This is a genomic window from Promicromonospora soli (assembly GCF_014653785.1).
Taxonomy (GTDB): domain Bacteria; phylum Actinomycetota; class Actinomycetes; order Actinomycetales; family Cellulomonadaceae; genus Promicromonospora; species Promicromonospora soli.
Genome location: NZ_BNAS01000004.1, coordinates 547,107 through 604,777, shown reverse-complemented (window position 1 = coordinate 604,777; position 57,671 = coordinate 547,107). Strand labels below are relative to the sequence as shown.

The 57,671-nt window shown below is 72.0% G+C and carries 50 protein-coding genes and 2 tRNA genes (1 of these 52 only partly in view); 24 read left to right on the top strand and 28 right to left on the bottom strand.

Going from position 1 to position 57,671, the window contains the following annotated elements; genetic code table 11:
- Positions 1-153: the 3' portion of a dihydrolipoyl dehydrogenase family protein gene (locus tag IE250_RS15845; protein WP_189670219.1), read on the top strand. Its footprint begins 1,431 nt before the window's first position; 153 of the gene's 1,584 nt are visible here — the last part of the coding sequence; its start codon lies beyond the left edge, outside the window; its stop codon occupies positions 151-153.
- Positions 154-219: 66 nt separating this feature from the next.
- On the opposite strand, the gene IE250_RS15840 is transcribed toward IE250_RS15845, so the two are convergent.
- From IE250_RS15840 to IE250_RS15830, 3 genes are all read right to left on the bottom strand, one after another.
- Entirely contained in the window at positions 220-1,248 is a 1,029-nt protein-coding gene (locus IE250_RS15840; RefSeq protein ID WP_189670218.1) for a glycine betaine ABC transporter substrate-binding protein, read from the bottom strand.
- Positions 1,249-1,409: 161 nt separating this feature from the next.
- On the bottom strand, positions 1,410-2,093 hold the full coding sequence (locus tag IE250_RS15835) for an ABC transporter permease (protein WP_189670217.1): 684 nt from the start codon (positions 2,091-2,093) through the stop codon (positions 1,410-1,412).
- Positions 2,090-2,749 (bottom strand): ABC transporter permease, encoded by a 660-nt coding sequence (locus IE250_RS15830; RefSeq protein ID WP_189670216.1) that lies wholly within the window; start codon positions 2,747-2,749, stop codon positions 2,090-2,092. Before IE250_RS15830 ends, IE250_RS15835 begins: the two co-directional genes overlap by 4 nt.
- Positions 2,750-2,792: 43 nt before the next feature.
- Between IE250_RS15830 and IE250_RS15825 the strand changes: the two genes are divergently transcribed.
- Together IE250_RS15825 and IE250_RS15820 are read left to right on the top strand one after the other, a co-directional pair.
- A complete protein-coding gene (locus tag IE250_RS15825; protein WP_229872499.1) occupies positions 2,793-3,851 on the top strand; it encodes an ABC transporter ATP-binding protein in 1,059 nt (352 codons plus the stop codon).
- Between the two features lie 67 nt (positions 3,852-3,918).
- The gene (locus IE250_RS15820) at positions 3,919-4,815 is read left to right on the top strand and encodes an ATP-grasp domain-containing protein (protein WP_189670215.1); all 897 of its coding nucleotides are present in this window, start codon (positions 3,919-3,921) and stop codon (positions 4,813-4,815) included.
- A gap of 93 nt (positions 4,816-4,908) precedes the next feature.
- On the opposite strand, the gene IE250_RS15815 is transcribed toward IE250_RS15820, so the two are convergent.
- The 14 genes from IE250_RS15815 to IE250_RS15750 form a co-directional block, all read right to left on the bottom strand.
- Positions 4,909-4,984 (bottom strand) — tRNA-His (locus IE250_RS15815).
- Between the two features lie 72 nt (positions 4,985-5,056).
- A complete protein-coding gene (gene orn / locus IE250_RS15810; protein ID WP_189670214.1) occupies positions 5,057-5,692 on the bottom strand; it encodes an oligoribonuclease in 636 nt (211 codons plus the stop codon).
- Positions 5,693-5,961: 269 nt separating this feature from the next.
- Positions 5,962-6,111: a hypothetical protein gene (locus IE250_RS15805; RefSeq protein WP_189670213.1), complete on the bottom strand. Its 150-nt coding sequence runs from the start codon at positions 6,109-6,111 to the stop codon at positions 5,962-5,964.
- A 193-nt stretch (positions 6,112-6,304) separates the two neighbouring features.
- Positions 6,305-6,484, bottom strand: coding sequence for a hypothetical protein (locus IE250_RS15800; RefSeq protein WP_189670212.1), 180 nt, complete (start codon positions 6,482-6,484; stop codon positions 6,305-6,307).
- A 149-nt stretch (positions 6,485-6,633) separates the two neighbouring features.
- Entirely contained in the window at positions 6,634-7,560 is a 927-nt protein-coding gene (locus IE250_RS15795; RefSeq protein ID WP_189670211.1) for a double zinc ribbon and FHA domain-containing protein, read from the bottom strand.
- Positions 7,557-8,858, bottom strand: a complete 1,302-nt coding sequence (locus IE250_RS15790) for a VWA domain-containing protein (protein WP_189670210.1) — start codon at positions 8,856-8,858, stop codon at positions 7,557-7,559. Before IE250_RS15790 ends, IE250_RS15795 begins: the two co-directional genes overlap by 4 nt.
- Before the next feature lie 25 nt (positions 8,859-8,883).
- Entirely contained in the window at positions 8,884-10,002 is a 1,119-nt protein-coding gene (locus tag IE250_RS15785; RefSeq protein ID WP_189670209.1) for a PP2C family protein-serine/threonine phosphatase, read from the bottom strand.
- A 35-nt stretch (positions 10,003-10,037) separates the two neighbouring features.
- The gene (locus IE250_RS15780; RefSeq protein WP_189670208.1) at positions 10,038-12,344 is read right to left on the bottom strand and encodes a serine/threonine-protein kinase; all 2,307 of its coding nucleotides are present in this window, start codon (positions 12,342-12,344) and stop codon (positions 10,038-10,040) included.
- On the bottom strand, positions 12,341-13,444 hold the full coding sequence (locus IE250_RS15775; protein WP_189670207.1) for a magnesium transporter CorA family protein: 1,104 nt from the start codon (positions 13,442-13,444) through the stop codon (positions 12,341-12,343). The genes IE250_RS15780 and IE250_RS15775 overlap by 4 nt, the downstream gene beginning before the upstream one ends.
- A complete protein-coding gene (locus IE250_RS15770) occupies positions 13,441-14,466 on the bottom strand; it encodes a glutamate ABC transporter substrate-binding protein (RefSeq protein WP_189670206.1) in 1,026 nt (341 codons plus the stop codon). The genes IE250_RS15775 and IE250_RS15770 overlap by 4 nt, the downstream gene beginning before the upstream one ends.
- Positions 14,463-15,800, bottom strand: coding sequence for a GlnX family signal transduction membrane protein (locus IE250_RS15765; protein ID WP_189670205.1), 1,338 nt, complete (start codon positions 15,798-15,800; stop codon positions 14,463-14,465). Before IE250_RS15765 ends, IE250_RS15770 begins: the two co-directional genes overlap by 4 nt.
- The gene (locus IE250_RS15760) at positions 15,797-17,134 is read right to left on the bottom strand and encodes an AAA family ATPase (RefSeq protein ID WP_189670204.1); all 1,338 of its coding nucleotides are present in this window, start codon (positions 17,132-17,134) and stop codon (positions 15,797-15,799) included. The genes IE250_RS15765 and IE250_RS15760 overlap by 4 nt, the downstream gene beginning before the upstream one ends.
- Entirely contained in the window at positions 17,131-17,676 is a 546-nt protein-coding gene (locus IE250_RS15755; protein WP_189670203.1) for a hypothetical protein, read from the bottom strand. Before IE250_RS15755 ends, IE250_RS15760 begins: the two co-directional genes overlap by 4 nt.
- A gap of 20 nt (positions 17,677-17,696) precedes the next feature.
- Positions 17,697-18,914, bottom strand: coding sequence for a toxic anion resistance protein (locus IE250_RS15750; RefSeq protein WP_189670202.1), 1,218 nt, complete (start codon positions 18,912-18,914; stop codon positions 17,697-17,699).
- Positions 18,915-19,180: 266 nt separating this feature from the next.
- On the opposite strand from IE250_RS15750, the gene IE250_RS15745 reads away from it, so the two are divergent.
- The 5 genes from IE250_RS15745 (at position 19,181) to IE250_RS15725 (ending at position 25,716) form a co-directional block, all read left to right on the top strand.
- A complete protein-coding gene (locus IE250_RS15745; RefSeq protein WP_189670201.1) occupies positions 19,181-20,833 on the top strand; it encodes an ABC transporter substrate-binding protein in 1,653 nt (550 codons plus the stop codon).
- Complete coding sequence (locus IE250_RS15740) at positions 20,818-21,813, top strand: ABC transporter permease (protein ID WP_189670200.1); 996 nt, start codon at positions 20,818-20,820, stop codon at positions 21,811-21,813. Before IE250_RS15745 ends, IE250_RS15740 begins: the two co-directional genes overlap by 16 nt.
- A complete protein-coding gene (locus IE250_RS15735) occupies positions 21,810-22,643 on the top strand; it encodes an ABC transporter permease (RefSeq protein WP_189670199.1) in 834 nt (277 codons plus the stop codon). Before IE250_RS15740 ends, IE250_RS15735 begins: the two co-directional genes overlap by 4 nt.
- Complete coding sequence (locus IE250_RS15730) at positions 22,640-24,358, top strand: dipeptide ABC transporter ATP-binding protein (protein ID WP_189670198.1); 1,719 nt, start codon at positions 22,640-22,642, stop codon at positions 24,356-24,358. Before IE250_RS15735 ends, IE250_RS15730 begins: the two co-directional genes overlap by 4 nt.
- 254 nt (positions 24,359-24,612) lie before the next feature.
- A complete protein-coding gene (locus tag IE250_RS15725) occupies positions 24,613-25,716 on the top strand; it encodes an ATP-binding protein (RefSeq protein ID WP_189670197.1) in 1,104 nt (367 codons plus the stop codon).
- A gap of 26 nt (positions 25,717-25,742) precedes the next feature.
- On the opposite strand, the gene IE250_RS15720 is transcribed toward IE250_RS15725, so the two are convergent.
- From IE250_RS15720 to IE250_RS15710, 3 genes are all read right to left on the bottom strand, one after another.
- Positions 25,743-26,972, bottom strand: a complete 1,230-nt coding sequence (locus IE250_RS15720) for a sulfotransferase family protein (RefSeq protein ID WP_189670196.1) — start codon at positions 26,970-26,972, stop codon at positions 25,743-25,745.
- Between the two features lie 59 nt (positions 26,973-27,031).
- A complete protein-coding gene (locus tag IE250_RS15715) occupies positions 27,032-28,342 on the bottom strand; it encodes a cytochrome P450 family protein (protein ID WP_189670195.1) in 1,311 nt (436 codons plus the stop codon).
- Between the two features lie 208 nt (positions 28,343-28,550).
- Positions 28,551-30,125 carry an ATP-dependent DNA ligase gene (locus tag IE250_RS15710; RefSeq protein WP_189670194.1) on the bottom strand — a complete coding sequence of 525 codons (1,575 nt, stop codon included), beginning with the start codon at positions 30,123-30,125 and terminating at the stop codon, positions 28,551-28,553.
- Positions 30,126-30,295: 170 nt separating this feature from the next.
- Here IE250_RS15710 and IE250_RS15705 point away from each other — a divergent pair, with 170 nt between their 5' ends.
- The gene (locus tag IE250_RS15705) at positions 30,296-30,868 is read left to right on the top strand and encodes a VOC family protein (RefSeq protein WP_189670193.1); all 573 of its coding nucleotides are present in this window, start codon (positions 30,296-30,298) and stop codon (positions 30,866-30,868) included.
- Positions 30,869-30,936: 68 nt separating this feature from the next.
- On the opposite strand, the gene IE250_RS15700 is transcribed toward IE250_RS15705, so the two are convergent.
- A complete protein-coding gene (locus IE250_RS15700) occupies positions 30,937-32,082 on the bottom strand; it encodes a winged helix DNA-binding domain-containing protein (RefSeq protein WP_189670192.1) in 1,146 nt (381 codons plus the stop codon).
- Between the two features lie 176 nt (positions 32,083-32,258).
- Between IE250_RS15700 and IE250_RS15695 the strand changes: the two genes are divergently transcribed.
- Both IE250_RS15695 and IE250_RS15690 read left to right on the top strand, forming a co-directional pair.
- Positions 32,259-33,209, top strand: coding sequence for a tetratricopeptide repeat protein (locus IE250_RS15695; protein ID WP_189670191.1), 951 nt, complete (start codon positions 32,259-32,261; stop codon positions 33,207-33,209).
- Positions 33,200-33,273: transfer RNA gene (locus tag IE250_RS15690), tRNA-Arg, on the top strand. The genes IE250_RS15695 and IE250_RS15690 overlap by 10 nt, the downstream gene beginning before the upstream one ends.
- A gap of 61 nt (positions 33,274-33,334) precedes the next feature.
- Here the strand turns inward: IE250_RS15690 and IE250_RS15685 are convergent.
- From IE250_RS15685 to IE250_RS15670, 4 genes are all read right to left on the bottom strand, one after another.
- Positions 33,335-34,771, bottom strand: a complete 1,437-nt coding sequence (locus IE250_RS15685) for a glycoside hydrolase family 43 protein (RefSeq protein ID WP_229872498.1) — start codon at positions 34,769-34,771, stop codon at positions 33,335-33,337.
- A 94-nt stretch (positions 34,772-34,865) separates the two neighbouring features.
- Positions 34,866-36,251 (bottom strand): glycoside hydrolase family 43 protein, encoded by a 1,386-nt coding sequence (locus IE250_RS15680; RefSeq protein WP_189670189.1) that lies wholly within the window; start codon positions 36,249-36,251, stop codon positions 34,866-34,868.
- Between the two features lie 246 nt (positions 36,252-36,497).
- Entirely contained in the window at positions 36,498-37,922 is a 1,425-nt protein-coding gene (locus IE250_RS15675) for a glycoside hydrolase family 43 protein (RefSeq protein WP_189670188.1), read from the bottom strand.
- A gap of 103 nt (positions 37,923-38,025) precedes the next feature.
- Positions 38,026-38,277, bottom strand: a complete 252-nt coding sequence (locus IE250_RS15670) for an AbfB domain-containing protein (protein WP_229872497.1) — start codon at positions 38,275-38,277, stop codon at positions 38,026-38,028.
- Positions 38,278-38,379: 102 nt separating this feature from the next.
- On the opposite strand from IE250_RS15670, the gene IE250_RS25065 reads away from it, so the two are divergent.
- The 9 genes from IE250_RS25065 to IE250_RS15625 all read left to right on the top strand — a co-directional run bounded on the left by IE250_RS25065 (position 38,380) and on the right by IE250_RS15625 (position 50,924).
- On the top strand, positions 38,380-38,532 hold the full coding sequence (locus tag IE250_RS25065) for a hypothetical protein (protein ID WP_373301701.1): 153 nt from the start codon (positions 38,380-38,382) through the stop codon (positions 38,530-38,532).
- Between the two features lie 640 nt (positions 38,533-39,172).
- Entirely contained in the window at positions 39,173-40,858 is a 1,686-nt protein-coding gene (locus IE250_RS15660) for a GTPase (RefSeq protein WP_229872495.1), read from the top strand.
- Entirely contained in the window at positions 40,855-42,435 is a 1,581-nt protein-coding gene (locus IE250_RS15655) for a GTP-binding protein (RefSeq protein ID WP_189670185.1), read from the top strand. The genes IE250_RS15660 and IE250_RS15655 overlap by 4 nt, the downstream gene beginning before the upstream one ends.
- A 53-nt stretch (positions 42,436-42,488) precedes the next feature.
- The gene (locus tag IE250_RS15650; RefSeq protein ID WP_189670184.1) at positions 42,489-43,046 is read left to right on the top strand and encodes a single-stranded DNA-binding protein; all 558 of its coding nucleotides are present in this window, start codon (positions 42,489-42,491) and stop codon (positions 43,044-43,046) included.
- 127 nt (positions 43,047-43,173) lie between these two features.
- Positions 43,174-44,856 (top strand): energy-dependent translational throttle protein EttA, encoded by a 1,683-nt coding sequence (gene ettA, locus IE250_RS15645; protein ID WP_189670183.1) that lies wholly within the window; start codon positions 43,174-43,176, stop codon positions 44,854-44,856.
- Between the two features lie 259 nt (positions 44,857-45,115).
- The gene (locus IE250_RS15640) at positions 45,116-45,988 is read left to right on the top strand and encodes a phosphotransferase (RefSeq protein WP_189670182.1); all 873 of its coding nucleotides are present in this window, start codon (positions 45,116-45,118) and stop codon (positions 45,986-45,988) included.
- 216 nt (positions 45,989-46,204) lie between these two features.
- A complete protein-coding gene (locus IE250_RS15635; RefSeq protein ID WP_189670181.1) occupies positions 46,205-47,068 on the top strand; it encodes a hypothetical protein in 864 nt (287 codons plus the stop codon).
- Between the two features lie 65 nt (positions 47,069-47,133).
- Positions 47,134-49,143, top strand: a complete 2,010-nt coding sequence (locus tag IE250_RS15630; protein WP_189670180.1) for a dynamin family protein — start codon at positions 47,134-47,136, stop codon at positions 49,141-49,143.
- Positions 49,140-50,924, top strand: coding sequence for a GTPase (locus IE250_RS15625; protein ID WP_189670179.1), 1,785 nt, complete (start codon positions 49,140-49,142; stop codon positions 50,922-50,924). The genes IE250_RS15630 and IE250_RS15625 overlap by 4 nt, the downstream gene beginning before the upstream one ends.
- Before the next feature lie 31 nt (positions 50,925-50,955).
- On the opposite strand, the gene IE250_RS15620 is transcribed toward IE250_RS15625, so the two are convergent.
- Positions 50,956-51,456, bottom strand: coding sequence for an acyl-CoA thioesterase (locus tag IE250_RS15620; RefSeq protein ID WP_189670178.1), 501 nt, complete (start codon positions 51,454-51,456; stop codon positions 50,956-50,958).
- Positions 51,457-51,582: 126 nt separating this feature from the next.
- On the opposite strand from IE250_RS15620, the gene IE250_RS15615 reads away from it, so the two are divergent.
- The gene (locus IE250_RS15615) at positions 51,583-52,233 is read left to right on the top strand and encodes a hypothetical protein (protein WP_189670177.1); all 651 of its coding nucleotides are present in this window, start codon (positions 51,583-51,585) and stop codon (positions 52,231-52,233) included.
- 12 nt (positions 52,234-52,245) lie between these two features.
- Here the strand turns inward: IE250_RS15615 and IE250_RS15610 are convergent, their stop codons facing one another.
- Complete coding sequence (locus IE250_RS15610) at positions 52,246-53,217, bottom strand: acyl-CoA thioesterase (RefSeq protein WP_189670176.1); 972 nt, start codon at positions 53,215-53,217, stop codon at positions 52,246-52,248.
- 29 nt (positions 53,218-53,246) lie between these two features.
- A complete protein-coding gene (locus IE250_RS15605; RefSeq protein ID WP_189670175.1) occupies positions 53,247-53,639 on the bottom strand; it encodes a globin in 393 nt (130 codons plus the stop codon).
- 147 nt (positions 53,640-53,786) lie between these two features.
- Between IE250_RS15605 and IE250_RS15600 the strand changes: the two genes are divergently transcribed.
- From IE250_RS15600 to malQ, 3 genes are all read left to right on the top strand, one after another.
- Entirely contained in the window at positions 53,787-54,020 is a 234-nt protein-coding gene (locus tag IE250_RS15600; RefSeq protein ID WP_189670174.1) for a PTS sugar transporter subunit IIB, read from the top strand.
- A gap of 190 nt (positions 54,021-54,210) precedes the next feature.
- On the top strand, positions 54,211-55,248 hold the full coding sequence (locus IE250_RS15595; RefSeq protein ID WP_229872494.1) for a mechanosensitive ion channel family protein: 1,038 nt from the start codon (positions 54,211-54,213) through the stop codon (positions 55,246-55,248).
- Positions 55,249-55,383: 135 nt separating this feature from the next.
- Complete coding sequence (gene malQ / locus IE250_RS15590; RefSeq protein ID WP_229872493.1) at positions 55,384-57,645, top strand: 4-alpha-glucanotransferase; 2,262 nt, start codon at positions 55,384-55,386, stop codon at positions 57,643-57,645.
- Positions 57,646-57,671: the final 26 nt, after the last annotated feature.

The window sequence follows — 57,671 nt, the reverse complement described above, 5'->3', positions numbered from 1 at the left end:
ACCTTCGTGGGACCGGACGCCGGGGAGATGCTGCACGCCGCGACGATCGCCGTCGTCGGCGAGGTGCCGCTCGACCGGCTGTGGCACGCCGTGCCCGCCTACCCGACGGTCAGCGAGGTCTGGCTCCGGTTCCTGGAGTCGTACGGGCTGTAGTACCGAGCGAAGGGTGGTCGAGCTTGCCGAGACCGGTCTCGGCAAGCTCGACCACCGTCTCTGCGGTCACTCCGTCGGCGTGAGCGAGCCGTCCGAGCTGAAGACCAGGCCGAGCGTGATCTCGCCCTGCTGGAGCGCCGACTTGGTCAGCGGGCCGCCGGCGTCGAGCGTGCGGAACTCCGCGAACTCCAGGCCGTACGTCTCCTCCAGGCCCGGCTGGCAGAACGGGCGCTCCGTGCACTCCGGCGGGCCGCCGAGGACCAGACCGCCGCAGGCCTCGGCGAGCTCGCTGAGCGAGGTGACGCCGTGCTCGTCGGCGAAGGCCTTGGTCACGGCGAACGCGTTCTGGTCCTGTGCGGGGGAGGGCTCGCCGAACACGAGGCCTACCTCCTCGCCCAGCCCGGTGAGCGCCTCCACGGTGGCGTCGAGGTCGCTGCTGGCGACCGCCTCGGCGTCTGCCCCGTTGACGTCCTTGTTGATGAACTCCGTGAGGGTGCCCACGTACTCGGGGATGACCTGGACCTGCTCGCCGTCCTCCAGCGCGGGGAGGTAGGCCTCGCGGTTGCCGATGGTGGTGACCGAGGCGTCGTACCCGGCGGCGTTCAGCACCGTCGCGTAGATGTTGCCGAGCGTGGCACTCTCCGCGAAGTCGGCGGCGCCGATGACGATCTCGCCGCTGCCGCTCTGTTCGGGGCTGTCGAGGCCGGCGTCGGCCACGAACTCCTCGGCGACCTCCTGGGAGGAGCGGCGGTCGACGTCCACAGCCTTGTTCAGGCCGATGAGGGTGTCGGTGTCGAGAGCGGCCGACACGGAGTCGAGGAGCGGGATCAGGGTGTCGTCGCCCTCGACGGCGGCGGCGTTGACCGCTGGGATGATGTTGTCGACCGTCTGGAGCTGCTTGTTGTCCTCGAGCACCACGAGCTCCTCGCCCGGGACCGCCTCGCAGGCGGCCAAGCTGCCACCGCCCGTCGGGCTGGTGTCACCGCCTCCGGCGGAGCCTGGCGCGCCGCAGGCGGTCAGCACCGCCAGGCCGACGGCGGCGGCCGCGGCACCGAGCGCGCGGGGCAGGGACACGTGTGTACGTGGGAACTTCATCGAATGTCTCCGAACGTGGGTGACGTGACGTACATCTGTTCTATGGCTTCGCTGTCCCATTCGAACCCGGTACGAGACGGATAGCAAGGGATAAAACGCCTCGTGAGAAGGTCGTCACATTTTCCCAGGGCTCGGGGTCGGCCGGCGTGCGCCGGCCCGGCTCAGCTGACGCCGACGCGCAGCGGGACAGGCGTCGCCAGGCGCTGGACGATCGCGAGGACGGCGTCGATCGCGAGGCACAGCGCCGCCACCACGACGCCGCCCGCGAGCACCTCGCCGTACCGCTGCGTGCCCATGCCGAACGCGATGACCTGGCCCAGGCCACCGCCGCCGGCGAGCGCCGCGAGCGGGATCGTGGCCACGACCTGCACGATGGTGGTCCGCAGCCCGGCGGAGACAAGGGTCGTGGCGAGCGGCAGCTCGACCAGCAGCAGGATGCGTCCGCCGCTCATGCCCATGCCGCGGGCGGCGTCGCGCGCGTCGGGGTCGGCGCCGCGCACACCCTCGTAGGTGTTGACCAGGAGCACGGGCACGGCGAAGAACGCGGCGGCGATCACGGTGGCGGTGTTGCCGAACAGCCCGCCCGCGGCGAGCAGCAGGATGATGCCGAGCGTGGGTAGCGCCCGGGAGGCGTTGGTGAGCCAGACGACGAGGCCCGCGCCCCGGCCGCTGTGGCCCAGCCAGGCGCCGAGCGGGATGGCGACCGCGGCGGCCACCGCGACGGCGGCGGCGGTCATGAGCAGGTGCTCGCCCGTCAGCTCCAGCAAGCCGCCGGGTTCGGTCCAGGTCAGGGGGTCGTTGAGCCACACGAAGGCTTCGCCGACGACGCCGGTGGGGGCGCTCACGAGGTCCTCCTGCGCAGCCAGGGGGTCAGGGCTCTGCCCGCCGCCCAGAGGGCGAGGTCCAGCACGAGCGCGAGCAGGATGGTCGCGAGCGTGGCCGCCATGATCTCTGCCCGGTAGAAGTTGTTGCGGAAGCCCTGGAACATGAGCTGCCCCAGCCCGCCGTAACCGACCACGACGCCCACTGTCACCAGCGCGACGGTGGACACGGTGGCCAGCCGCAGCCCCGCGATGATGCTCGGCAGGGCGCTCGGCATGGCCACCTCGACCAGCATCCGCCCGGGCCCGTAGCCCAGGCCGCGGGCGGCGTCGAGCACTGCCGGGTCCACGGTGGCGAGCCCGGCCACGGTGTTGCGCAGGATGATGAGCAGCGCGTAGACCACCAGGCCCACCAGGACGGGCGTGCGGCCGATGCCGAGCAGCGGCGCCAGGATCGCGAACAGCGCGAGGGACGGCACCGTGTACAGGACGGCGGCCGTGCCGAGCACGGGCCCGGCCAGCCACCGCGACCGGGAGATGAGCGCCCCGAGCGGCACGGCGATGGCCGCGGAGATCACGACGGCCTCGATCGTCAGGCTGGCATGCTCGGCCGTGCGCTCCCAGAGCACCGGCGCGTTGTCGACCACGTAGGACCAGGAGAACCAGGGGTTGCCGGGCATGCGTCCGACCGTACCGTGCGCGCGACCCGGTAGGTTCGAGCACATGGCTGCACGCACAGTGATCGAGCTGGACACCGTTCGCAAGGCGTACCCGGACGGGACCGTCGCCGTCGAAGGCCTGAGCTTCTCGGTCCGCGAGCACGAGGTGCTGGCGCTCGTCGGCCCGTCCGGCTGCGGCAAGTCCACCACGCTGCGCATGGTGAACCGCCTCGTGGAGCCGACGTCGGGCCGCATCCTGCTCGACGGCGAGGACGTCACCGCCACCGACCCCGTGGCGCTGCGCCGCCGGATCGGCTACGTGATCCAGAACGTCGGGCTGTTCCCGCACCGCACCGTCGAGGCGAACATCGCCACCGTCCCCGGGCTGCTGGGCTGGGACCGCAGGCGCACGCGAGCGCGCGTGAGCGAGCTGCTCGACCTGGTGGGCCTGCCCGCCGCCACCTACGCGAAGCGGTACCCGCACGAGCTGTCCGGCGGCGAGCGCCAGCGCATCGGCGTGGCCCGGGCGCTGGCGACCGACCCGCCGGTGCTGCTCATGGACGAGCCGTTCGGCGCCGTCGACCCGGAGTTCCGCCGACACCTGCAGACGGAGTTCCAGCGGATCCAGCGCGAGACCGGGACCACCGTGATCCTCGTGACGCACGACATCGACGAGGCGGCGCGCCTCAGCGACCGGATCACCGTCCTGTCCCGCGGCGGCAAGCTCGAGCAGGTGGCGAGCCCGCTCGCGGTCCTGGCCCACCCGGCGTCCGAACGGGTGCGGGACTTCATCGGCGACGGCTCCGCCTCGCGCATGCTTGCGCTCGCGCGCGTGCAGACCGTCGACCTGGAGGGCGCGGACCGGATCGTCGAGCCCGCGCCTCCGCCCGTGCGGCTCGGCGCCCGCCTGACCGACGCGTTCGAGGCGGTCGCGGCCCTGCCGGGCTCGGCCATGGGGCGGGTGCCGGTGGTGGGGGAGTCCGGCGACGTCGTCGGCTCGCTCACGGCCGACGGGATCCTCGGCGCGCTGCGCCGGGCCGCGGACGCGGCCGGCGGCGACGCCGGCGCCGCCGATATCCAGGACGCCGTCGACAACGTTCCCGGCCGCGAGCCGGCAGTGTGACCGACGCCCCGTCTTCCGCGCGGGCCAGGCCGAGACCCAGCGGAACCAGCCCCGATAGTCTCGGGCCGTGACCAACGCACGCGTAGCCCTCGCGACCTGCTCCCAGCTGCCCGACCTCGACACGGACGACGTGCCGCTGATCGCCGCCATGGCCGAGCGGGGTATCACCGCCGAACCCGCCGTGTGGGACGACCCGGCGGTGGACTGGCAGGCCTACGACCTCGTGCTGGTCCGCTCCACCTGGGACTACTCACCGCGCCACGACGAGTTCCTCGCGTGGGCCCGCTCCCTGCCCAAGGTCGCCAACTCCGTCGACGTCATCGAGTGGAACACCGACAAGCGGTACCTGCGCGAGCTCGACGAGGCCGGCATCCCGGTGATCCCGACGATCTGGCTCGACCCCGAGCGGCACCTGTCCAAGCGCGCCGTGCACACCCGCATGCCCGCGTTCGGCGACTTCGTGGTCAAGCCGGTCGTCAGTGCGGGGGCCAAGAACACCGGCCGCTACCAGCCCGTGTCCGCCGAGTCCCGCGGCCTCGCCATCGCGCACGCCACCCGCCTGCTCGACGACGGCCGCTGGGTCATGATCCAGCCCTACGTCACCTCCGTGGACACCGCGGGCGAGACCTGCCTCATCTTCATCGACGGCGAGCTCACGCACGCCGTGCGGAAGAACGCGCTGCTCACCGGCCCGGCCGAGGACTCGAGCGAGCTGTACGCGGAGGAGGAGAAGGAGGCCTTCGAGGCCACGCCCGCCCAGATCGAGGTGGCACAGCGGGCGCTGGCGGTGGCCCGGGAGGCCACCGGAGCGGACCTGACCTACGCGCGTGTGGACCTCGTCTCGGGCGACGACGGCGTCCCCATGGTCATCGAGCTGGAGCTCACCGAGCCGTCGCTCTGGATGAAGTACGGGACGGGCGTCGAGGCCAAGCTCGCGGCCGCGGTCCAGAAGCTCCTGGGCTGAGGTGCGCTGAGCCGGCTCCGTCGCGGCAGCGTCGTCCGGGAACGGCTACGGCATGCGCAAGGGCCCCTCGCCTGCGCGAGGGGCCCTTGCGTATGGGGTGAGCGACGGGACTTGAACCCGCGGCCCTCGCGACCACAACGCGATGCTCTACCAGCTGAGCTACGCCCACCATGTTCGCCGATCGTGGACCGGCGACCGTCGAAAAGCATACATGGTCGGTGGCCGCGGACCGAACTCAAATCTAGGGAGCGAGCTGCTTCGTGACGGACGTCTCGGTGACCTGCTCCGCCGCGGCGCGGGCGGTCGCCGTGTCGGGGCCGGGCTGCGCGGGGAACAGGACCTCGCGGTAGTAGCGCAGCTCGTCGATCGACTCGAGGATGTCGGCCAGCGCGCGGTGCCCGCCGCCCTTCTTCGGGGAGGCGAAGTACACGCGCGGATACCAGCGCCGTGCGAGCTCCTTGATCGACGACACGTCGATGATCCGGTAGTGCAGGTGCTCCACGAGCTGCGGCATGTGCAGGTCGAGGAACGTCTTGTCCGTGCCGACGGAGTTCCCGGCCAGCGGTGCCTTGCGCGGCTCGGGCACCCACTCGCGGACGTAGGCCAGGATCTGGTCCTGGGCCTCCTGGAGGGTCAGCCCCTCGTCCAGCGCGTCCAGCAGACCGGAGTTGGTGTGCATGGCGCGCACGAAGTCGTTCATCTGCAGCAGTGCCTCGGCGGGCGGCTTGACCAGGACATCGACACCGGTGCCCAGGACGTTGAGGTCGGAGTCGGTGACGATGGCCGCAACCTCGACGAGCGCGTCAGCGCGCAGGTCCAGGCCGGTCATTTCGCAGTCGATCCAGACGATGCGCTCGTTGGGGTTGGGAAGGCTCACGCAGCTCAGCCTATTCGGTCCGACGCCGAGGGCTTGCCCGGCGTGCGGGACGGGGCTCTGCCGGGTCGGGCCGAGGTCGACGGGGGACAACATGCCCGGCCGAGGAGGTAACGCTGAGATAGCAGTGCTACCTGAGCGTTACCTACTCGGCCGAGTACGTAGCTGCCTGAGGTGTCGTTGCACAGAAAGGCCCTCCCGCAGGGCGACTGTGGTCGTCCGGGAAGGGCCAGGGTGTCCGACGTCGACGGTCGGGCGGCTGCGTCAGCCGGTCAGATCAGGCGGAGCCGCTTGTATCGCTTGGCGGTGCGGCGCTCGGGGCGCTCACGCAGTGCGCGCTCCTGTGCACCGGCAACCTCCGCGCGGCGCGCGATCTCGGCGACCTGTGCGCGGCCGATGTAGTAAGCGGTCTGGGCATGCATGTCCGTGGTCCTTCCAGGGGTGGGGAGAGGGCGACGGTGTCGTGGAGCGCGCCGGCCGGGTCGCGGCTCGGCGTCCATCGGTGTTTCCGTCGTGTTACATCATCCTGAATCAGGAAATCCCGCGCAAGCCGGACAGCGGTGATCTGCGGCACCTTCCCGCAGGTCAGGGGCTACGCGGGAGCCTGATTCGGGGTCATACCGACCGCACGCGCAGGGCGGGTGCCTGTGCGCGGCTGTCGTTCCGGTTTGCGGCGCGGGCCTCGGCCTTGCGTCGCTTCTGCTCCTCGCGGAGCGTGCGCCAACGCCGATGTTCCTCGGCGTCGCGGAGGCGGTCCCGGTGAAGGGCCTGCGCCAGGTCGTACTCGGTGTGCACGTGAGTGCCTTTCGTGACGCTGGATTGCCGGTCTCCCGACATGGGTCTGGCCGGACCCTGTCCACCGCCCGGTATGGGACCGGACGGACGTCACCGCGGTGTGCCTTGAGCCTCCCAGGTAACACCCGCGTTACGCACGCCTTTTTCGGCTAGGCCTCGCCCGGTAGCGCCTTGCGGATCACCAGGCGCGTCCACGCGCCGATGAAGACGCGGTCGTTCTCCTCGAGCTCACGGCGCACACCCGGTGTCAGCGGGGTGTCCGGCAGGGCCTCGCCCGCTGCCCCGACGAAGGTCCCGTTCGACGACTGCAGGTCCTCCACCCACCAGCGCTGCCCGTCCGTCGTCAGCTGGCAGTGGCGCCGGGATACCCCAGGGTCGCTGCCGCAGTCGACGTCGGGCCGGATACCGCGCGACTGCGACGGCCTCCCCACGAGGAGGCTGCGCTGCCGCAGCGTGACCAGGCCGGGCAGGCCCGCCGACGGCATCGGGTCCTCGGGTCGCTCGTGTGCGTACCAGTCGGGGTCCACCCAGATCTCCGCGACCCAGGCGTCGTCGCCCGGGACGGGCGGCGCGGCAAGCCCGCTGCCCGCCGACGGTGCGGGCGCGGGTGCGCCCGGGGACGGCGGAGGCATCGCGGCGGTGCTCTGCGTGGGCCCGGCCGAAGCAGGCGGGCCGGGCTCCGGAGCGCCTGGAGCCGGCGCGGCCGGCGGCGGTGAGCTCTGCGTGGGCACGGCCGAGGGCGGCGGACCCGCCGACGCAGCTGGCGCCTGCCCGAGACCGTTCCCGGGCTGCGTAGCACCCAGGTCACCCAGGTCGAGGCCCGACACCGGGGGAGGAGCCGGCACTGCCGCCGTGCCGGTCGTGAAGTCGTACCCGCAGTTCTCGCAGAACAGGGAGTCGGCGGGGGACAGGTCGCCACAGTTGGGGCAGGTCACGGGGCCGGCGGCCTCGACGGGCTCGCCCCCCGAGCGACCCGGCTCGGAGGCCGCTGCGGCGCCGGCCGGGATCGGCGTGCCGCACACGTCGCAGTAGTCGGTGGACTGGCTGGTGTGTCCCTCGGGGCAGACGACGGTCATGCGCGCCGTACCCGGGTGGTCTTGGTGGATGCGGTGTCGAGTGCCATCTCGTCCAGCTTGGCGGTGTTCCGCTTGAGCCGCACGGTGCCCTCCTCCTCGTTCTCCACCTCCACGATCTTGCGCAGGCGCGAGGTGGCCTCCTCGTTGCCGGTCTCGGCGGCGAGCTGTACGGCCCGGCCGAGCTTCACGGTCGCCGTGGCCTCGTCGCCCGCGGCCTTCGCGGCCAGGCCCTCCTGGATGGCCGAGGCGAGCTCGGCCTGGCCCGTGTAGTGCGCCACCTCGGGGCTGATCCGGGCGGTGAGCGTGGAGTCGTCGGTCCACTTGGCCTTGACCAGGCCCGACGCCGCCACCTCGCCGCCGACCGCCACCTGGACCCGGGCCGCGAGCTGTTCCGAGCCCACGGGCTTCGACGCCACCCGGACCGCCACGTGATAGTCGCGGGTCTCGTCGGCCCACGCGCCCGTGGGGTACGCGCTGGTCAGCGGGTTCACCTCGGTGCGGCGGCCTGTGAGGTCGTCGACCTCCGGGGCTACCTGCTTGACGAACAGGACCCGCGACCCCTGCGGCGCCCACACCCGCAGGTCCACGGCGGCGACCCCGCGGGCCATGGACTTCTGCACCAGTGCCGCGAAGTCCTCGGCGATGTCCTCCGGCCGGGCGATGAGGTCGACGGTGCCGAGCAGCGCGGTCGAGATCTTGCGCAGCTCCTCGACCACCCAGCGGTCGCCGACGCCGCGGGCGTCACACTGGAAGTTGCCCATGACGTTCACGATCATCTGGTCGAGGTGGAGCGACGGCTCGGACTCGTTCTTGCCGTCGGTCAGCAGGATCAGGTGCTTCTGCGCCACGGGAACGGTGGCGAAGAGGTCGTCGGCGAGCCGCAGCCATGTCGAGATGGCGGTGCCGCCGCTGGCCGACATGGTCGAGATGGCGCGCTTGGCCTCGTTGCGGGCGCCCGGCTCCATGGCCACCATCGGCACGCGCGCGTTGGGGTAGGGGAAGACCCGGGACGCCACGTGCGAGCCGCCGATGATCGCGAACAGCGTGCCGTCCGGGATCTGTTCCACGGCCACCGCAGCCGCGTGCTTCGCGGCCTCCATGTTGCGGCCCTGCATCGACCCGGAGGTGTCGACCGCGATGATCTCGGCGACGCCGCTCGTGCCCGGGCTCGCGCCCGCGGCGGCACCCTTGTCTGCGGTCCCGGCGCCCGTGCAGGTCACGGAGACGATGGCGTGCACGTCGGTGGCGCCGTCAGACAGGAACTCGTTCTGAAAGACCTCGGCGGAGAACTCGGCCACGGTGGCTCCTCTCGGTAACGGCAGGCTAGCGCTGCTCGGGGACAGACGGGGCGACACGAGCGAGCGCGGCGGTGATGTTGTCCCGCCCGCCCTGGGCGTTGGCCCAGCGTACGAGCGCCGCGGACGCGGTTTGCGGGTCGCCGGAGGTGGCGAACCGGCGCACGAGGTCGCTCATCTCGTGCGCGTCGGAGCAGTAGTTCCACAGCCCGTCGGAGCAGACCAGCAGCCAGCCCGGCTCCGACGGGACGGTCGCGGCGCAGCGCGCGTCGGTGTCCGGGGCGTCCGGGCCGAGCCACCGGGTGATGGCGTGTGCCTGGGGCGACGTCTCCGCCTGGGCACGCGGTACGCCCGCCGCGATCATCTCCTGCGCCCACGAGTCGTCGACGCTGAGCTGCTCCGCCTGGCCGGAGTCCGGCAGCCAGTACACGCGGGAGTCGCCCACCCAGCCGGCGACTATCAGGTCGTCGTCCACGACGGCTGCCACGAAGGTGCACGACGGCGGGTCGTCCGCCGCGTCCTTCCCGTTCGTCGCGGCGAGCTGCTCCGCCACGCCCCGCACCGCCTGGCCCGCCGCGCGCGACGCGGCCACCATGGCGTCGGTCCAGCCGGCGATGCGCCGGCTGGTCGCGCCCTCCACCGGGCTCGTCCCCTCGGGTCCGTAGGCCACCAGCACATCCCGGGCGGCCCGGCTCGCGGCCAGCGAGGCGATGTCGGAGTCCGGTGCGCTCGACACGCCGTCGCACACAACGAGAGCGGCGAAGTTGCTGCTCGCGGCGAGCGCCATCGCGTCCTCGTTGCGCGCGTGCCGCACACCCCGGTCGCAGACGCCGGCGACCCAGCCGGCCGGGCGCTCCTCGAAGTGGTCACGCTCGGACTGGCCGGGGGTGCCGCAGTCGGAGCAGTACCCGTCCGGCGCGATGACGCCGCCGCAGGCGGCGCAGGACCGCTGCGCGCGGGACTCGCCAGATGCCGGGTCGGGGTCGACGACGAGGGGAGCCCCCTCCAGGGTCACCTCGGAGGGCACCGACGGGTCCCCGTTGGTGGCGCCCAGTGGCGTGCCGCAGTTCTCGCAGAATCTGGCGCGGGGCGCCGCGTTCTCTCCGCAGTTGGGGCAGCGGACGAGGGTACCGTCGTCGGCACTCATGTCTGGGTAGGTCTCCTTGCGCTCGTCTGGGCTCGTCATCGCATGGTCCACCGCCGTACGGAGTTTGCCCGGTCGACGAGCGCCACGCGCTCCGAGCGGTCGTCCGTGAGGTGGGCGAGGTGACGAAGGGCGAGCTCGAGGCGGTCGCGGAGCGCGGGCTCCTCGGCCTCGGCGCCGGCCACCTGGACGCTCGGGTCGGGGCCGAGGCGCGTGACCAGGCCGAGCGCGGCGGCGAGGGCGTCGACGGTGGCCTCCGCCTTGGGCCGGTCGGGGACGTGGGCCGCGTCGAGCCCGGCGACGGCGTCGGACAGGTCGATCAGGTTGCGGCGTGCCGAGACGAGGAGCCGGGCTCGCCGCAGGCGGGCGTCCGGGAAGGATCCGCGCGTGGGGCCCACCAGGTCGAGGGCGGCGAGGGCGCCGTCCAGGTTGCCACCCCCTGATCGCACCCGGGCGAGTCCGAACGCGGCGGCGCCGGTGTAGTTCGCGTCGGCCCGCGCGACCGTGCTGTACAGCTGCTCGGCGACGCCCGGCTCGCCCGAGAGCTCGCAGGCCGTGGCGAGCGCGAGCTTCGGCGCGGGCTCACCGGGGACCTGCCCGTAGACGGCGTTGAACGAGGCCCGGGCCGCTGCGGCGCCGCCCGTCGAGAGGTGCCCGAGACCCTCCATCCAGGCAGCGCGCCACTCCCACGGGTCGTGCTCGAGGATCTGCGCCACCGCGATGCGCAGCCGGGCGAGGTCACCGGCCTCGATCGCTGCGCGCGCCAGGGCGAGCCGCACCTCCACGGTGGCCTCGTCGGCGCCGTCGAGCGCCGCCATGCGGGCGGCAGGGTCGGCAACGTTCACGCCGGCCAGCCAGGACGCCATCGGGTCGGTGGAGTCCACCTTGAGGAGCGGGAGGTCGTGCCAGGCCAGGGCGCCGTCGGCGCCGTCGAGCGGCGGCACGCCGAACAGGACGGACTCCGCCGACGTCGTGGCGGTGTACCCGGGGCCCTTGTCGGTGGCGACCACCTCGCGCAGCACGCCCAGGAGCTGGACGCGGGCCTCGTCCACGGAGGCGAACCGGTCGGCGGGCGCGGGCGCGCACGCCTTGGCGAGCCAGCGGTAGAACGAGTCGTACTTCTGGAAGACGGGCGTGTCGGCGACCGGCGGGAACGACGCCTGGTACACGGTCGTGTTGCCGCGGAAGTCGAGCACGAGGGAGGCCAGGGTGCGGCCGAGCGTGAAGATGTCGGACGCCACGGACGGCCCGATCTCGGCCACCTCCGGCGCCTGGTAGCCGACGGTGCCGTAGATGGCCGACGTCATGTCGTCGACGCGGCGCACGCCGCCCATGTCGATCAGCTTGACGCCGTCGCCCTGGGCGATGATGTTGTCCGGCTTGAAGTCGCAGTACAGCAGGTCGTGGTCGTGCAGGTAGCTGAACGCGGGCAGCACCTCGAGGATGTACGCGATGGCCTGGTCCACGGGCAGCGGCCGGGCCCGCCCGCCGTCCAGGTCGCGGCGTTCCTTGAGCACGTCCTTGAGCGACTTGCCGCCCACGAACTCCATGACGGTGTAGCCCAGGCCCTCGTGCAGCACGAAGTTGAAGATCTCGACGATCAGCGGGTGCTCCACCTCGGCGAGGAACTGGCGTTCCGCGACCGCTGCCTCGTACGCCTCCTTGTCGCCCGAGTTGAGCAGGCCCTTGAGGACCACCCAGCGGCCGCTGACGTTGCGGTCGCGGGCCAGGTAGATCCAGCCGAGGCCACCGTGGGCGAGGCAGCCCACCACCTCGTACTGCCCTGCCACGAGGTCGCCGGCCTTGAGCGCGGGGGCGAAGTCGTACCGCGCGCCGCAGTGCCCGCAGAACCCGGCGATGCGTCCGGGCACGCCGTCCCTGGCGCGGCCCACCGGCTGCCCGCACGTGGGGCAGAACCGCTTGCTCTCGGCGAGCTCCGGCGTGGCCATGACGGCCTGCAGCGGGTCGGCCACCGGCGTGTGCGGCACCGTGGTGAGGCCCGCGCCGAGGCGGTGCCCACGCAGGCGCGTCGAGCTGGTGCCGACCCGCCGCGTCTGGTGTGTGCCGGTCGCCACGCGCGCCGAGCCCAGGGCCATGGAGGCGAGGCGGGACGAGCTGGTGCGCCCGGTCGACGGCTGCGCCATGGAGCCGGGCTGCGCCATGGAGCCGGGCTGCGACCCCGCGCCGCGCACGGACGTCGCGTCCTCGTCGGCACCCCACGACGCCGCGACGGCGGCGAGCGCGTCCCGGGCCGGGTTGCCGCCCGCGGGCGTCCCGCACACGTTGCAGTAGCCGTCCTCGATGGTGCCGGTGCAGCCGGGCTCGGCGCAGGCCTGTGTCGTCATCGGTGTCCTTCCGGGAGATCGCGCACGAGCGTCTCGAGCTGCTCGGTGAAGTGCCGTGCCAGGGCCAGGTCGCAGGGCATGCCGTCCAGCGCTTCGCGCGCCTCGTCCTCGCCCGCCTTCACGGTGGACGACGCCGCCCGGCCGTTGCCCTGGGCCTTCGTCATCAGGTTCTTGACGCGGTAGCGCAGCTCGGCGCGCTCGCGCAGGGGTGCGGTGTAGGCGTCCTCGACGCGCTCCATGGCGCGCTCGACGGCGCCCAGCCGCTGGACATAGCTGGCGAGCCGGTCGTGCTCCGCCGGCACGTCGCCCAGGCGGCTGACATCCGGGATCGCGAGCCGGGGCGGGTCGGCGATCTCCCGGCGGCAGCGCTCGGCGATCTGCGCGAGCACGGGCGCCCGGTCGGCCAGGGTGGTGCGCAGCGCGACGGCGCGCTCCCGGTCCTTGGCGAGCGCCCGGCTCCGGGCAGTGGCCACGATGAGGTCCCGCTCGATGCGGGCCACTTCGTTCTCGAGCGCGCCGAGCGGGCCGGTGACGTCGGCGCCGCGGGCGGCGTCGGACCTGAGGCGGCTCAGCCGGTCGCGCAGGCGAGCGACGGCGGCGTCGTCCTCGGTGTCGGCCGTGGCGTGTGCCGCGTCCTCGGCCCGGACGATCCCCGCGGCGGCCGCCCGGAAGCGGGCGGTGACGTCGGCGGCGTGCGGGTCGAAGGAGAGCCGGGTGGCGAGCTGGTCGGCCTGGGCGTCGCACAGGCGCGCGGCGTCGACCAGCGAGAGGAGCGACGTGGCGGGGTCGCCGCCGAGGCGGCCCCAGATGAGCTGCGACATGCGCTCCCGCGCCACGGCGTCGGCCCGGCCTGAGTCCCACACCGCGACCAGCTCGTCCGTGCGCGTGCGCACGGCCTGCCACAGGGTCAGCGCCAGCACGACGTCGGCCGTGACGGCGTCCGTGCCGGACTTGCGGGCCGCGGAGTCGAGCCGGTCCAGATCGGCGCGGCGCGCGTCGAGCCACGCCTGCAGGTCGGACAGGTACGCCAGGAGCGCGGCCGGCTCGGCCGCTACCCCCAGGGCGCCGGGCGGCGCCGGCGCGCGGTGCGTCCTGTTCACGGCGTGCGTCCGTACACGGGCTCCGGCGGCTGGGGAGCGGCGCCGAGGGCGTCGCCCAGCCAGCGGTCGTAGGACTGCGCCCACTGCCCGCTGGCGATCATGTCCTCCAGCACGCCGTTCACGAACCGCACCATGTCCGGCTGGTCGGCCGGGATGCCGACGCCGTACGGCTCGTCGCTCACGGCGTCCCCGACGACCCGCGCGTACGGGTCCTGGGCGGCAAAGCCGGCCAGGACCGTGTCGTCGCCGGTGATGGCGTCCACCGCGCCCTGCTGGAACAGGACCAGGCACGTCGTGTGCGTGGCGGCCGGGACGGCCTCGACGCCCTCCCACTCCGCGAGGCGCTCCAGGGTGGTGGTGCCCTCGGGCGCGCAGACGCGCTGTCCGGCGAGGTCCTTGATGCCGCTCACCTTCGACGTGGCGGGCACCAGCAGCTTCTGGCCCGCGTGGTAGTACTCCGCCGAGAAGGCGATGTTCTCCCAGCGCTCGCAGTTGATGGTGAAGGCGCGCGTCACGATGTCGACCTCGTGGTCGGCCAGCAGCGTCTCGCGGTCACCCGACGTGATCACGCGGAACCGGATCTTGTCGGGGTCACCCAGGATGGCGGCGGCGATCTGCCGGGCCACGTCGATGTCGAAGCCCTCGATGTCGCCCGTGAACGGGTTGCGCGACCCCATGAGCAGGGTGTCCGCCGAGACGCCCACCTCGAGTAGGCCGCGCTTCTGGATGGCCGCCATCGTGGAGCCGGCCGTCACCTGCGGGCCGCCCTCCGGATTCATCGACGCGACGGCCGGCTGCCCGTCGCTGCAGTTCTCGGCAGCGGTGACCGCGCCCGACGCCGCCCCGCCCGTCGCGGCCCGTGGCGCCGACTCCTCCACCGACTCCTGGGCGGACGAGCTCTGCCCGGCCGTGCCGGTGAGCAGCCGGGTCGTGGGCTGAGGTGCGCACGCCGCCGTCGTGCCCACGAGGGCGAGCGCGACGAGCGCGGTGACGAACGGTCTGCGTGCTGCGCGCGTGGTCATCGGTACTCCTTCAGGCGGACGTTCATCCCGGCGGCCGCGGCGACGGCGCCGGCGACACCGAGCACGAGGGCGACCCAGGCCGCGATCTGGGCGGTGGTCGCCGCGGAGCCGAGCCGGTTGACCGCGTCGGTGCTGGTGGCCTCGACGTCGGCGTGGGCGTGGTCGGAGAACGCCGTGAAGGCCGCGCCCGCCGATCCTTCGGCCGTGGACGTCGCCGCCTTGACGGCGGCCTCCCAGTCGCCGTCGTCGTCCAGCTCGCGGATCTCGGCGTGCTTCGCGTCCCAGGCGTCCAGGAGCTCCCGGGAGCCGTCGATGCCGGTCTCCGTGGCGTCCTCGGCCTCGGTCAGGAGGGTCCGAGCCTCGTCGAGCGACGTCTGGTACGACTCCTCGAAGTCGGCGCCGGAACCCCGCTTGATCAGCGTGAACGACTCCATCGACTTGGCGTCGGTGGCGAGCGCCAGGGCCTGCGACGTGGCGACCGTCGCCGCGTACGGCCCGCTCGCCACCGAGCGGGCGACGCCGTTGCCGCCCAGCACGGCGGCCGTCACCACGATGCCGCCCACCAGGAGGGCGACGCTCGCGGCCGCCAGCCCCGTGTTCAGCACGCGGTGCGTGCGCCGCGCCAGCCAGAGCTGGACGGCGCCGAGCGCCACCAGCCCGAGCAGCACGAACAGCAGCAGCACCTGCGCGAGCGAGACGGAACCCAGGTCGTCGTCGACCCGCTCGGATGTCGAGAGCGCCACCTCGTCGAGCGTGGGCAGCACCTCGCCGCGCAGCGCGGCCGACGCCTGGTCGAGGTAGGCGGCGCCGACGGGGAAGCCCTGCCGGTTGTTCGCCCGCGCCGACTCCACCAGGCCCGAGTACCGCTGCACCGAGTCGGACACCGTGGCCAGGTCAGCGGCCTCGGCGTCGTGCGCCGTCGAGGCCAGCGTAGGCAACGCCTCTGCGGCCTCGGTCAGGCTCGCCTCGTAGCGGGCGCGCGCCTCTGCGGGCTCCAGCCCGCCGACGAGGAACGCGTTGGTCGCCGTCGCGTCGGCCGACACCAGGTCGTTGCGCAGCTCCTGCGTGCCGACCAGCTGGGCGGCGTCGCGCTGCGCGTCCCGCAGCGCCGCAGACTGGGTGTTGCCGGCCAGGAAGCCGGTCACCCCCAGCACCAGGCAGGCCACGACGGCCACGGTCGTGGCCAGCGCCAGCCGCCCAGGTGTGGTCGCCAGGCCCGCCGAGAGGCGGGAGCGGGGCGTGGTCGACGCCGGGGCTCGGCCGGTGTCGGGCGGGCCGGTCACCGGCCCCGGCCCGGCCGGCGGCGGGCCCGTCGTCGTCAGCGGTGCGGTCACGGGGTGGCCTCGCTGTCTGTCCCGATGTCCACGACATCCTCCAGGTCTTCCGGGACCAGCGTGCGTAGCTGGTCCACCGTCGGTCGTTCAACGTCCCGCAGGCGCCAGGCGTGCCGGGCAATTGCGGCGTCGAGCACGTTGCGTGCCCAGCGGCCGTTGCCGAAGCCTTCGCCGCGCGCCTGGTCCGCCGAGAGGCGGTCGAAGCGCTCGAGAGTGGCCGGCTCGGGCTCGAAGTCGGCAGCCCGGGCCATGGTCTCGAAGATCCGCCGCAGCTCCTCGGCGGAGTAGTCCTCGAACGTGATGGTGCGCGCGAACCGGCTCTCCAGGCCCGGGTTCGTGCCGACGAACCGGGCCATCGGACCCGGGTAGCCCGCCACGATCACCACGAGGTCGTCGCGGTGGTCCTCCATGTCCTTGACCAGGGTGTCCACCGCCTCGCGGCCGTACTGGTCCTCGGCCAGCGCGTAGGCCTCGTCGATGAACAGGACGCCGCCCAGCGCGCGCTGCACCACCGCCGTCGTCTTCTCGGCGGTCTGCCCCAGGTAGCCCGCCACGAGCTCGGACCGGTCCACCTCCACGAGGTGCCCCTTGTCGAGCAGCCCCAGAGCGCGGTAGATCCCGGCGACGAGCCGGCCCACCGTCGTCTTGCCCGTGCCGGGGTTGCCCACGAACACGAGGTGGCGGGTCAGCGTGGGGGAGGTGAGGCCCGCTTCGCCGCGGAGGCGCTCGATGCGGAGTAGCTCGGTCTGGCGGTGGATCTCGTGCTTGACGCGGGCCAGTCCGATGAGCTGGTCGAGCTCTTCGAGGAGCTGCTCGAGCGTTCGCTCTTCTTTGGGCTCAGGCTCCGCGGCCTTCGTAGTCAGGTCACCGTTGGTGGTGGGCCGCACGTCCGGGTGGGGGGTGGTTGGCAGGGGGGTTGGTGCCTTGTCTCTGCCTGCTGCTGCGCTGCGGTGAACTGCCTTGGTGCCTTCGGCTGCCGCTATCGCGCTGATGCTGGGGTCGCCGAGGGTGGCTGCGGCGTCGACCACGGTGGCCAGGGCCTGCGCGTACTGGCTTGCGCTCGGGCTGCTTTTCGCTATGAGTTCTCCGAGAAGGTCGGTGGGGGCGGAGCGCCAGCGGCGGGCGCTCACGGCGGCGTCGAAGAACGGCTGCAGGCTGGTCGACGTCGGACGGGCCGTTGCCGCGAGCCAGTCCGTCGGGGCGCCCGGGGAGGACTCGGCGACCGCCGCGGCCAGCCGCTCACCCTCGGCGCGCGCGGCCGCGTCGTCCACACCGGCGGCGGTGCCCGCGGCCGCGAGGGCGTCGAGTGCTGCGGCGAGCGCCGTCGCGCTCACGGGGCCTCCAGGGGCGTGGGGCCCGACGGCGTCCCGGAGCCGGGCAGCGAACCCGGGAGGGTCAGGCCGGAGGTGCCGAACTTCTCCTCGAGGAACCGGCCGTGTGCGACGAGCGCGACGGCGTCGGCGCGGGACACGGCGTCGGAGATCTTGTCGATGGTGGAGCCCAGCAGGTCGAGCTGGTCGCACAGGATCATGAGCGACGTCTTGCCGCGGTCCACGACGCGCCGGTCGGCGAAGTCGCGGGGGAGGCGCAGGTAGGCGTCGACTGCCTCGGGCAGATAGCTCGTCGCGGTCGCGACCACGGTGTGCGCCTGCTGGGAGCCGGCGCCGAGCCGGTCGAGGCGCGGCGCCATCTCGTGCACGGTCTCGGCGACGCGCTGCACCCGGGCGGTGACGGCCGCGGGTGCCTTCCCGGTCACGCGGGACAGGACGGCGTCGACGGACGTCACGATCTGCTCCGTCGTGGGCGGGGCCGGGATCGCCACGGGCCGCTCCTCCTCGGTGCGCCCGCCGCCGAAGATCCGTTGCCACCAACCCATACGTGCCTCCGGGCCTGCCGTCACGGGGCGTTGAGGTCGAGAGAACCGCTCGCCACGCCGTCGGTGCTGGTGCGTCGCGCTCGCTCCACGTACTCGGTCGCCTTGGTCGTCTCGGTCTGCAGCACGCCGATGGTCTGCGACATCGAGTCCAGCGCCCGGCTCTTGAAGTCGCTGATGGAGTCCATCGTGGCGTAGATGTTCGCGAACGCCTCCTTGAGCTGGTCGATGCCGACGGTCGAGCTCGCGGCCTGCTCCTGGATGGTCGCTGACTGGTCGGCGAGCATCTTGGACGTCGAGGCGATCATGTTCGACGTCGTGGTGTTCAGGGCGCCGATCTGGTCCAGCACGAGCTTCTGGTTCGCGAGCGCCTGCGCCACGATGACGGCGGTGCGCAGCGCGGAGACCGTGGTGGTGGTCGCGCGGTCGACACCCTTGGTGAGCTCGACGTTGTTCTTGATGATGATGTCGATGGCGAGGTAGCCCTGGATCGACACCGCGAGCTGGGTGAGCAGGTCCTGGTGCTTCTGGCGCACGTAGAACAGGACGTCCTCGGACAGCGCCTTGGCCCGGTCCGGGTCGGCGATCTGGAGCTCGGCGATCTTCGCGGACAGCTGGGCGTCGAGCCGCTCGGCCACGTAGATGTACTGGTTGAGCCGGGCCATCGTGTCCCAGAGGTTCTGCTTCTCCAGGTTGAGCGCGGCGTTGTCCTTGCGCAGCTCGTCCTGCCCGTTGTAGAGGGCCTGGATGATGGCGTTGAGCTGGCCCTGGGCGGACTCGTAGCGGCGGAAGTAGTCCTGGATCTTGTCGCCGAACGGGATGACGCCGAGGATCTTGCGTCCCATGCTCGCCTCGGACGGGTCCAGGTCCTCGACGGTGCGGCGCAGCTCCAGCAGGGTCTGGCCCACCTTGGAGCCTTCGGCGAGGCCGCCCTCCTTGAGCGCCCGGACGGGCGTGGCGAGCAGGCGGTTGCTGGAGTCCGCGGCCTGGCGGATGTCCTGGTCGCCCATGGTGCGCACGTCGTCGGCGCGCTTGGCGAACTCGGGGCTCTTCGTGTCGGCCTCGAGCAGGCCGTCCAGGTAGGTGGCCACCTTCTGGTCCAGCGCGGGCGCCACGGCCGGGTCCACCTTGGGCGCCATCTTGGGCGCCTGCGTCGCGGCGACGGGCTGCACCGGGCCGGGCGCGGTGAGCACGAGAGGCTGCGCTGCGGCGGGTGGTTGAAGCGGCATCGGCTCGGTCATCGGTGCTCCTCAAGATAGGGCGTCCGAACGCGGCGAGTATATGCCGCGGGCCACCGTCGCCGGGGGCGGAGACGCTGCTCGGCGGGGTGAGAACGCGGGGGCGCCGACGAGAGTTCCCGCTGTCGCCGGACCGCATCCCGGCGGGCTCCGGTGTGGCGCGTCCCACTCGGCGTCGATATGCGGAATACGGCCGCCGGGACCTGCGGTTTGGGAGCATGAACGCCAGTCGTTCGGACTACCTTCCAGAGAAGGATGTACACGAAGCCATGCCCTCGCGCCGGTTCTCCCGTCCGCGTGCCGCTGCAGTCGTAGCGGCCGCCGCACTCTTCCTCGCAGCCTGCTCGTCAGGCGGCGGGACGTCGGGGGAGGCGACCGGCGAACCTGTCTCGGGCGGAACCCTCACCTACGCCTCCGGGGACGCGGAGCCGTCGTGCCTCGACCCGCACGTTGGCGGCAACTACCCGCAGGCGCTCATCGCCACCCAGTACCTCGAGTCGCTCGTGTCGCTCGATGACGACGGCGAGGTGATCCCGTGGCTCGCCACCGAGTGGACCGAGAGCAATGACGGGCTCACCTGGGAGTTCTCGCTCCGCGACGACGTGACGTTCACCGACGGCACGCCGTTCGACGCCGAGGCGGTCGCCGCGAACGTCGCGCACGTGCAGGACCCGGCGACTGCGTCGTCGACCGGCTACCTCGCGCTGGCGAAGATCAAGGACGTCGTGGCCGTCGACGACCACACGGTCCGCCTGGAGCTCAGCGCCCCGGACAGCGCGCTGCTGGAGTCGCTCTCGCAGGTCTGGGTGGCGATGGAGTCGCCGAAGGCCCTCGAACGCAGCCAGGAGGACAACTGCGCCGCGCCCGTCGGGACCGGCCCGTTCGTCGTCGACCAGTGGGAGCGCCAGGACTCGGTGACCCTCGTCCGGAACGACGACTACAGCTCTCCGCCGGCCGACGCCGAGGGCGCCGGCCTCCCGTACCTCGACTCGATCGTGTGGCGGTTCATCCCCGACTCCGCGAGCCGCTACGCCGCGCTCCAGTCCGGCGAGGCCCACGTCATCGACAACGCGCAGCCGGACACGATCCGGTCGGCCGAGTCCGACGACTCGATCGAGGAGCTGGACGCCCCGCGGCCCGGCGCGGCCAACCGGATCGAGCTCAACTCGGGCAAGGCGCCCTTCGACGACGAACGCGTCCGTGAGGCGTTCATCCGTGCGGTGAACGTGGACGACGGCATCCAGAGCCTGTTCTTCGGGACCGCCGAGCGTTCGTACTCGCCGCTGTCGAGCGTCGAGCCGCTGGGCCTGAGCCTGCCCGACCTCTTCACCGTCGACACCGACGCGGCCGCGGACCTCCTCGACGAGGCCGGCTGGGACGAGCGGGACGCCGAGGGCTACCGCGTCAAGGACGGCAAGCGCCTCACCCTCGACTTCCCGGTGAGCACCAACCAGTCGATCCCGGCCGAGCAGTCCCTGTTCGAGCAGATCCAGGCGGACGCCAAGACGGCCGGCTTCGAGGTCAACCTCCACCCGCTCGACCTGTCCAGCTGGTACGGCGCGCTGGCCCAGAACGACTACAACCTGGTGAGCGCCCCGTACACGAAGGTCGGCCCGGACGTGCTGCGGATCCTGTACCACTCGGCCAGCATCGAGCCCGCGCCCAGCGGCTACTTCGCGAACCTCGCGCAGGTGGACGACGCCGAGCTCGACGAGCTGCTCATCCAGGCCTCCTCGACGAGCGACGCCGGCGAGCGGGCCGACCTCTACGAGCGGGCCCAGCGGATCATCCTCGAGGGGCACTACATCCTGCCGCTGTACGACCAGCAGAACCACTTCCTCCGCTCGTCGACCGTGCACGGGCTGCGCGCGATGCCGACGGTGTCGACGCCGACCTTTGCCGGGGCATGGCTGGCGCCTTGACGCTGCCCGTCCCGACCACCGGGGCACGCAGGAGCCCGGCGCCGGGCAACCGGCGCTGGCTGCTCCTGCGTGCCGGCGGGGTCGTCTTCGTGCTCTGGGCCGCGGCGACGATCACGTTCTTCGCGCTCCGGCTGATCCCGGGTGACCCGGCCGAAGCGATCCTCGGCGGGCCCGGCTCGCAGGCCGGACCCGAGGCGCTGGAGCAGGTCCGTCGCGAATACGGCCTCGACCAGCCGCTCCTGGTGCAGTACCTCACCTATCTCGGGCGGCTTGCGACCGGTGACCTCGGGCAGTCGTACTCGCTGCACAAGCCCGTGGCGACGGCGATCGGCGAACAGTTCGGCGCCACGCTCGCCCTCGCGCTCTGCTCGCTCGTGCTCGCCTGGGCGCTCGCGTGCGCGCTGGCCGCCTGGAGCGTGCGGGGCGGCCGGGTCGCGTGGGCCATCGGATCCGGGCTGGAGCTCGTCGCGGCGGCCGTCCCGCACTTCTGGCTCGCGACCGTCCTGATCCTGTTGTTCAGCCTCACCCTCGGGATCCTCCCGCCGGTCAGCGTGCCGGGCCCGCTCGGCATAGTGCTGCCCGCGCTCACCATGGCGATCCCGCTGGCCGGCTTCCTCGGCCAGGTCATGCGCGAGTCCCTGCTGACCGCCATGGAGTCGCCCTTCGTCACCACGGCCCGGGCGCGCGGCGAGAGCGAGGTCCGGATCTTCTGGCGGCACACGCTCCGGCACGCGGCGATCCCGGCCGTCGGGCTCTCCGGCTGGGCCTTCGGGTCGCTGATCAGCGGGGCCGTGGTGGTCGAGTCCGTGTTCGCCCGGCAGGGCCTGGGGCGCAGCCTGCTGTCCGCGGTCCAGCTGCGCGACGTCACGCTGGTGACCGGCATTGTGCTCGTAGTGGCGCTCGCGTACACGGTCATGACCCTGGTCACCGACCTCGCGGACCGGGCCATCGACCCGCGCGGACGGGCGGTGACGGAGTGAGCCGCGTACGGGCCGGCGTCGTAGCGTTCCGGCCCACCGTCGCCGAGGCCGTTGCGGGCGTGGTCCTCCTGCTCATCCTCCTCGCCGCGCTCTGGCCGAGCCTGCTCGCCCCGGGCGACCCGCTCGCCGTCTCGCACACCGACGCCTTCCAGGCTCCCTCGCCCGCGCACCTGTTCGGGACCGACGAGTCGGGGCGCGACATCTACACGCGCGTGGTCCACGGCGCGTCGGAGTCGCTCCGCATCGGTGTCCTCGCGACGGCGATCGGCATCGGGCTCGCGACAGTCCTCGGCTTCGTCGCGGGCCTCGGCCCGCGCTGGCTCGACTTCGGCACCACCCGGTTCGTCGAGGTGCTGTTCGCCTTCCCGGGCCTGCTGCTCGCGCTGCTCTTCATCGTCGTCACCGGGCCCGGCGTCCTGAGCTCGACGATCGCCGTCGGGCTGGCCACCGCGCCCGGCTACGCGCGGATCATCCGCTCCCAGGTGCGGCGGACGGCCGCCGCCGAGTTCGTCGAGGCCGCCCGCGTGCTGGGGCGCGGCCGGCTCTGGATCATCGCCCGCCACATCCTGCCGAACGTGATCGCGGCGCTGTTCGTGCTCGCCACCCTCGGGCTCGGACAGGCGATCATCTGGGTGTCCTCCCTGAGCTACCTCGGCCTGGGCGCCGTGCCGCCCGCCGCGGAATGGGGCGCGATGCTCGCCGCCGGCCGCACCTACATCGCCAACTTCTGGTGGATGACGTTCTTCCCCGGCCTCGCGATAGTCGCCAGCGCCGCCGCGGCCACCGTCATCGGGCGCGGCCTCCAGAAGCGGAACAGGAGCGCCGCATGACCGGGCAAGTGCTGACCGAGCGAGCGGTGACCGCGCCGGTGCTGACTGTCCGCGACCTGGTCGTCGCCTTTCCCGACCGCCGCGGGCAGGGACGGCGCGTCGTCGACGGGGTGAGCTTCCACGTTGCGGCCGGCGAGTGCGTGGCGATCGTCGGCGAGTCCGGTTCCGGCAAGAGCGTCACCGCGCGCAGCATCCTCGGCCTCGCGGGGGAGGGCGCGCGGGTCTCCGCAACCGAGCTGACGGTCGCCGGTCAGGACGTGCTGTCGCTGTCCGGACGGAGCCTGCGCCGGCTGCGCGGCGGCACGGTCGGCCTGATCGCGCAGGACGCGCTCGTGTCCCTGGACCCCCTGCGCCCGATCGGCCGGGAGATCGGCGACACGCTCGCCCTGCACACAGGGCTCGACGCCGCCGCGCGCCGGGCGCGCACCGTCGAGCTCCTCGAACGCGTTGGCCTGCCCGAAGCCGATCTCCGGGCCGGTCAGCGGCCCGGCCAGCTCTCCGGCGGGCAGCGGCAGCGCGCCCTCATCGCCGCCGGGATCGCCGGCGAGCCGGAGCTCCTCGTCGCCGACGAGCCGACCACCGCCCTCGACCAGCCCGTCCAGGCCGGTGTGCTCCGGCTGTTGGGTCAGCTGCGCGACGACGGCACCGGCGTCCTCCTCATCAGCCACGACCTCTCCGTCGTCCTGGGCATCGCGGACCGGGTGCTCGTCATGACCGACGGCGTCGTCGTCGAGGAGGGCACGCCGTCCGAGGTGTTCGAGCGGCCGCGGCACCCCTACACCCGCAAGCTCGTCGACGCCGTCCCGGCGGGCCGCCCGCGGGGGCTGCCGCTGTCGGCCGGCGCGCCGCCGTCCGCCGTCGGCCCGCGACCCGCAGCCGCGACGCCGACCGCCGTCGTCGAACGTAGTGGCGGTAGCGGCACAGCCGCTCATGAAGCGACCAAGCCTACGTTCGGCGAGGTGCTGCTCGAGGCCTCCGGGCTCAGCCGCACCTTTCAGGTGGGCGGGCGCGAGATCGTCGCCGCCCACGACGTGTCTTTCTCGCTCCGGGCCGGGCGGACGCTCGGGCTGGTGGGGGAGTCCGGCTCGGGCAAGTCCACCACCGCCCGGCTCCTGCTCGGGCTCGAACGGCCCGACGCCGGCGAGGTCACCTTGCTCGGCGAGCCGTGGAGCCCGCTGCCGGAGACCGAGCGCCGGCCGCGCCGGTCACTCCTCGGCGCCGTGTTCCAGGACGCCCTCAGCTCGTTCGACCCGCGCTGGACCGTCGGGGCCATCCTCGCGGACGCCGTCACTCGCGGCCGGTCGACCCGGCACGGACCCGTGCGGGCGGAGGTCTCGGAGCTGCTGGACACGGTAGGCCTCGACCCGGCCCTGGCCACCCGGCGCCCGCTGCATCTGTCCGGCGGTCAGAGCCAGCGGGTCTCCGTCGCGCGGGCGCTCGCGGCCGATCCCCGGGTCCTGATCCTCGACGAGCCGGTCTCCGCGCTCGACGTCTCGGTCCAGGCGCAGGTGCTCGACCTCCTCGATCGGCTCCAGCGCGAGCGGGATCTCGCCTACCTCCTCATCACCCACGACCTCGGCGTCGCGGTGCACATGAGCGACGACATAGCGGTGATGCAGGCGGGCCGCATCGTCGAGTCCGGACCGGCGGCGAGCGTCTTCGAGTCCCCGGGGCACCCGTACGCGCGCCTGCTGCGGGACGCCGTCCGCCTCTGACGGCCGGTCCGCCACCTGGCCGGGCGGCGGCGTCGGCCCGGGCCCTCGGGGTAACAGGTACGCAGCGGAAGGGGTAACGCTGAGGTAGCAATGTTCCCTCAGCGTTACCCATCCCGAGAACGTGGTGGTCTCTCCCTGCCGCGCACTTCGCGGGTTCCTTTAAGCGCTTCCTGACGAGGCGGGTGCTGGGCAACAATCGACCGGACCACGGGGGGGCGAACCGCCCCAGTGACATCCGGCCGATCGACGGGGTGGTGAGGGACATCGCTGAGCATCGTGAGCATCTGCAGGTGCTCTGGCTGACGGGACCGCCCGGCGCCGGCAAGTCCACACTCGCCTGGGGCGTGTACCAGCGGCCGGCCGACGACGGCGGGCGGGTCGCCTACGTCGACATCGACCAGCTCGGCATGTGCTTCCCGGCGCCGGACGCCGATCCCGACCGGTACGCGCTCAAGACTCGCGCGCTGGCCGGGATGACGCGCCTGCTGCGCGAGCGGGGCGTCGAGCGGCTCGTCGTATCGGGCGTAACGGATTCCGGCCCCGCGCCGGTGCTGCCCGGGTGCCGCCTGCTGCTGGTCCGCCTGAGCGCCCAGCGGGAGGCACTGCGCGAGCGGCTCGCGGCGCGTGGGCTGCCGCCCGCGGACGTTGCGGCTCAGCTCCGAGAGACGGGAACGACAGCTCCTGAGCCCGCCGACGGCGGGCTCGTCCTCGACACGTCAGGGGTCGCCGTTGCAGACCTTGTCGAGCGCCTGATCGACGAGTGGTCGCCTTCCGCGGGCGAGGTGACTGGCGGGAGTCCGCCGAACCCCGAACCCGTGGACGGCGAGATCCTGTGGCTTACCGGCCCGCGCTGCGTCGGAAAGTCCACGGTCGGATGGGACGTCGTGTTCGGCCAGTGGCAGGCGGCCCGCCGAACCGGGTTCGCCGACCTCGGACAGCTCTCCTTCGCGGACAACGCAAAAGGTTGCGGAGCCCTCGGCGTTGAGCAGGCCGCGACCTTGTGGCGCACTTTCGCGGCTGACGGCGCGCGGCGGATGGTCCTGGTCGGAGCCCTGCCCGACGACGCCGACCTAGCGGGGCTCGCGTCGCATTTCGCCCCGGCGCGGCTCACCGTAGTGCGGCTGGAAGCGTCACCGGCGGCGCTGCGCGAGCGCGCACAACGGCGCCGTGCCGCAGGCCCGGCACTCCTGGCGGGAGATGACCTCCTGGGCCAGCCCGCAGAGGTTGCGGCGCGGATCGCCGATCAGGCGATCACCGAGCAGTCCGGACCGACGCCGGACGGCGTCGCGCGGATTGATACCGACGACGTCCGCCCGGCCGCGGTCGCGAAAGAGGTGCTGGCGCGGATCGGCTGGTGAGGCTCAGCCGATACCGACGGCGTGCGTCACAGCTCCGCTCGCGGCGCCGCGTCCAGCATGTCGAAGGTGCTCAGCAGGCGCAGGTAGGACGCGAACGCTTCCTCGACCTGATCCGGCTGGAGCCCGTAACGCCGCATGTCGTACTGGTGCGGACGCGTCCCCGCCGGCCGGGCCAGCACCTGGTCGAGCTTCGCGGCATCGCTCGCCGACCACCTCGCCCCGATCGCGGAGTACAGCCGCGGCACCTCCGCATGCGGGTCGGCACTCAGCGCGTGGTATGGCACGTCCACGATGGACGACGGCGGCAGGCTGAGCCGCGACTCCAGTGCGTTGTCCACCCACGTGACCATGGAGTCCATCACGAGCCGCCCGACCTCCAGCGGGTCCGGATCCGTGTGGTACGGCGCCCACAACGTCTCCACGAGGCTGCACGCAGAGCCGACGACGGTGGCCGGGTCGCGGTGCGTCCATACGAACGTGGCGTCCGGGAACACCTGCTTGATCACCGACATGTCGTTCAGGTGCGCCGGGTACTTGACGACCCACCGCTTGGGCGCCCGTCCGTGCTGCAGCACCTGTAGGCCCTGCTTCAGGTACTCGTAGTCACCGGCCAGATCCGCCGCGCTGCGACGCGCGTACCAGTCACGGTAGGTGGGCATGCTGCCGTGGAACAGCGGCCAGAAGGTCCCGTGCGGCATGAGCAACAACGACTCCTCCGGATCCTCGGCACGGATCGGATGGATGTGCTTCAGCCCCGGCGCGAAAAGGCTCGTGACGATGCGGATCTTCTGGTCGAACTGCTTGATCTCCCGCTTGGCGACCCTCGGGTCCTCGAGGCCCGTGTAGGACATCTCCCACGCGCGCGGCCCGCGATGGTCGGGCGACGCCGCGAGCACCTTGTGGGTGAGGGTGGTCGCCGTGCGCGGCAGCCCGAGCACGAACACCGGATTGCTGATCTGCTCGGCAGCGATCTCCGGGCGCTCGGCCACCAACGTCTTGATGCGCAGCAGGTTGGCGTAGCGGTCCCTGACCGTGCTGAGCGCGAAGAAGAAGCCCAGCGGCGTCAGCCGGGGCTCCTCGGCGATGCTCGCGAACACGCGGCCGAGACCGTCGGCGAGCTCGCGGTCCTGGGCGCCGGCATCCTTCTCGACGTCGGCTACGGCCTTTGCCCAGGCGTTCGCGGGATCATCACGCCCCCGGATGACGGGGGCGAAGACGGTGTTGAGAACCTTGGAGGCTCGGGTGGTGCTGCTCACGGTGTCCCTTCTCGTGCACTCGGCGTGGCGGGTCGTGCGGCCCTGCGCGGATCACGGGCTTACAGCTCGTGCTCCGACGGGGAACTCTGCTCGGGGCGGAAGACGACTGGGAGCGACTCCAGCAGACGGAAACGGAAGTCGGGTGCCCACCGGAGCTCTTCGGGCCGCAGCGTGAGCGTCGGCGTGAGGCGGCGGTGCAACGTCTCGGCGGCCGTCCGCACGATCAGCCGGGCCAGGTGCGGCGCAGGGCAGGCGTGGGCGCCCAACCCGAACGTGAGGTGGGCACTGCTGCCGGACCCGTCCCACGGTCCCTCGCCGCGAATGCTCGGGTCCGAGCCGAGCGCACCGACCGCGAGCAACAGCGCGTCCCCGCGCTGCACGAGCTTGCCGCCGAGCAGGAAGTCGTCGACGGCGATCCGCGGCGCCAGCGCGCTTACCGGCGGCGCGGTCCACAGCACCTCGTCGAGCGCTTCGTCGGTCCCGAGCCGCCCGCCCGCGAGCCGCCTGGCGAACCGGTCGTCGGTCAGGGAGAGGTAGATCGTCTGTGCCAGCCAGGCCTGCAGGCCGAGGGCCGCCGTGGCCGTGAGCGACAGGACGCCGAGCGCCGCCTCCGCGGTGCTCTCATAGGCCGCATGCCGCGCGAGCCGGCCTGCGGGGGTGGGCGTGCCGTCCGCCCGGCGGGCCGCCGCCTGCCCGGTGAGCAGAAAGCTCACCTCGTGCACGGCCGATACGGCGTCCCGTCCAGCCGCTGGGCGCGCGGCGGCCTCGAACACCTGCTGCGCGGTCCGGGCATCGAACCCGAGGACGGCGCCGAGCGTCAGATGCGGCATGGGCGCCACGTACTCGCGCACCAGGTCGGCGACGCCGGTCGCGGCGAACTCGTCGATGAGCTTGTCGCACCTGGCGCGCGTGGTCCTCGTGACCTCGGCATCGTCGATCCCGCCGAGCGCGTCGTCGAGCGGGGTGCGGAGCCGGCTGTGCCTGCTCCCGTCCGACTGCTCCACCGTCGGCCGGTCGACCGACGCCAGCGGCCGGAGCAGGGGCGAGTCCGCAGACGGTGCCTCGCGCTCGTGGCCGCTCCAGGTCCCGGTCGTCATCGTGAGCGGGAGCTGGCCGCGGGCCATCGCGACGATGGTCCGGTACCCCGTCACGAGCCAGGCGCGGGCACCGGGTTCCAGCTCCACGGGGGCCATGTCCCCCCACTCCTCGCGGAGCCGTGCGTGGACGGCGCCCCCGTCGTGCGACGCGATCAGTTCGGTGATGGTCGTGACGGTCGCAGGGTCTTCGAGCTTCAAGGGCCGGCGGCCGGGATCGCTGCCGACGGCGTCGCCGGTGCCGGCGATACCGTCGATCATGGTCGAGCTGCTCATCATGTCCCCGTCTGGGTCGGGTACAGGTTGCTGGGTCGGCCAAACCATGCCGGATGTATGTGCATCTGTCTAGGTACGTCCGGCATCGCACCGGGTTAACTTGGATGGGACGTGACGGCAGGCACGCGGGGCTCGTGATGCCCTCGGACTCCACGAGCGGGCACGACTCAGTCAGGGCCGGACGCCCGTGCGATCCTGCGATGACGGGCTAGAAGCCCGCGAGGGTCCGCACGGTCTCGATCGTGTCGGCTTCCGCGGCGCTCTTGTCGTCGCGGTAACGCAGCACGCGCGCGAAGCGCAGGGCCAGCCCGCCGGGGTAGCGAGTGGAGCGCTGCAGCCCGTCGAACGCGATCTCGACGACCTGCTCCGGGCGGACGGTGACGACCCAGCCGTTGTCCTCCACTTGCAGCTCCCGGAACCGTTCGGTCTGCCACTCCAGCATCTCGTCAGTCATCCCCTTGAACGTCTTGCCGAGCATCACAAAGCCGCCGTCCGGGTCGCGCGCGCCGAGGTGGATGTTGGACAGCCAGCCCTGGCGACGGCCAGAGCCCCGCTCGACGGCCAGCACCACGAGGTCGAGGGTCTGGCGGGGCTTGACCTTGACCCAGCCGGCGCCGCGCCGTCCGGCCGCGTAGGGCGTGTCGAGCGACTTGACCACCACCCCCTCCTGGCCCTCCCGCAGCGCACCCGCGAAGAACTCCGCGGCGGCGTCGGGATCGGAGGTCACCAGGCGGCGCACCGTGTGCGGCGCGGCGACCTCGTCGAGCACCGCGAGGCGCTCGCGCAGCGGGGCGTCGACCAGGTCGCGGCCGCCGGCGTGCAGCACGTCGAAGAAGAACGGGGACAGCTGGAGCTGGGAGGCCAGCTCCGCCTCCGGCGTCGCCTCCCGGGTCGCGGATCGCGCCGCAGTCTCCTGGAACGGCCGGGGCACGCCGTCCTGCCCGATCGCGAGCGCCTCGCCGTCGAGCACCAGGCGGTCCGACGGGAGAGCGCGCACGACCTCGACGATCTCCGGTACGCGCTCGGTGATGTCGTCCAGCGAGCGCGTGACGACGCGGATGTCATCGCCGAGCCGGTGCGCCTGGATGCGGATGCCGTCGAGCTTGACGTCGACGCACAGCTCGGTGGGCGCATCGGGGGAGCCGAGCTTCTCGAAGGCTGCACCGATGTCGGGGGCCGACTGGGCGAGCATCGGCCGCACCGGCCGCCCGACCTCGAGCGTGAACTCCGCCAGCGCGGCGAGCGGGTCATCGGCGAGCAGGGCGGCGCTCGCCACCGGCCCGGTGGCGCCGCGCATCATGACGGCGCGGCGGACGGCGTCGGCCGGGACCCCGGCGGCCTCGGCGACGGCGTCGACCACCACCGAGTCGAGAGCGCCCTGCCGCAGCTCGCCCGCGACGAGGCCGCGGAGAAACGCCTGCTCACGCTCGGTCGCGGCGCCGAAGAGCCCTGTGGCCGCGGCGGAGCGGGCCTGGGCCGAGCCGGGGCCCTCGAGGGCTGCCATCTCGGCGAATGCGGCGTCGACGTCGCGCACCGTGAGCGTGGGTTCTGTCGCCGGCGGCGGGAGATCGCGCAGCGACGCCCAGCCGAGGCCGGTGCGACGCTGGCGCAGGGCGCCCGCGATGTAGGCGACGACTATCTCGATGGTGGTGGCCTGGTCGGTTTCGGTCGGCTCGCCGGTGGCCGCGCGGCGCAGGAGGTCGGCGATGGCCGCGCGCTTGGCCAGGCGCGAGCGGGTGGCGGAGACGGCGTCGGACGTGGCGGCGACCTCGGCGAGCAGCATGCTCCATCTTGACGCGCCTTCGGCCGGAGCGCGGCCTGTCTGAGCGGGGCGGTCGGTCACTCCAGGAGGTTGCGGCTGCGTGCGCTGACCGGGGGCCTCGTAGCGGACAGCAGATGACCGCATCTCGCGTGACGGTGGGAGCCCGCACGATCCGCACGAGAGGAAACCTGATGACGACTGACTCCACCCCTGCAGTGCCTTCCGCCCCGGTCGGGTCGAACACGGTGAACCCGTTCATCGTCACCGACGACGCGGCGGGCCTGATCGCGTTCTTGATCGCGACGTTCGAGGCGACCGAGATCGCGGAGGCTCGAACAGCCGATACCGACGGACTGGTCCTGCACTCCGAGCTACGGATCGGCGACTCGGTGGTCATGATCGCCGACCGGAAGCCGGACTGGCTCTACTCTCCGGCCTTCACCCAGGTGTACGTCACTGATGTCGCGGCAACGCTGAGGCGCGCCGTCGCGCACGGCGGGCGGGTCGTGACGGATCCCACGGACTTCTGGGGCGACGTGCTCGCGCGGATCGCTGACCCGTTCGGGAACGTGTGGTGGGTGTGTCGGCACAACGCCACAAACGCGACCTGGGACGACGAGCCTGATGCCGCGGTCGAGGCGCAGGAGCCGGGCGGAGCCGACACCGAGGAGACGTGGTCCTCGTTCATCACCCCTGAGCTGGAATACATCCACTCGACGCTCCTCGACACGATGGCCGGGCTGCGCGACCCGCGCACCACGTAGCGGCGGACCCACCCCTCGCTGTGGGTGCTGCCGGTGCTGACGCTTGCCGCCCGATCCAGCGGCAGGCGTCAGCCCAGCGGCCAGGCGGCCACCGCGGCCTCGATCGCCGTGCGGGCGCGCGTCGGGACGCCCGGCACGAGCTCGTACGGCTCCTCGCCCCGCTTCGGCGCGCGGCGCCAGGTCCCGACCAGCCGCCCGTCCAGGAGGACTGCCGGGCGGAAGATCCCGTTGGTGAACGGGACGACGGTCCGCATGGCCTCGGCGTCCGCGACCAGCTCGCGGTCCTGGTAACCCAGCACTATCTCGTCGAACCCCGGCACGAGCACGACGCCGGAGGGTGTGGCGAGCTCGGGATCGAGGCCGGGTGCTGTGCGGACTGCCAGCCCGTGTCCGCCTGCCTCCTGCCCGACGAGCATGATCTTCCCGTCGACCACCACCTCGACGATGGCGTCCGGCTTCTCCTCGCGTAGCGCCGACACCGCGGCGCGCACCGGCACCTTGGGCAGGCCGAGCCACCAGGCGAGGTCGTCGGGCGTGGCCGGTCCGCGGCTGGTGAAGTACGACAGCGCGAGGCGGCGCAGGGCGGCGTCGGGCTCCTCGGCGGCTCCGGGCGCGCCGGCCGGCGTCGCGACCACGAGCTGCTGCGCGCCTGCGAACGGGCCCCAGTGCAGGAGTCCCCGCATCCCCAGGGTGGAGATCAGGTGGTACCCGCGCTGTCCCTCGACGGGCACCCCCGCCCGCTGCCACAGCTCGATCATCCCGACGCGTCTGATCCCGCCGTTGATCGCTGCCGCCGCGAGTGCCTCCAGGGCGACCTCCTCCGCCTGGGCCACGACCGCGTCGTCCAGGCCTTCGGCGGCGCGGACCCGCCGGCCTGAGTGGATCATCCGCTCACCCGTCAGCGAGACCAGCGCGGCGAGGTCGCCGGGCGTGGTCGCGAAGAGGGTGCCGCGCTGGGTCCACCCGCGTACCAGCTCGCCCGCGTCGAACCTGGCCCGTATGTCGTCGATGGTGGTGCCCGGGCGGGAGCGGACGGCGATCGCCCGCAGCACGGCCGGCAGGTCCTGGCCCTGAAGGGCGACCATCCGGCGGACCACGTCGACCGGCGACAGCTCGGAGGAGCCCGCGCCGCCGTCGGACAGCGTGAGGCCCTGCGTGCGCAGCCGCAGCCGGCGCGCGGCGTCGGAGGATAGCTGGAGCGGTCCGGAGGGCATGCGTGAAGGCTACGCGCCGCCTGTGACACTCACTGGGAAAGGTGCGTGCCGACGCTGGCGGCCGTGCCACCCGGGGCGCTGCCGTGTCCGGCGGGCGACCGGGGCGACCTCGTGGACTCGTCCGGTGGGTCCATGACCTTGTGGCCCCGTCCGGTAGGTCCATATCGTTGGCGCCCATGGGTCGGGCCGAGATCGTCGTCCGTGTCGTCTCCTACATCAGCCTGCTCGCTGGTATCCCGGCGGTCCTCGTCTTCGGCTGGATCCTCTTCGTGCCCGGCACGGCCGTATGCGACGGCGCCGTGATGAGCCCGGGGCAGACGTGCGGGCTGCCGTTCGCGACCGGCGACTCGTACGAGACGATGGTCACCGAGACGACCGTGCGGCGCTCGATCGCGTACGCCGCGTGCGGGCTGGCCCTCGTCGGCGTCGTCGGCGTCCCCGCCGTGGAGGTCTACCGGCACCGGCAAGGGCCTGCCCCGCGCTGGTTCACCCCGGAGACGATGCTGAGCGACGACCCCGGCCACGTCGCGCCGGAGGTCCTGATGCGCGCGCTCACGACGTACGCCGCCCGGCTCGCCGACCGCGAGCGCGCCGTCGGGCCTGATCATCCTGACGCTCTGACCTGGCGGTACAACCTCGCCAACGTGACGGTCCTCGCGGGCAGCGCGGCGCAGGCGATCCCGCTCTACGAGGCGGTAGCGGCGGGCCGGCGTCGCGCGCTGGGCGCCGACCACCGGGACACGATCGCCGCGGAGGCCGGGGTCGCCTACGCGCACGCGATGGGCGACGAGCCGGGCCGGGCCATGACGCTGTGCGAGGTTCTGCTTCCGCGCGCGGAGCGGGTCCTGCCCGGTCGCGACTCAGGTCTCCGGACGATCCGCCGCACCTCGGAAGTCGCCCGCGGCCGCACGGCGGACGCGGACGCCGACGCCGACGACTGGCCATGCACCTGCTGCCAGGCAGCGCACGATCCTGGCAGCAGCCGCATGGTCGACCCGGGCCGGAGGGTGATCCGGGGTGCCGATCACCTTGCCTTTTGCCGACCAGCCGAGGCCTGCCAGTACCCCGGTTTTGTATGGTCAAGACCAGTCCGACCTAGGCTAAAATCGGCCTGCTTGCCTCCGTAGCTCAGCTGGATAGAGCGGGTCACTTCTAATGACTAGGTCGCGGGTTCGAATCCTGCCGGGGGCACACGACAGAGGAAATGGTGATGCCGGCGCTCTCCGCGGAGAGCGCCGGCATCACCTTTGGGTCAGTTCGTCAGGCGGAAGGTGGCGTCGCCGCGCCCCGTCGTGGTGGTGATTCGGTCGAGCCGCAGCCCGTACGCGAAGTGGCGGATGTAGTGGTCGGGGTGGTTGTAGGACTGGAAGGACGACCAGGTCGGGTCTGCGAGGCCGGCGACCTGCCGGAACGTGGCGTCGGCGGCGAACTGGCTGCTGCCGTCGTTGTAGACGAGCTGGAAGTCGTAGTTGGCGTGCCGCAGGAAGTGCCCAGGCATGTTGACCGACTCGAAGGAGACGGTGCCTGTGCCCGCCAGGCCGGGCCTCATCCGGAACTTGGCGTCGTCGCTGGTGATGTTCTGGTCGATGCGCACGTCGAAGTTGGTGTGCCGCACGTACCGGTCCTGGAAGTTGTACGACTGGAGCCGGTTGGCCGGGGTGTTGGGCCAGCGTGCGAGCACGCGGCTCTCCTCGGCGGCAGTCAGGTTCAGGATCCAGCCGTGTCGCTTCTTCGTGCCGCCCATGTTGTAGCTTCCCGCGGCCGGGATCTGGTAGGAGGCGGGGTCGGACGGGTTGGTCGTCACCACCGGCATGTACCCGCGTCCGGAGGCGTACTGGTCGACGTAGACGGCCCACTTGTTGGTGCCGTTGAACTTCATCCACAACGGGCCTTCGACCTGGGCACCGGTCAGGCCGATGCCGGAGAGGTTGCCGAGGTGGGTCCACGTCCCGAGGATCGAGTTGCTGCCCTCGAGGGTGATCTGGCCGTCGCCGGAGGCTCGTACGTAGCGGTAGTTGCCGACTCCGGAGGGCACCTCGACGATCTGGGTGTCGATGATCTCCTGGGTGCCGGGTCGCTCGATGTACGGCTGCGGCGTGGTGATGGTGCGGAAGTCGCTGGTGCGGGCGTAGTAGATGCGGTGCTTCTTCACGCCGTTGACGGGTACGTTCGTCGCCCAGTACAGGACGTAGTCGTTGGTCTCGGGGTTCCAGATCGCCTCGGGCGCCCAGGCGTTGCGCCCGTCGGGGATCGCGCCGGCGACGTTCAGCAGCCGCGGCTGTGACCAGGTGACCAGGTCCGTCGACTCCCACACCACGAGGTTGCGGCTGCCGTTGTTGATGGACCCCGCCCAGTCCTGACCGCAGCCGATGCACAGGTCGGTCGCGATGATCCAGTACTTGCTGCCGTCGGGAGACCTCACGAACGCGGGGTCGCGCACCCCCTTCGTGCCGACCGTGGAGCGTAGGACCATGCCGCCGCCGTTGAGGTCGTTCCAGTGCAGGCCGTCCGTGCTGTGCGAGAGGTACATCTGCTGGTTGGTGGGCCCCTCTCCGGTGAAGTGCACCATCAGGTAGCCGGGGTCGGCGGCGGCCGCCCGCTGGGGTGTGGTCACGGCTTGGCCCGTGAAGAGGAGGCATACGGCGAGCAACAACGCCGACAGCCGGGCGTGACGTAGGGATAGGGACATGAACATCTCCTGTCGTTCTTGCGGGTACTACCAGGGCGAAGGGAAGAGTGGTGATGCCGGCGCTCTCCTCGAAGGCGCCGGCATCACCTTTGGGTCAGTACGTCAGGCGGAAGGTGGCGTCGCTGCGCGCCGTCGCGGTGGCGATCGGGTCGAGCCGCAGCTCATACGCGAAGTGCCGGATGTAGCGGTCGGGGTAGTTGTACGACCGGAAGGACGACCAGCTCGGGTCGGCCAACCCGGCGACCTGGCGGAAGGTGGCGTCCTGGGCGAACCTCGTGGTGCCGTCGTTGGCATCCAGCCGCAGCTTGTAGAAGGAGTGCCGCAGATAGCGGGTCGGCTGGTTGAGGGACTGGAAGGAGACGCCGGAGGGGTCGGCCAGCCCCGGCACCAGCTTCCATTGCGAGTCGGTGTAGGGGTCGAACGGGTACGGGTCGATGCGGCCGAGGGAGTCGACGTGCCGCCAGTATCGGTCCGGGAAGTTGTAGGACTTCAGCCGGTTCCAGGCAGGCTTTCCCCAGGTGGCGACCATGTTGTCGTACACCGTTTGGGGGATCGGCTTGATGTCGGCGTGCTTGGAGTTCAGCGGCTGGGTGTAGACGCGCCGGTCGGTGGCGGTCCAGGTGCCGGTGGAGAGGTCGTTGGTCTGCCAGGTGTAGAAGAGCCCGTTGGCGTCGCCCCACAGGTACCAGGTGCCGGAGGCCTCGGCGAGGATCGGGCCTTCGATGCCTCCCTGCGGCGCCAGGCCCGAGGTGAACTGGGTGAAGCTGCCGGGGGCGAGGGAGGTGGACCTCGCACCAACCAGGCTGTTGCGGCCCTTGTAGTACAGGTAGTTGACGCCGTTCACGTCCTTGGCCAGGGTTCCGTCGATGATGTCGTAGCCCGGGTCGAAGAAGACCTGCGGTGCCGTCACCGTCTGGAAGTCCGTGGTGTAGTTCACCATGATCACGTTGTGTCCGCTGCTGTTGACGGCCGAGTAGATGAGGGCGTACTGGCCGCGGGAGGGGTCCCAGAAGGCTTCGGGCGCCCAGGTGTGGGTGGCCATGTCGTGCAGTTTCAGCAGGCGATAGTTGTCGAAGGAGCGCAGGTCGGCGGAGTCCCAGACGTGGATGTACGGGGTCTTCTTGGTCCAGTCGGTGCCCTTCAGATTGGTCGCCATGACGACGAAGGCGCCGTCCTGCTTGGGCAGGATGAAGGGGTCGCGCAGACCGCCGTCGCCCGCGGTCGGGGTCACGACGGGGTTGTTCTGGTTCAGCGGCATCCATTGGAGCGCGTCGGTGCTGACCGCGAGGTGCAGGCCGTAGTCCGTGCCGAGGTTTCTCGGTGACCAGGTGAAGTAGGCCATGACGAACGGGGAGGTCGTCGCGGCGCTCGCGGACCGGCTGCCGAGGGTCAGTACGCCGGTGCTGGCCAGCGGCACGGCCGCGGCCGTGCCGAGCATGCCGAGGAAGAGCCGGCGCGACGGGAGGGGTGTTGCACTCATCTGGTGCCTCCGGGCGTAGGAAAGGTGCGGGCGAATCCAGAAACTGTGGGCGGCCCCGGCCTGGAGGCGCCCACAGGTTCGATCCCTCGTCAGCTCCAGGCAGCCGCGGTGAGCCAACTGGCGCCTGGGACGACGCTCTCGCGTCGTCCCAGGCCTTGGTGCCGCCACGAGGGCCGTGCGGACGTGGGGGGTGACGCATCCGTGCCGGCGCCGACCTGGAGGCGCTGGCACCCCTGGCGATGCGGGTCAGTTCGTCACACGGAAGGTGGCGTCACTGCGGGCAGTCGCGGTCGTGATCCGGTCGAGCCGCAGCGAGTACCCGTAGTGGCGGATGTAGTGGTCGGGGTGGTTGTAGGACTGGAAGGACGACCAGCTCGGGTCAGCGAGCCCGGCGACCTGCCGGAACGTGGCGTCCGCGGCGAACTGGCTGCTGCCGTCGTTGTAGACGAGCTGGAAGTCGTAGTTGGCGTGCCGCAGGAAATAGCCGGGGAGGTTGACCGACTCGAATGAGACGGTGCCGGTGCCCGCCAGGCCGGGCCTCGGCCGGAACTGGGCGTCCTCGGCCGGGCTGACGGCGGGATCGATGCGCACGTCGAAGTTGGTGTGGCGCACGTACCGGTCCTGGAAGTTGTACGACTGGAGCCGCTGGGCCGGAGTGTTGGGCCAGCGTGCGAGCACACGGCTCTCCTCGGCCGCCGTGAGGGTCATGATCGCGCCGTGGCGCTTCGCGGTTCCGCCCATGTCGTAGCCGGCCCGATCCTGAAGCCGGTAGGTGCTGACGTCGAACGGGTTGGTGGTCAGGATCGGCCGGTACTCGCGGACGTTGTTCTCGTTGTGGTCGATGTAGAGGGCCCACTCATTGCGGTCTCGGAACTTCATCCAGACCGGGCCTTCGACCACGTTGCCGGTGAGGCCGATGCTGGAGAGGTTGCCGAGGGTGGTCCAGGTGCCCAGGATCGAGTTGCTGCCCTCGACGTTGTTCTGGCCGTCGCCGGAGACCCGCAGGTAGCGGTAGGGGCCGGTACCTGCGGGCACCTCGGTCATCTGGGTGTCGACGACCGCGGTGCTGCCGGGCGGGTCGATCCAGATCTGCGGGGTGGTGATGGTGCGGAAGTCCGTGGTGCGGGCGGAGTAGATGCGGTACTTGAGGATGCCGTTCACCGTGGCGTTCGTCGCCCAGTACAGGACGTAGTCGCCTGTCTCGGGGTTCCAGATAGCCTCCGGCGCCCACGCGTTCTTTCCGCCGGGGATCAGTCCGGCGGCGCCGAGCAGCCACGGCTTCGACCAGGTCACCAGGTCGGTCGACTCCCACACCACGAAGTTGGGGCTACCGTTCTGGTACGTCGAGCCGCAGCGGATACACAGGTCGGTCGCGATGATCCAGTACTTGCTGCCGTCGGGAGAGCGCACCAGCGCGGGGTCACGTACCCCCTTCGTGCCGATCGGGGACTGCAGGACCGGCGCACCGCCGTTGAGGTCGTTCCAGTGCAGGCCGTCGGTGCTGTGCCCGAGGTACAACTTCTGACCGGTCGCGGAATCGCCGGTGAAGTGCACCATCAGGTAGCCGGGGTCGGCGGCGGCCGCCCGCTGGGGTGTGGCCACAGCTTGGCCTGTGAGGAGGAGGCAGACGGCGAGCAACAACGCCGACAGCCGGGCGTGACGTGCGGACATGGACATCTCCTGTCGATCTTTGCGGTCGGCGGACGCCGGTGTGGAGTTGGCCAGTGCACGGCCGGACGTGCACTGGCGCCGGGGGCCGGCGCCGGGCGGTGGGTCAGTGGACGACGTGGAACGTTGCGTCGGCTCGGTCGGTGGCGGTGCCGATCGGGTCGATGCGCAGGGCGAAGCCCGAATGGCGCAGGTAGCGGGTCGGGTAGTTGACCGACCGGAACGACGACCAGCTCGCATTGGCCAACCCCGCCTCCCTGGTGAAGGTGGCGTCGGCGGCGAACTTGGCGGTTCCGTCGTTAGGGGCCAGGACCACTTCGAATCCCTGGTGCCGCAGGTACCGACCGGGGAAGTTCACCGATTCGAACGAGACCGCGGACGGGTTGGACAATCCCGGGCGGACCACCGGCTCGCCGTCAACCGGACCTGGCCGAGGTCGAACGGGAACGCCGAGACGCCGATGTCGTCACGGACTGGCGGAAGCGCCGCGGCCCTCGCGACCAGGGCGAACGAGGTGAACGCCGCGGGCGATGCGGCCGCGAGGGCGGCGACCCCTGCGGCCTGCCGCAGACTGCGGCGGCTCAGGTCTGAGGATGACATGATTCTCCTTTGAATCGGCCGATGCCGCTGCAACAAGACAGCGGCAAGCACGCCTTTGTGCTCGTCAACAAGAAGTGAACGACGACGGTCGCTGGCGTCGATCGGGTGTGGCAGGCGGGCGCCCGGTTCCGCGATCTCGTTACGCAGGGGCGCCGCGTGGATCAGCGTCGGGTTCGGCGCAGGGCGCGGCCGGGATATCGCATCGTTGACAACCTCTCCGTTGGGGTCGTACGCGGTTCCGAAAATCACTGGGGTCGAGGATGTTAGCGCTAACAAATCGGCTGGCGAAACAACCCCGATGTCCTTGGTGTGGCGTTAGTCAACAGCCATGTCGGCGTGCTGTCAACGCGGTTGATGCCGCCAACGGCCAATGAATCGTGTCACTGGTGTTAGCGCTCACACCAGGCCCGGGAAAGGGCCGGTCGTGGCGGGGTCCCAGCCACCGCCACGGCTGGCTCGTCGCCCCGAATGGCTGCGAGACGGCCTAAACATCCAATCTTCTTCACCTTGGGCCCCGCACCTGCAGTGGCACTGCCGTACCGGTTGTGGAGGGTGTACCGATCCGCCCGGCAGCACGCACAGACCCTGTGCTTCTGCACACCAACAGTCCGGTACGGCTTGGCAGAACGATCTTGACCTATCAGGATGAAGCCGTGACTCCAGGAACACGCTCCGCAGTGCTCGGCCGTCGGGGTGGTGTGGACCCGAACGTTGCGGAGCAGCTCGGCTTCACAGTGCACGACGTCGTGCGAGATCTGCGCCGCGACGTCGCCGCTGCGACCTTGCCTCTCCCCATCGATGGTGCGGAAGACGCCGAAGCCTCCCGCCACCGTCTCTTGGCCCAGCTCGACGAGCATCTCCTGCCGCGCCTCGCCGAGCTGTCGAGCCCTGCCGTGGTGGTGCTCGCGGGTTCCACCGGCGCCGGCAAGTCCACGCTGTTCAACAGCCTCCTGGGCGAGGAGGTGTCCGAGGCCGGAGTGCTGCGGCCCACCACGCGCGAGCCGGTCGTCGGGGTGCACCCGCGGGACATGGACACGCTCACGCCCGGCCCCGTCACCGAGCTGGCCCGCCTGGTCAAGCACGAGGGCGTGCCACGCGGCACCGCGCTGATGGATGCGCCCGACCTCGACTCGTTCCTGTCGGAGAACCGCTCCACGGCGCACCAGCTCCTCGAGGCGGCCGACCTCTGGCTGTTCGTCACCACCGCCGCCCGCTACGGCGACGCCCTGCCGTGGCAGGCGCTCGACCGCGCGAAGGAGCGCGGCGCGAGCGTCGCGATGGTGCTCAACCGGGTGCCGAAGGAAAACCTGGCGACGATCCGCACCGACCTCAACTCGCGGATGCGGGAACGCGGCATGAAGGACGTCCCGCTGTTCATCGTGCCCGACGTCGGGCCGCACGAAGGACTGCTCGACGCGACGCTGGTCGCACCCATCCAGCGCTGGCTCAACCTGATGGCGGGCCCCGAGCGCTCGCGGACCGTCATCCTGCGCACGCTCAAGGGCGCGCTCGGCGCGCTCCCGGACTGGGTGATGGGGCTCGTCGGCGCGGTGGAGAAGCAGGGGACCGCCGCCTTCGACCTGCGGACCGCCGTCCAGTCCGTGGTGCCGGACGCGCAGCTGGCCGGGCGGGCCGCCGTCCTGTCGGGCGCCGCCGGCGAAGGCACCGTCGCCGCGCGGTTCATGGAGCTCGCCAGCACGAAGCACATCTCCCGGGTCACCGTGCGGGACGGCGTCGCGCGGACCACCAAGCGCGCGGGCAAGGCCCGCGAGACGGCGCTGATGCGGCTCCGCGAGGAGGTCGAGGCCACCGCGGCCCGCGCCTTCGTGGCAGCGGGCGTGCGCACCGAGGAGAGCCTGCGGGCCGCCCTGGCCGGGCCGAGAGCGCCCGCCGCCGGCGAGACGATCGTGCCTTCCGGTCCGCGCCGCGCGAAGGAGCGCCTCGCCTGGGGAGAGGCAGCAGCCGCCGACTGGTCCCGGCTGGCCGACGACGTCGTCGGCCGTATGGGGGCCTCGGATCCCGAGGCCGCCGATCCCGATCCCGAAGCCGCGGCCCGCGCCGCGGGCGCCCGGAAGGCGTTCGGCGACATCGGCCTCGCGACCCTCCTGCAGGCCACCGCGCTCGGGAACGAGGACTCGGCGGGGCTCATCGACCGTGTGCTCGGCGAGACCGCGGGCGAAGCGATCGAGGAGCTGCAGGGCGAACTCGCGGACAAGGTAGTGCTAGCAGTTGCGGAAGAAGCCCGTTCTGTCCAGAGTGCCCTTGACGTCCCCGCCCTAGCCGACGACGCGGCCGCTCCGCTCCGTGTCCGGCTGGCCGAGCTCAGGAGGCTGACATGACGGGCCACGACGCGACACTGGGCGCTCGTACCGAAGACCTCGGCCGTGCGCTGCAGATCGCCGGATCACGCCTCGACGACGCGGTCTTCGGCAAGGTCGCCAGCTCCGTGGCGGGCGTGCGTGAACGGCTGGCACTCGGCGTCGACCACACGGTGGTGGCGCTCGCGGGCGGCACCGGGTCGGGCAAGTCGAGCATGTTCAACAAGATCTCCCGCCTCACGTTCGCCGACGTCGGCGTGAAGCGCCCCACCACCGCCAAGGTCACCGCCTGCTCGTGGAGCGACGACGCGACGCAGCTGCTGGACTGGCTCGGCGTGGAGCGCGAGCGCCGCATCACGCGGGCGGGCGAGCTCGACGCCGCCGACGAGACGTTCCTGGACGGGCTCGTGCTGCTGGATCTGCCTGACCACGACTCGGTGGCGCCCGGCCACCGCGCCGTCGTCGACAAGGTACTGCCGCTGGTCGACCTTCTCGTGTGGGTGGTGGACCCGCAGAAGTACGCCGACGACGCCCTGCACACCGGCTACCTGCGCGAGTCGACCGGCATGCAGGCTTCCACGGTGGTGGTGCTCAACCAGATCGACACGGTGCCCGTGGGGCAGCGCGACAACCTCGTCAACGACGTGAAGCGGCTGCTGCGCGACGACGGCCTGGAGGACGTCCCGGTGGTCGCGGCGTCCACCAAGACGGACATCGGCATCGAAGACCTGCGCGCGCTGCTGGAGCAGACCGTGGCGCGCCGGTCGGTCTCCGCCGGCCGCGCCGCGGGCGAGCTCGACGCTGCAGCGTCCCTGCTACTGAGCCAGACCCCCTCCGAGGTGCCGTGGCACATAGACACGGTCCTCGAACGTGAGGTGGACGCCCTGGCACGGGCGGCGGGGCTGGAGTCCGTCGCCGCACAGGTCGGCGCCGCGGTGCGCAACGGGTACGGCTCGCCGGAGTTCCGCGCCCCCGACCCCGACTCGATAGCGCTGTCCCGGTCGCGCTGGCTCACCGGCTCGGGCGAGTCGCTCCGGCCGGGCTGGCAGCGCTCGCTCGCCGCGAGCGTCGCGAGCGCCCAGGACGTCGGGAACGCGGTGGCCACGGCCCTGCAGGGCATCACCCTCGACACCAAGGGCCCGACGACGCAGCGCCTCACCCGCCGGCTCGCTCTCGGGGCGGTGCTGGTCGCCGTGGTGCTCGGGATCGCGACAGTGCTGGCCTCGATGGAGATCCTGCCCGCGGGGGACACGTGGACCACGGTGCTCGGGGTGCTCGCCCTCGTGGCGGCCGTCGCGGCGCTCGTGGTGTTCCTCGCGGCGATGCAGATTCGTCGAGCGCTGGCCGCCCGGCGGGCGCAGGGCGTCATCGCGTCGGGCCGGGCTGCGCTCGAGCGAGTGCTGCAGCAGACCCTCGGCGTGCCCACCCAGCGGCTGCTCGACGAGCACCGCGCGGTGCGCGAGCTGGCACAGAGTGCGCGCGACGACGGACCCTCGGCACCGCTTCGCCTGGAAGAGAACACGACCACAGGCGCCTCGATCCGGGTTACGTCCCCAGGCGCCGTCCGGCTGACGGATCTGGGGCCCGTTCGCGCCTGATGCTGGGTGCGGGCCGGCCGCTGGGGTCGGTCCGGGACACCCAGGAGGGCTACATGAACGACGTGACGGTGACCGTGTCCGGCTTTGCCGGCAACAATCCCGCGCTGCACATGGGCAAGGAACAGGAGTGGACCTCGTTCCGCGTGGCCAGCACCCGGCGCTACATGAACGACAAGGGCGAGTGGACCGACGGCGCGACGCTGTGGTTCACGGTCAAGGTCTGGCGCGCCGCCGCGCTGAACGTGGTCAAGTCGGTGCACAAGGGCGACCCGGTGGTCGTCACCGGCCGGCTCGAGGTCGACGAGTGGACCGCACCCGATGGCAAGGAGCGGATGGGCCTGGTGATCACCGCGTCGGCGGTCGGCGTCGACGCCACCCGCGGCAGGGTGGAGTTCGCTCGGACGATCCACCACGGGGCGGCGCCGGAGACGCCGGGCAGCGGCGAGCTGGTCGCGGCGGGTCCGGGTGAGGTGGACCCGTTCGCCGTCGACGGCCTGGGCGACCTCGACGCCCCGCCGCCGGGGGAGGACGCCGGTTCCGACGCTTCAGGTGACGAGGACAACCCGGGCGACCTCACCGGCGTCGGGCAGCGCGAGCTGGTGACCGCGTAGGCTTGGGCCCAGTCGTGCTCTGCGGTCCGCGGGTGCCGGGGGAAATGGTTACGCGGACGCCCCCGGCACCCGCTCCGCGTGAGCGCACCCATCCGAAGTACCTACTGTGAACGGTGGAACACAGGCAGTGGCTGAGTTCATCTACTCCATGTACAAGGCGCGCAAGGCGCATGGCGACAAGGTCATCCTCGATGACGTGTCCCTGAACTTCTATCCTGGCGCGAAGATCGGCGTCGTCGGACCGAACGGCGCCGGTAAGTCGACGATCCTCAAGATCATGGCCGGGCTGGACCAGCCGTCGAACGGTGAGGCGCGGCTCTCGCCCGGCTACACCGTGGGCATCCTGCAGCAGGAGCCGCCGCTGAACGAGGAGAAGACCGTCCTCGGCAACGTCCAGGAGGCGGTTGGCGAGATCCTGGCCAAGAAGGCGCGGTTCGACGAGATCTCCGCCCTCATGGCGGAGCCCGACGCCGACTTCGACGCGCTGCTGGCCGAGATGGGCACGCTGCAGGAGGACATCGACGCCGCCGACGCGTGGGACCTCGACTCCCAGCTCGAGCAGGCGATGGACGCTCTGCGCTGCCCGCCGCCGGACGCCGACGTGACCGTGCTCTCCGGTGGTGAGCGCCGCCGTGTCGCGCTCTGCAAGCTGCTCCTGGAGAAGCCCGACCTCCTGCTGCTGGACGAGCCCACCAACCACCTCGACGCCGAGTCCGTGCTGTGGCTCGAGCAGCACCTCGCGTCGTACGCGGGCGCCGTGCTCGCCGTGACCCACGACCGGTACTTCCTCGACCACGTGGCGGAGTGGATCTGCGAGGTCGACCGTGGGCGTCTCTACCCGTACGAGGGCAACTACTCCACGTACCTGGAGAAGAAGGGCGAGCGCCTGCAGGTCCAGGGCAAGAAGGACCTCAAGCTCGCCAAGCGCCTCAAGGAGGAGCTGGAGTGGGTGCGGTCCAACGCCAAGGGCCGCCAGACCAAGTCGAAGGCGCGCCTGGCCCGCTACGAGGAGATGGCGGCGGAGGCGGACCGCACGCGGAAGCTCGACTTCGAGGAGATCCAGATCCCCGCCGGCCCGCGCCTGGGCTCGCTGGTGCTGGAGGCCGACAGCCTGCAGAAGGGCTTCGACGACCGCATGCTCATCGACGGCCTGTCGTTCACGCTCCCGCGCAACGGCATCGTCGGTGTCATCGGCCCGAACGGCGTCGGAAAGACCACGCTGTTCAAGACCATCGTGGGTATGGAGCCGCTCGACGGCGGTGAGCTCAAGATCGGCGAGACCGTCTCGATCTCGTACGTCGACCAGTCGCGCGGTGGCATCGACCCCAAGAAGACCCTGTGGGAGGTCGTGTCCGACGGGCTCGACTTCATCAAGGTCGGAAATGTCGAGATCCCGTCCCGCGCGTACGTCGCGTCGTTCGGGTTCAAGGGCCCGGACCAGCAGAAGCCTGCCGGTGTGCTGTCCGGTGGTGAGCGCAACCGCCTCAACCTGGCCCTGACCCTCAAGCAGGGCGGCAACCTGCTGCTCCTCGACGAGCCCACCAACGACCTCGACGTCGAGACGCTCGGCTCCCTGGAGAACGCTCTTCTGGAGTTCCCCGGCTGCGCCGTCGTGGTCTCCCACGACCGGTGGTTCCTCGACCGCGTGGTCACGCACATCCTGGCCTACGAGGGCACCGAGGAGAACCCGGCCAACTGGTACTGGTTCGAGGGCAACTTCGAGTCGTACGAGGCCAACAAGGTCGAGCGCCTCGGCGCGGACGCCGCCCGCCCGCACCGGGTGACGTACCGCAAGCTGACCCGCGACTGACGAGGGGTTGGTTCCCGTGACGGACCGAGGGACGAGGTCCGCCACGGGAACCAGGCCGAGGAAGCTGCGCAACAAGCCCTGCGACTGACGGCGCGCGTCGGGAACCGGCGCGCATCGGCCCGGGCGAAATCGACATCGATTCCTTGCCGCATCCAGGCATGTCCGACAGGATGCCGCAGTGAGCCCTGCCCTACGACCTGGGTGGCGGGACCTTCCGCCCCTGCTGCGAGACCGCATCACCGACATGCTCGGAGCGCGCGTGATCGCAAGCAGACACCCGGAAGACTCCGGAATCCTGCCCGGCGCCCAGTTTCAGGTCCAGACGACCAAGGGGCATGCCTTCATCAAGGCGATCGGCACGGAGCAGGTCGGCACGCTGAACTTCCTGCGGCAGGAGATCGCGCTCGCACCGCTCATCCCCGCCGCCGCTCCGCACCCGGAGCTGCTGTGGTCCATCGACGAGGTCCTGGGCAACCTCGGCACGTGGGTCGCTGTCGGCTACACGATGCGGGAGACCGTGCGGCCGATCGACCTCTCCTGGCCGGAGGAGGACGTCGCCGCCCTGGTCAGGGTGGTGCGGGGCATCGGAGAGATCGAGGCGCCCGACAACCCGATGTTCCTGCCGGAGGAGAAGGTATTCCCCACGGACTCGTGGGAGGTGCTCGCGGACAAGCGGCCGGCCGGCCTGGCTCACCACACGCCGTGGCTCGCCAACCGGTTGGAGGGCCTGGCCGAGATCGCCTCGCACGCCCCGGACGCCATAGCCGGCACGAGCCTGCAGCACGGCACGCTGCGGGTGCAGAACGTGCTGCTGCCTGAGACGCCGGGCGAGCAGGCGGTGGTCGGGGACTGGATCCGGGGCAGCGTCGGCGCGCCGTACCTCGACCTCGTCTCGATGCTGCTGCACGTCCGGACCAACGACGGGCCGCCGCCGGAGGCCACGCTGCGCCAGTACGGTCTGCCGCCCGGCACGGAGCACGACGCCGTGACCTGCTGGGTCGCGGTGCTTGCCGGTCACTACGTGAAGTCGTCGATGGACCCGCCGCCCACCGACATGCCGGAGCTGCGGTCCTACCAGCACCGGCTGGCCCGGGTGGCCGTGTCCTGGCTGCAGACCCGGCTCGGTTTCTGACCCGCGGCCAACGACGTTTCTGACCGCGGCCGACGACGTTTCTGACCCGCGGCCGACGAGCGGTCGAGCCCGAGGACCCCGCGCAACAGGGACTGTGGTTTGCAGGGGCAACTTTCGTTGGGCACACTCCGGGCCATGAGTGCTGTTTGGCGGCCGGCATGGTCCGATCTACCTCCCGCTGTTCGTTCCCGGGTCAGTGAGACCATGGGAGGACGGGTGATCGGCTCAGCTCCGATGGGTGGAACCGAGCTGCCCGGCACGCTGGAGGTTCTGCAGACGGCGTCGAGCCGCTCGATCATTCGTGCGGTCGGGCCGGAGGCGCCGCTGACGCAGGAGCGGCTGGCAGCGGAGGCGGCATCGGTGGCCACGCTGCCCGACGAGGTGCCAAGCCTCCCGCGCGAGTGGTTCGTTGACGAGGTGCTTCCCGGGGCCGGCCGCTGGGTTGTGCTCGGCTACCGCAACGAGCCCATCCGCCCCCCGCACGACCCCTGGGACGAGGCGGATCTCGCCGCGGCCGTCGAGCTCGCGATCCAGATCGGCACCAGCGAAGCGCCCGTCGGCCTGCCCGACGCGCTCGACCAGATCGACGTCGGCGCCTGGGCCACGATCGCCGCCACGTGGCCGCCCGGCCTCTCGGCCTTCACTCCGTGGCTGTCCGACAAGATCGACCAGCTGGCCGCGATCGCCTCCTACGCCGGCGAGGCGATGTCCGGCCCGAGCCTGGTGCACGGCGCGCTCCGCCGAGAGTCGATCCTGATCACCGACCACGGCTGGGACGCGACGAGCGCCCATGCGGTCGACTGGTTCATGCCGTCCCACGGCGCGCCGTTCCTCGACGTCGTCCTGCTGCTGCCGTACCTGCGGGTCGACGGCGCGCCGCCGCCCGAGGTGGTCCTGGACCGGCACCCGCTGCCCGACGTCGACCCTGAGGCGCTCACCTGCGCCGTGACGGTCACCGCGGGCGCGCTGGTGCTCGAGTCGATGCGGCCGCCGGAGCCCGGCGTACCGCACGGCCGTGCCGTGCAGCGGGAGGCGGCGCACGCGGCCCTCCACTGGCTGCGCACGCGGCTGGGCGGCTGACCTCTGCACGCGGCGGTCACCCCGAGGTCGCGCCTGACCTGCGTGCCTGCGGCAGACTGTGCGTCATGACCGATAAGCCCGACGACGACGCGGCGTCCGGCGTCCCGGACCTTGCGCCAGGTCCTGAGCCCGCCCCGGCGCCGTCCGCCGCGCCCGGCGACGAGTCGGGCCTGACCGGTGCGCTCGAGGTACTCCGGGCCCGGCTCGGGGCGCTGCGGCTGCCGCTCGAGACGTCGGACGTGGAGACGGCGCGTACGGACCTGCGGCGGGCCACCGACCAGCTCGACGACTACCTGCTGCCCCGGCTGCGCGCGCAGAAGGCGCCGCTGCTCGTGGTGGTCGGCGGTTCGACGGGTGCGGGCAAGTCGACCCTCGTGAACTCGGTGCTGGGGGAGCAGGTGACGCGGCCGGGCGTGCTGCGGCCCACCACGAAGGCGCCGGTGCTGGTGCACCATCCGCTGGACGGGCGCTGGTTCTCCACGGACCGGGTGCTGCCGAGCCTGGCGCGCATGACGGCGTCGGGCAGCGCGACGTCGGGCACAACAGGGCAGGCCACGCCGCCCGACCCCTCCCGTACCCTGAAGCTCGTCCCGAGCGACTCGCTGCCGAAGGGCCTGGCGCTGCTCGACGCGCCGGACATCGACTCGGTGGACACCGCCAACCGCGAGCTGGCGGCCCAGCTGCTCGGGGCGGCGGACCTGTGGCTGTTCGTCACGACGGCCGCACGCTACGCCGACGCCGTGCCGTGGGACCTGCTGCTGGAGGCCGCCGGCCGCAAGGCGCAGGTCGCGATGGTGCTGGACCGCGTGGACCCGGGCGCCGAGGCCACTGCCGACGACCTGCGGGACATGATGGTGGAGCACGGCCTGGCCGAGAGCCCGCTGTTCGTCATCCCCGAGTCCGAGCTGATCGACGGGATGCTGCCGGAGGACGCCGTCTCGGAGGTGTCGCGCTGGCTCACCGGGCTCGGCGGCGACGCCGACGCGCGCCGGAGGGTCATCGCAGCTACCCGCGACGGGGTGGTGGACGCACTGGTGGTGCGCGCGGGCGAGCTGGCCGACGCGGCCGACGAGCAGCGGGCCGCCGACGTCCGGCTGCGCCACGTCGTGGAGCGCGCCTACGCGGACGCGGTGGCCCACGTGACGGCGGCGACGTCGGACGGCGCGCTGCTGCGCGGCGAGGTGCTCGCCCGCTGGCAGGACTTCGTGGGTACCGGCGAGTTCTTCCGCGCGGTAGAGGAGGGCATCGGCCGGTTCCGGGACGCGGTGGCCGCGTTCATCCGCGGCAAGCCCAAGGCGGCGCCCCAGGTCGAGCAGGCCATCGCGCACGGCCTGGAGTCTGTGGTGCTGGACGCCGCTGAGGACGCCGCCGAGCGCTCCTACCAGGCCTGGCGGGGCGACGCCGCGGGCGCGGCGCTCTTGGAGGGCCTGGAGCTGTCGCGGACGCCGGCGGCGCTGCGGGCCGAGGTGGGCGCGCAGATCCGCGGCTGGCAGGGCGACGTCCTGGAGCTCGTGCGCGAGCAGGGCTCGGCGAAGCGTGGCACCGCCCGGGCGCTGTCCTTCGGCGTGAACGGCCTGGGCGTGGCGCTGATGGTCTTCGTGTTCGCCTCGACGGGCGGGCTCACCGGCATCGAGGTCGGCATCGCCGGCGGTTCGGCGGTGCTGGCCCAGCGGCTGCTCGAGGCCGTGTTCGGCGAGGACGCCGTGCGGCGCCTGGCCGTGCAGGCGCGCGAACGGCTGCGGGCCCGCGTCCAGGCCGTGATGGACGGGCAGGCCGCCCGGTACACGGCGCAGCTCGACGCGCTCGGCTCCGCGGAGGCCGGCGGGGCCGGCCTGCGCGCGGCTGCCGCCGCCGTCGCCGACGCCGCCTCGGCCGAACGGCGTACCCGCGTGCGCGCCGCCGACGCCGGACCTGGCGCCGGGACGCCCACCGAGGACCTTGTCGAGAGCCGCGGGCTGCGCGGCGTCCGCGCGGCGGCGACCGGCAAGAGCCTGGCCGACGGACGCACCGACCTGGCCCAGGACTCGGGCAAGAAGGGCTTCTGGAAGCGGCTGTTCGGCGAGGGGGACCGGTGAGCCGCCTCGACCTGGCCGACCGCACGACGGCCCTCGACACCGCTGTCCAGGCCGCGGAGGGCCGCCTCGATCCGGCGCTGCTGGCCGAGGCCCGCGCCGTCGTGACTCAGGCGCGCGAGCGCGGCGGGCTGTCCGCGGAGCACACGGTCGTGGCGCTCGCTGGCGCCACCGGTTCGGGCAAGTCGTCGGTGCTGAACGCGGTGGCGGGTATCGCGATAGCGCAGGCCGGCGTGCGGCGTCCGACGACGTCGTACCCTATGGCCGCCGTCTGGGGCGACGGTGCGGACCCGCTCCTGGACTGGCTCGAGGTCGGACGGCGGCACCAGGTGGGGGTCTCGGCATCGGAGGCCGTGCCGACGTCGGACGCCGTGCCGACTCCGGTGGTCGAGCCTGTCGAGACCTCGGGCCGCGGGCCGTTCCGGCGTCGGACGCCCGCAGGGGACACGACCGGACTAGTCCTGCTGGACCTGCCCGACCACGACTCGATAGTGACCGAGCACCGCATGCGCGCGGAGCGCCTGGTGCAGCGCGCCGACCTGCTGGTCTGGGTGGTCGACCCGCAGAAGTACGCGGACGCCGCGCTGCACGAGGGATTCCTGCGCCCGCTCGCTGGCCACGCCGAGGTGGTGGTGGTGGCCCTCAACCAGGCCGACCGCCTGACGCCGGACGAGACGTCGGCGATGCTCGCGGACCTCAAGCGCCTGGTCGCCGAGGACGGGCTGGAGGGGGCCCGAGTGCTTGCCGTGTCCGCCAAGACGGGGCAGGGCATGGACCAGCTGCGTGACCTGCTGCGCGTCGCGGCGGCGAAGCGGGAGGCCGCGAACGCGCGGCTCGCCGCGGACGAGCGGGCTGTGGCGCAGAAGATCGTCGACCAGTGCGGCACGCCGCCGTCGCGCGTGGGGAGCCAGTCCCGGGGGGAGCTCGTGGCGGCCCTCGAGGACGCCGCGGGCGTGCCCACCGTGGTCCGGGCCGTACGCGCCTCCGCCCGCCGAGACGCCCGTGCGGCGACCGGCTGGCCGCTGACCCGCTGGGTCGGGCGGCTGCGCAAGGACCCGCTGCGGCGGCTCGGGCTGCGCGCGGCGGACCGGGAGCAGCGGGCGCCATCGGGCCGGGAGGACCTGGTGCGGACGTCGCTGCCGACGGCGCAACCGGCAGTGCGGTCCGCCGCGGCCTCAGCCGTGCGGCACTACGTCGACGAGGTGACGCGCGGCGTCGCCGACCCGTGGGTCCTGGCCGCGCGTTCGCGGGGACAGGCGGGCATCAACGAGCTGCCCGACTCGCTCGACCAGGCCGTGGCGGCCACCCGCGTCGAGGTGTCCCGACGCCCCGTGTGGTGGTCGCTGGTCAACTTCGTGCAGTGGTTGCTCGTGGCCGTGGTGGTGGCGGGCCTGCTGTGGTTGCTCGTGCTCTTCGGCTTCGCGTACCTGCAGCTCCCGCCGCCGCCGACCCCTGTGCTCACCCTGCCGACCTGGTCGGGCGGCGACGGCGTGGTGTTCCCAGGGGCGCCCGAGTCCGGGTCCGGCGACGGCCTCGGCGTCGACCTGTTCCGCATCCCGTGGCCCACGCTCATGGTGCTGGGCGGGCTCGCGCTCGGCCTGCTGCTCGCCCTGGTCTGTCGCGTGTTCGGCGCCCTCGGCGCCCGCCGCCGGGCGATGGGCGCCCGACGCCGGCTCCGGCAGTCGGTGGGCAAGGTCGCCGACCGGCTGGTGCGGCAGCCCGTGGAGGAGGAGCTCGCACAGCTCGCGAGCTGCCGGACGGCGGCGACGGTCGCCGCGAGCTGAGCCGGCTTGTCCGTGCTCGGCCTGCCCGTGCTCAGCCCCGGTGGCGGAACGTGATCGGCTCCTCCTCGAACTCCTTCCAGGCCAGGCGCTCCGCCTCCGTGAGCCGGCGGGGCTTGCTCGTGGCGGCGTCGACGAACACGAGCGTGGTGGTCGCGCGGGCGTAGGGCTCGCCGCCCGTCGTCGGGCCGGTCTTCGCCATGCCGACGGCGCCGTCGTGCACCTCGTAGCAGACCTCGGCGCTCGCGCCGCCGATCCGGCCGAGCCACATCTCCACGCGCACCGGCGTCCGGGTGAACAGCAGCGGCCGCAGGTACTCGATGCGCTGCCCGGCCACGAGCGTGTGCGAGTCGGCCTCGAGGCCGGTGGGGACCACCGCCGTCGGCCAGGCCTCGCCCTCCGGCGCCTCCGGGTGCTGCCAGAAGGCGGTGATCCGGGCGTCCTCCAGCAGGCGGAACATCGCTACGTTGTTGACGTGCGCGTATGCGTCCAGGTCGGACCAGCGCAGCGTGACGGGGACGTGCAGGCGTGTCATTGCCCTATCTTCTCCCGGCTGCCACAAGTCCCCGAACGACCCCTGTCACGATGAGAAATCTGTGAGTGGTTCTCGGTGTGTCCGAATTGCTAGATTCATCCCCTTGGTTCCGGCCATGGAGGAACAGTGGATCTGCCAAGGCACTACTTCGATCCGGTCACTCTGCACGAGGTGTTCGACGACGTCCCGGCCGCCCGGGCGTACCTCGCCGAGCTGGCCGAGCATCCGGACCGCGACGCGCCGGGGACGCTCGCCGTGCGGGTCCCGCTCACCCGCGCGCTCGCTCCCGAGGCGGAGGACCCCGAGGCCGAGCTGAGGGAGGCCGAGCGCCTCGGCTGGCTGGCGGTCAGCCTGACCGGCGGGCCGGGCGACGAGATAGCGGCCGCCCACTCGCACGCCTCCGATGTGCCGCTCGGCGCCGTCGCGCCGCTGCTCCGGCTGGCCCACGTGCTGCAGTGGCGGCACCGGTACTCGGAGGCGGACCTGCTGTTCGGGCTGGCGCTGGAGGCAGCGCACCACTACGGGGAGCACGCGGCGAGCATCGAGCACGCGCGCCGGCTCGAGTACTTCGCCCTGCAGCACTGGGGCAGGTGCCGGTACGACCAGGCGCTCGAGGTGCACGCCGACCACGCCGGCCCCTACCTCGACGAGGCTCTCGCCCTGTTCGTGCTCGCTCTGGAGCAGCGGGTGGAGGCGGGCGCGCCCCCGGAAGAGGTCGCGTCGACCCGGCTCGCGGTGCGGGCGGCCCGCGAGCGGCTGGCCGAGCTCGGGGCCTAGTCCGTAGGCCCGCTACGCCGGCAGGCGGATCATGCCCTCCTGGCCCGCCGAGGCCACGAGGGTGCCGTCCTGGGTGTAGACCGTCGTGGTCCCCAGGGCACGGCCGCCCTGCGCGGACGGCGACGACTGCACGAACAGCATCCACTCGTCCACCTGGACGTCGCGGTGCCACCACATGCCGTGGTCGAGGCTGGCCATCGGCACGGAGGCGCCCATGTCCTGCCACGACTTCCCGGCCGCGCGCATGGCGGGCTCGAGCATCAGCTGGTCGCAGGCGAACGCCAGCAGGGCGCGGTGCATGGCCTGGTCCTTGATGCCCAGCGGCCGGCGCGCGCGCATCCAGACCAGCTGGGTGGCGGGCGGCGTGCCGCCGTCGCCCACCGCGGCGTCCGGGTGCAGGTACAGCGAGCCGCCCACGTGGCGCAGCTCGAACGCCGAGTCCGTCCAGAACTGGGCGCGGACGTCGGCGCCCTCGGGCAGGCGGGCGAGCTCGTCGAAGGAGGAACCGACCTCGTCGGGCGCGGGGACGCCGTCCGGCATGGGCGTCATGTGCTCGTAGCCGGGCTGGTCCTCCTGGAAGGACGCGATCATCGACAGGATCGGCTTGCCGTACTGGATGGCGTGGGTGCGGCGCGCGCTGAACGAGCGCCCGTCGCGCAGCCGCTCGACCGCGAAGTCGATGGGATCCTCGACCCGGCCCTCGCGCAGGAAGTAGCCGTGCAGCGAGTGGATCTGGCGGCCGTCGGGCACCGTGCGGTCCGCGGCCAGGATGGCCTGGGCGAGCACCTGGCCGCCGTAGGCGCGGTTGGCCGGGCCGGGCACGCTGTCCCCGCGCAGCACGTCCTCCTCGCCGCGCGGGCCCCAGCCCTCCAGGTGCCGCAGGTCGAGCACCCGCAGCAGGCGGTCGAGCGCGTCGGGCTCGCGATCGGGCTTGCCGTCGGGCGAGGCGGCGCCGGCGATCGGGTCATGGGTGGTGGCGTCCACGAGCGGGCGTCTCCTTGTCGTTCTTCTGGTCAGTCTTCGAACGTGTTGATCATGCTGAAGGCGGCGCGCTCGAGGTAGTCCCACAGCTGCGACTCGTGGATGGGCGCGAGGCCGAGCGAGTCCACGGCGGTCCGCATGTGCGCCAGCCAGCGGTCGCGGGCGTCGGGATTCACCTTGAACGGCACGTGCCGCATCCGCAGCCGCGGGTGCCCGCGCTGCGCCGAATAGGTGGTGGGTCCGCCCCAGTACTGCTCGAGGAACATCGTCAGACGCTCCTTCGCAGGCCCCAGGTCCTCCTCGGGGTACATGGGGCGCAGCACCGGGTCGTCGGCGACGCCGTCGTAGAACGCGTCGACGAGCCGCACGAACGTGTCGTGGCCGCCGACGGCGTCGAAGAAGGATTCCTGTGTCACGTCAGTCATCCTGCCACTCGACCATGACAGCATCGTGACGGCGGAGTGAAACGGAGTCTCCCTTGTGAGCAACTCGACAATTGCCTGGGCGAAGGGCTTGCCAGCCCCGTTAGGCTGAGACCGAAACCTGCAGCGACGCACGGTGGGAGTTGAGACATGACCAAGGCTGACCAGATCCTTGCGGCACTCGGGGGAACCTCGAACGTCGTCGAGCTGGAACCGTGCATCACCCGGCTCCGAGTCGAGGTGAGTGATCCGTCCCTCGTGGACGAGCCCGCCCTGAAGTCGTCGGGTGCGTTCGGCGTGGTGCGATCCGGCAGGGTGGTCCAGGTAATCGTGGGTCCCGAGGCGGACGACCTCGCGGCCGAGCTCGACACGCTCAGGGTGTGATCGTGGGAGCGTGACCTCGAGTACGTGAACGCGCGCGGGCCCGGGCATACCCCGGGCCCGTGACCTGTCTCACGATTGCGCGACGGCGTGCACAGCCGTCGCGAACGGCCTGTGAAGGTCGAGCGGGAGTACGTCGCACCTGGCCGGAGATGCCTGGACGCACGCCCCGACCCGAGTAGGGTTTGCAGGCGTGTTCGAGTCTCTTGCTGCCTCCGTGTTCGACAGCGCCGAGGACTTCTGGTCCTGGTTCGGTGACATGCCACTGAAGATCATCCTGATCATCGTGATCGGCATGGTCGCCATCAGCGTGCTGCGGCGCGTCGTCACCGCCCTCGCCGAGCGCATCGCCACCGGCCAGAAGCCGAGGACGACGGTGGTCGAGCACACCGCGGACCCCGTCGGAACGACCACGGGCGCCATCCCGAACACGGCACCCGGCGTGGGCAGCAAGCGCCGCCGCAAGAGAATGCTGATGTCGCCGCAGGTCCTGGCCGACGTCCTGACCTCGGCCAACCCGCGTGTCGCCGAGCGGCGCGCTCAGCGCGCGCGGACCGTCGGCTCGGTGCTGAACTCCTCGGTCAACATCGTGATGGGCACCATCATGGTGCTCTCGATCCTGCAGGTCCTCGGCTGGGATGTCGCTCCACTGCTCGCCGGGGCCGGTGTGGTCGGCGTCGCGGTCGGTTTCGGCGCGCAGAGCCTCGTCAAGGACTTCATCTCCGGCATCTTCCTGCTCATCGAGGACCAGTACGGGGTGGGCGACAACGTGGACCTCGGCGCCGGCGTGGTCGGCACCGTCGAGGCGATGGGCCTGCGGCTCACCCAGGTGCGCTCGTTCGACGGCACCCTCTGGTACGTCCGCAACGGCGAGATCCTGCGCGCGGGAAACCGCACCCAGGAGTGGAGCCGCGCGGTCGCCTCGGTGCAGGTACCGCTCGGGACCGACGTCGACGCCGTGCGCGCCGCCCTCGGCCGCGCCGTAGACCGGGTCAAGAACGATCCGGAGCTCGCCGACAGCCTCCTGGAGACGCCGTCGGTGCGGGGCGTGGACGCCGTCGACCAGGGCGGCCTCACGTTCACGCTGCACGCCCAGGTGCGCCCCGCCCAGCAGTGGGCAGTCGCCCGGTCGCTGCGCGTCGCGGCCCACTCGGCGCTGCTCAGCGAGGGGATCGTCGCGCGCTCGGCACCAGTGGAGGTCGTCGCTGGGGACACCCCCGGCGTCAGCTGACCTGACGGTCCCGCCCGCCGCGCCACGGTTGCCGCCGTCCGAGGGGCTGAAAACGGCAGCAGCGCGGCGCTCGCCCCCGGATTTCCAGGCCGGGTTGCGCCCCGAGAGCGCCGGTAGATGGCAGGATCTTTCCTTGTGACCGACGAACCGAAGACCGGGTCCACCGGAGACGGCTCCACCGTGCCGCCGGAGCTGGCCGAGCTGGCGACCGCCCACGGCGTGCAAACCGAGTACACCGACCACGACGGCCGCCTCCAGCAGGTCAGCACCTCGACGCTCGTCGCGGTGCTCGAAGCGCTCGGCGTGCAGGCGTCGACCCCCGCCGCCGTCACGGCAAGCCTGGAGCGGACCCGCGACGACGACTGGCGCGCGATGCTCCCGCCCACGGTCGTCGTGCGGGAGGGCAGCGAGGCGCAGGTCCCGGTGCACATCGCCGACGGCGCAGAGGTGACCGCGTGGGTCGAGCTCGAACAGGCAGAGGCACCGGTCGTGCCGGCGAGCGCCACGCCGTGGCGCGTGACGGCACCCCAGGGCACTCCGACCGGCTCGTTCGCCACGGTGCGTGGCACCCGCGTCCCGCTGCGCCACGCCAAGGTCAACACCTCGCCGCGCACCGTGGACAGCCGCAAGGTCGGCCGCGCGGTCTTCACCCTTCCCGACAGCCTGCCGCTCGGCTGGCACACGCTGCATGCCGAGTCGGGCGGGCACACGGCGCAGGCCCCGCTCGTGGTGACGCCCGCGCGGCTGGAGCTGACCGAGGAAGTGGCCCAGAAGCAGGCCTGGGGTTTCATGGTCCAGCTCTACTCGGTGCGGTCCAGGGACTCCTGGGGCATGGGCGACCTCGCCGACCTGGCCGACCTCGCGTGGCAGACGGCGCACAACGGCGGGGCCGACTTCGTCGGGATCAACCCGCTGCACGCCACGGAGCCGGTGACGCCGCTGACGCCGAGCCCGTACCTGCCGACGTCGCGCCGTTTCATGTCGCCGCTGTACATCCGCGTCGAGGACATCCGTGAGACGGCGTATCTCTCCGCCGCGGACCGGTCGCTCGTGGAGTGGGCCGGCGAGCCCGTTCGGGAGCTGTCCGAGGACACCGGCCCGATCGACCGGGACGCGATCTGGGAGGCCAAGAAGGCGGCGCTCGAGGTCGTGTACACGGCGCCCCGCTCGGCGGCGCGGCAGACGGCGTTCGACGAGTTCGTGCTGGAACAGGGCAAGGGTCTGGTCGACTTCGCGACCTGGTGCGCCATCACGGAGCACCTCGACGGCCGGGACTGGCCGACGGAGCTTTCCGACCCGGGCTCGCCGGGCGTGCTCACGCTGCGCGGCGCGCTGTCCGAGCGCGTCCAGTTCTACTGCTGGATGCAGTGGGTGGCGGACGAGCAGCTGCGCGCCGCGCACCGTACCGGGCTCGACGCCGGCATGCGGGTGGGCGTGCTCAAGGACCTCGCCGTCGGCTCGTCCCCGGACGGCGCCGACGCCTGGGCGGACTCCGGCGTGCTCGCCCGGGGCGTGTCCGTCGGCGCCCCGCCAGACATGTACAACCAGCAGGGCCAGAACTGGGGCCAGCCGGCGTGGCACCCGCGCGGGCTCGCGAAGGCGGGTTACGCGCCCTACCGCGAGCTGCTGCGCACCGTGCTGCGGCACTGCGGCGCGCTGCGCATCGACCACGTGCTCGGTCTCTTCCGCCTGTGGTGGATCCCGGGCGGGGCACGCGCGTCGGCCGGCGCGTACGTCACCTACGACCACGAGGCGCTGATCGGCATCCTGTGCCTGGAGGCGCAGCGCGCCGGGGTGACGATCGTCGGCGAGGACCTCGGCACGTTCGAGCCCTGGATCCGCGACTACCTCGCGGAGCGCGGCATCCTCGGCACGTCGGTGCTGCTCTTCGAGCGGGACGCCGCCGGTGCGCCCATCGAGCCGGAGGCCTACCGCAGTGCGGCGCTGGCCACCGTGACCACCCACGACCTGCCGCCGACGGCGGGGTATCTCGCGGGGGAGCACGTGGACCTGCGGGAGCGGCTGGGGCTGCTCACGGAGGACCCGACGATCCTGCGCGGACGTGCGCGCGCGGAGCGGGAGTCACTCGTGGAGGCGCTGTCCCGCCGCGGCCTGACGACGTTCGACCCGTCCGAGCGCGAGCTTGTCGAGGGTCTGCACCGCTACCTGAAGGACACGCCGGCCGCGCTGGTCGGGGTGTACCTGACCGACGCCGTTGGCGAGCGCCGCGCGCAGAACCAGCCCGGCACCGACACCGAGTACCCGAACTGGAAGGTGCCGCTGGCCGACTCCGCGGGCAGCGTGGTCCTCCTGGAGGACCTGTTCAGCAACGCGCGCCTGCGGTCGCTGGTCGGCGTGATGAACGAGGAAGAGCCGGAGACCGGCGCGGAGGTATAGGCCTCACGGTGGCCGAGCTCGTCGAG

Excerpts from the sequence above, each read along its gene's own strand:
- IE250_RS15840 (WP_189670218.1), bottom strand. The coding sequence starts at position 1,248 with ATGAAGTTCCCACGTACACACGTGTCCCTGCCCCGCGCGCTCGGTGCC.
- IE250_RS15830 (WP_189670216.1), bottom strand. The coding sequence starts at position 2,749 with ATGCCCGGCAACCCCTGGTTCTCCTGGTCCTACGTGGTCGACAACGCG.
- IE250_RS15825 (WP_229872499.1), top strand. The coding sequence starts at position 2,793 with ATGGCTGCACGCACAGTGATCGAGCTGGACACCGTTCGCAAGGCGTAC.
- IE250_RS15805 (WP_189670213.1), bottom strand. The coding sequence starts at position 6,111 with ATGCATGCCCAGACCGCTTACTACATCGGCCGCGCACAGGTCGCCGAG.
- IE250_RS15795 (WP_189670211.1), bottom strand. The coding sequence starts at position 7,560 with ATGACCGTCGTCTGCCCCGAGGGACACACCAGCCAGTCCACCGACTAC.
- IE250_RS15785 (WP_189670209.1), bottom strand. The coding sequence starts at position 10,002 with ATGAGTGCCGACGACGGTACCCTCGTCCGCTGCCCCAACTGCGGAGAG.
- IE250_RS15780 (WP_189670208.1), bottom strand. The coding sequence starts at position 12,344 with ATGACGACACAGGCCTGCGCCGAGCCCGGCTGCACCGGCACCATCGAG.
- IE250_RS15770 (WP_189670206.1), bottom strand. The coding sequence starts at position 14,466 with ATGACCACGCGCGCAGCACGCAGACCGTTCGTCACCGCGCTCGTCGCG.
- IE250_RS15755 (WP_189670203.1), bottom strand. The coding sequence starts at position 17,676 with ATGGGTTGGTGGCAACGGATCTTCGGCGGCGGGCGCACCGAGGAGGAG.
- IE250_RS15750 (WP_189670202.1), bottom strand. The coding sequence starts at position 18,914 with ATGACCGAGCCGATGCCGCTTCAACCACCCGCCGCAGCGCAGCCTCTC.
- IE250_RS15745 (WP_189670201.1), top strand. The coding sequence starts at position 19,181 with ATGCCCTCGCGCCGGTTCTCCCGTCCGCGTGCCGCTGCAGTCGTAGCG.
- IE250_RS15740 (WP_189670200.1), top strand. The coding sequence starts at position 20,818 with ATGGCTGGCGCCTTGACGCTGCCCGTCCCGACCACCGGGGCACGCAGG.
- IE250_RS15730 (WP_189670198.1), top strand. The coding sequence starts at position 22,640 with ATGACCGGGCAAGTGCTGACCGAGCGAGCGGTGACCGCGCCGGTGCTG.
- IE250_RS15715 (WP_189670195.1), bottom strand. The coding sequence starts at position 28,342 with ATGAGCAGCTCGACCATGATCGACGGTATCGCCGGCACCGGCGACGCC.
- IE250_RS15710 (WP_189670194.1), bottom strand. The coding sequence starts at position 30,125 with ATGCTGCTCGCCGAGGTCGCCGCCACGTCCGACGCCGTCTCCGCCACC.
- IE250_RS15705 (WP_189670193.1), top strand. The coding sequence starts at position 30,296 with ATGACGACTGACTCCACCCCTGCAGTGCCTTCCGCCCCGGTCGGGTCG.
- IE250_RS15700 (WP_189670192.1), bottom strand. The coding sequence starts at position 32,082 with ATGCCCTCCGGACCGCTCCAGCTATCCTCCGACGCCGCGCGCCGGCTG.
- IE250_RS15695 (WP_189670191.1), top strand. The coding sequence starts at position 32,259 with ATGGGTCGGGCCGAGATCGTCGTCCGTGTCGTCTCCTACATCAGCCTG.
- IE250_RS15685 (WP_229872498.1), bottom strand. The coding sequence starts at position 34,771 with ATGTCCCTATCCCTACGTCACGCCCGGCTGTCGGCGTTGTTGCTCGCC.
- IE250_RS15680 (WP_189670189.1), bottom strand. The coding sequence starts at position 36,251 with ATGAGTGCAACACCCCTCCCGTCGCGCCGGCTCTTCCTCGGCATGCTC.
- IE250_RS15675 (WP_189670188.1), bottom strand. The coding sequence starts at position 37,922 with ATGTCCGCACGTCACGCCCGGCTGTCGGCGTTGTTGCTCGCCGTCTGC.
- IE250_RS25065 (WP_373301701.1), top strand. The coding sequence starts at position 38,380 with ATGTCGTCACGGACTGGCGGAAGCGCCGCGGCCCTCGCGACCAGGGCG.
- IE250_RS15655 (WP_189670185.1), top strand. The coding sequence starts at position 40,855 with ATGACGGGCCACGACGCGACACTGGGCGCTCGTACCGAAGACCTCGGC.
- IE250_RS15650 (WP_189670184.1), top strand. The coding sequence starts at position 42,489 with ATGAACGACGTGACGGTGACCGTGTCCGGCTTTGCCGGCAACAATCCC.
- IE250_RS15630 (WP_189670180.1), top strand. The coding sequence starts at position 47,134 with ATGACCGATAAGCCCGACGACGACGCGGCGTCCGGCGTCCCGGACCTT.
- IE250_RS15620 (WP_189670178.1), bottom strand. The coding sequence starts at position 51,456 with ATGACACGCCTGCACGTCCCCGTCACGCTGCGCTGGTCCGACCTGGAC.
- IE250_RS15605 (WP_189670175.1), bottom strand. The coding sequence starts at position 53,639 with ATGACTGACGTGACACAGGAATCCTTCTTCGACGCCGTCGGCGGCCAC.
- IE250_RS15600 (WP_189670174.1), top strand. The coding sequence starts at position 53,787 with ATGACCAAGGCTGACCAGATCCTTGCGGCACTCGGGGGAACCTCGAAC.